General features: G+C 71.3%; 47 protein-coding genes, 1 tRNA gene and 1 riboswitch (1 of these 49 running past the window's edge). Of the genes, 24 read left to right on the top strand and 24 right to left on the bottom strand.

Going from position 1 to position 57,671, the window contains the following annotated elements; all coding sequences use genetic code 11:
* The 4 genes from idi to ACZ6ZT_RS23850 all read right to left on the bottom strand — a co-directional run.
* Positions 1-100, bottom strand: the start of a protein-coding gene (idi, locus tag ACZ6ZT_RS23865) for an isopentenyl-diphosphate Delta-isomerase (protein ID WP_469721887.1). Its footprint begins 500 nt before the window's first position; only the first 100 of its 600 coding nucleotides appear in the window; its start codon is at positions 98-100; its stop codon lies off the left edge, out of view.
* 128 nt (positions 101-228) lie between these two features.
* Positions 229-723, bottom strand: coding sequence for a GNAT family N-acetyltransferase (locus tag ACZ6ZT_RS23860; RefSeq protein WP_469721886.1), 495 nt, complete (start codon positions 721-723; stop codon positions 229-231).
* A gap of 26 nt (positions 724-749) precedes the next feature.
* Positions 750-893, bottom strand: a complete 144-nt coding sequence (locus ACZ6ZT_RS23855) for a hypothetical protein (protein ID WP_469721884.1) — start codon at positions 891-893, stop codon at positions 750-752.
* A gap of 377 nt (positions 894-1,270) precedes the next feature.
* Complete coding sequence (locus ACZ6ZT_RS23850) at positions 1,271-1,408, bottom strand: hypothetical protein (RefSeq protein WP_469721883.1); 138 nt, start codon at positions 1,406-1,408, stop codon at positions 1,271-1,273.
* On the opposite strand from ACZ6ZT_RS23850, the gene ACZ6ZT_RS23845 reads away from it, so the two are divergent.
* The 15 genes from ACZ6ZT_RS23845 (at position 1,385) to ACZ6ZT_RS23775 (ending at position 18,600) form a co-directional block, all read left to right on the top strand.
* A complete protein-coding gene (locus tag ACZ6ZT_RS23845) occupies positions 1,385-3,037 on the top strand; it encodes a DUF5941 domain-containing protein (RefSeq protein ID WP_469721882.1) in 1,653 nt (550 codons plus the stop codon). The two genes, ACZ6ZT_RS23850 and ACZ6ZT_RS23845, sit on opposite strands and share 24 nt — an antisense overlap.
* Positions 3,034-3,786: a phosphocholine cytidylyltransferase family protein gene (locus tag ACZ6ZT_RS23840; RefSeq protein ID WP_469721881.1), complete on the top strand. Its 753-nt coding sequence runs from the start codon at positions 3,034-3,036 to the stop codon at positions 3,784-3,786. The genes ACZ6ZT_RS23845 and ACZ6ZT_RS23840 overlap by 4 nt, the downstream gene beginning before the upstream one ends.
* Positions 3,774-4,835: an iron-containing alcohol dehydrogenase family protein gene (locus tag ACZ6ZT_RS23835; RefSeq protein ID WP_469721880.1), complete on the top strand. Its 1,062-nt coding sequence runs from the start codon at positions 3,774-3,776 to the stop codon at positions 4,833-4,835. The genes ACZ6ZT_RS23840 and ACZ6ZT_RS23835 overlap by 13 nt, the downstream gene beginning before the upstream one ends.
* Positions 4,813-5,592: a CDP-alcohol phosphatidyltransferase family protein gene (locus ACZ6ZT_RS23830; protein WP_469721879.1), complete on the top strand. Its 780-nt coding sequence runs from the start codon at positions 4,813-4,815 to the stop codon at positions 5,590-5,592. The genes ACZ6ZT_RS23835 and ACZ6ZT_RS23830 overlap by 23 nt, the downstream gene beginning before the upstream one ends.
* Positions 5,593-5,600: 8 nt before the next feature.
* Complete coding sequence (locus tag ACZ6ZT_RS23825; protein ID WP_469722010.1) at positions 5,601-6,473, top strand: glycosyltransferase family 2 protein; 873 nt, start codon at positions 5,601-5,603, stop codon at positions 6,471-6,473.
* 94 nt (positions 6,474-6,567) lie between these two features.
* Positions 6,568-7,497, top strand: a complete 930-nt coding sequence (locus ACZ6ZT_RS23820; protein ID WP_469721878.1) for an ABC transporter permease — start codon at positions 6,568-6,570, stop codon at positions 7,495-7,497.
* Positions 7,490-8,272, top strand: a complete 783-nt coding sequence (locus ACZ6ZT_RS23815) for an ABC transporter ATP-binding protein (RefSeq protein WP_469721877.1) — start codon at positions 7,490-7,492, stop codon at positions 8,270-8,272. Before ACZ6ZT_RS23820 ends, ACZ6ZT_RS23815 begins: the two co-directional genes overlap by 8 nt.
* A gap of 385 nt (positions 8,273-8,657) precedes the next feature.
* Positions 8,658-9,581, top strand: coding sequence for a squalene synthase HpnC (gene hpnC / locus ACZ6ZT_RS23810; RefSeq protein WP_469722008.1), 924 nt, complete (start codon positions 8,658-8,660; stop codon positions 9,579-9,581).
* Entirely contained in the window at positions 9,578-10,549 is a 972-nt protein-coding gene (gene hpnD / locus ACZ6ZT_RS23805) for a presqualene diphosphate synthase HpnD (RefSeq protein ID WP_469721876.1), read from the top strand. The genes hpnC and hpnD overlap by 4 nt, the downstream gene beginning before the upstream one ends.
* 163 nt (positions 10,550-10,712) lie before the next feature.
* A complete protein-coding gene (gene hpnE / locus ACZ6ZT_RS23800) occupies positions 10,713-12,119 on the top strand; it encodes a hydroxysqualene dehydroxylase HpnE (RefSeq protein WP_469721875.1) in 1,407 nt (468 codons plus the stop codon).
* Positions 12,120-12,178: 59 nt separating this feature from the next.
* The gene (locus ACZ6ZT_RS23795) at positions 12,179-13,273 is read left to right on the top strand and encodes a polyprenyl synthetase family protein (protein WP_469721874.1); all 1,095 of its coding nucleotides are present in this window, start codon (positions 12,179-12,181) and stop codon (positions 13,271-13,273) included.
* 122 nt (positions 13,274-13,395) lie between these two features.
* Positions 13,396-15,531 carry a squalene--hopene cyclase gene (gene shc / locus ACZ6ZT_RS23790; RefSeq protein ID WP_469721873.1) on the top strand — a complete coding sequence of 712 codons (2,136 nt, stop codon included), beginning with the start codon at positions 13,396-13,398 and terminating at the stop codon, positions 15,529-15,531.
* On the top strand, positions 15,528-16,163 hold the full coding sequence (locus ACZ6ZT_RS23785) for a phosphorylase family protein (RefSeq protein ID WP_469721871.1): 636 nt from the start codon (positions 15,528-15,530) through the stop codon (positions 16,161-16,163). Before shc ends, ACZ6ZT_RS23785 begins: the two co-directional genes overlap by 4 nt.
* Before the next feature lie 5 nt (positions 16,164-16,168).
* Positions 16,169-17,200 carry an adenosyl-hopene transferase HpnH gene (hpnH, locus tag ACZ6ZT_RS23780; protein ID WP_469721870.1) on the top strand — a complete coding sequence of 344 codons (1,032 nt, stop codon included), beginning with the start codon at positions 16,169-16,171 and terminating at the stop codon, positions 17,198-17,200.
* Positions 17,197-18,600, top strand: coding sequence for an aspartate aminotransferase family protein (locus ACZ6ZT_RS23775; RefSeq protein ID WP_469721869.1), 1,404 nt, complete (start codon positions 17,197-17,199; stop codon positions 18,598-18,600). Before hpnH ends, ACZ6ZT_RS23775 begins: the two co-directional genes overlap by 4 nt.
* Before the next feature lie 62 nt (positions 18,601-18,662).
* On the opposite strand, the gene ACZ6ZT_RS23770 is transcribed toward ACZ6ZT_RS23775, so the two are convergent.
* Positions 18,663-19,481, bottom strand: a complete 819-nt coding sequence (locus ACZ6ZT_RS23770) for a tyrosine-protein phosphatase (RefSeq protein ID WP_469721868.1) — start codon at positions 19,479-19,481, stop codon at positions 18,663-18,665.
* 317 nt (positions 19,482-19,798) lie between these two features.
* Positions 19,799-19,970, top strand: a riboswitch (cyclic di-AMP (ydaO/yuaA leader).
* A 4-nt stretch (positions 19,971-19,974) separates the two neighbouring features.
* Between ACZ6ZT_RS23770 and ACZ6ZT_RS23765 the strand changes: the two genes are divergently transcribed.
* The 3 genes from ACZ6ZT_RS23765 (at position 19,975) to ACZ6ZT_RS23755 (ending at position 23,383) form a co-directional block, all read left to right on the top strand.
* Positions 19,975-21,021 (top strand): peptidoglycan DD-metalloendopeptidase family protein, encoded by a 1,047-nt coding sequence (locus tag ACZ6ZT_RS23765; RefSeq protein WP_469721867.1) that lies wholly within the window; start codon positions 19,975-19,977, stop codon positions 21,019-21,021.
* Positions 21,022-21,183: 162 nt separating this feature from the next.
* The gene (locus ACZ6ZT_RS23760) at positions 21,184-21,969 is read left to right on the top strand and encodes an SGNH/GDSL hydrolase family protein (RefSeq protein ID WP_469721866.1); all 786 of its coding nucleotides are present in this window, start codon (positions 21,184-21,186) and stop codon (positions 21,967-21,969) included.
* 172 nt (positions 21,970-22,141) lie between these two features.
* The gene (locus tag ACZ6ZT_RS23755) at positions 22,142-23,383 is read left to right on the top strand and encodes an MBL fold metallo-hydrolase (protein ID WP_469721865.1); all 1,242 of its coding nucleotides are present in this window, start codon (positions 22,142-22,144) and stop codon (positions 23,381-23,383) included.
* 130 nt (positions 23,384-23,513) lie between these two features.
* On the opposite strand, the gene ACZ6ZT_RS23750 is transcribed toward ACZ6ZT_RS23755, so the two are convergent.
* From ACZ6ZT_RS23750 to ACZ6ZT_RS23710, 9 genes are all read right to left on the bottom strand, one after another.
* Positions 23,514-24,476 (bottom strand): TauD/TfdA dioxygenase family protein, encoded by a 963-nt coding sequence (locus ACZ6ZT_RS23750; protein ID WP_469721864.1) that lies wholly within the window; start codon positions 24,474-24,476, stop codon positions 23,514-23,516.
* 22 nt (positions 24,477-24,498) lie between these two features.
* Positions 24,499-25,449 (bottom strand): AEC family transporter, encoded by a 951-nt coding sequence (locus ACZ6ZT_RS23745; RefSeq protein ID WP_469721862.1) that lies wholly within the window; start codon positions 25,447-25,449, stop codon positions 24,499-24,501.
* 60 nt (positions 25,450-25,509) lie between these two features.
* On the bottom strand, positions 25,510-26,424 hold the full coding sequence (locus ACZ6ZT_RS23740) for an aminotransferase class IV (RefSeq protein WP_469721861.1): 915 nt from the start codon (positions 26,422-26,424) through the stop codon (positions 25,510-25,512).
* A gap of 13 nt (positions 26,425-26,437) precedes the next feature.
* On the bottom strand, positions 26,438-27,268 hold the full coding sequence (locus ACZ6ZT_RS23735) for a hypothetical protein (protein WP_469721860.1): 831 nt from the start codon (positions 27,266-27,268) through the stop codon (positions 26,438-26,440).
* 8 nt (positions 27,269-27,276) lie between these two features.
* On the bottom strand, positions 27,277-29,097 hold the full coding sequence (gene asnB, locus ACZ6ZT_RS23730; RefSeq protein ID WP_469721859.1) for an asparagine synthase (glutamine-hydrolyzing): 1,821 nt from the start codon (positions 29,095-29,097) through the stop codon (positions 27,277-27,279).
* 3 nt (positions 29,098-29,100) lie between these two features.
* The gene (locus ACZ6ZT_RS23725) at positions 29,101-30,069 is read right to left on the bottom strand and encodes a peptidase (protein ID WP_469721858.1); all 969 of its coding nucleotides are present in this window, start codon (positions 30,067-30,069) and stop codon (positions 29,101-29,103) included.
* Positions 30,066-31,376: an ATP-grasp domain-containing protein gene (locus tag ACZ6ZT_RS23720; protein ID WP_469721857.1), complete on the bottom strand. Its 1,311-nt coding sequence runs from the start codon at positions 31,374-31,376 to the stop codon at positions 30,066-30,068. Before ACZ6ZT_RS23720 ends, ACZ6ZT_RS23725 begins: the two co-directional genes overlap by 4 nt.
* Positions 31,373-35,212, bottom strand: a complete 3,840-nt coding sequence (locus ACZ6ZT_RS23715; protein ID WP_469721856.1) for an amino acid adenylation domain-containing protein — start codon at positions 35,210-35,212, stop codon at positions 31,373-31,375. The genes ACZ6ZT_RS23720 and ACZ6ZT_RS23715 overlap by 4 nt, the downstream gene beginning before the upstream one ends.
* Positions 35,213-35,476: 264 nt before the next feature.
* Entirely contained in the window at positions 35,477-36,685 is a 1,209-nt protein-coding gene (locus tag ACZ6ZT_RS23710) for an MFS transporter (RefSeq protein WP_469721855.1), read from the bottom strand.
* Between the two features lie 587 nt (positions 36,686-37,272).
* Here ACZ6ZT_RS23710 and ACZ6ZT_RS23705 point away from each other — a divergent pair.
* Genes ACZ6ZT_RS23705 through ACZ6ZT_RS23685 form a run of 5 tightly spaced genes read left to right on the top strand, consistent with a single transcriptional unit; the run spans position 37,273 to position 41,090 of the window.
* On the top strand, positions 37,273-39,051 hold the full coding sequence (locus tag ACZ6ZT_RS23705; RefSeq protein ID WP_469721854.1) for a sensor histidine kinase: 1,779 nt from the start codon (positions 37,273-37,275) through the stop codon (positions 39,049-39,051).
* Between the two features lie 48 nt (positions 39,052-39,099).
* The gene (locus ACZ6ZT_RS23700) at positions 39,100-39,546 is read left to right on the top strand and encodes a roadblock/LC7 domain-containing protein (protein ID WP_469721852.1); all 447 of its coding nucleotides are present in this window, start codon (positions 39,100-39,102) and stop codon (positions 39,544-39,546) included.
* Positions 39,543-39,965 (top strand): DUF742 domain-containing protein, encoded by a 423-nt coding sequence (locus ACZ6ZT_RS23695; RefSeq protein WP_469721851.1) that lies wholly within the window; start codon positions 39,543-39,545, stop codon positions 39,963-39,965. Before ACZ6ZT_RS23700 ends, ACZ6ZT_RS23695 begins: the two co-directional genes overlap by 4 nt.
* Positions 39,943-40,548, top strand: coding sequence for a GTP-binding protein (locus ACZ6ZT_RS23690; RefSeq protein WP_469721849.1), 606 nt, complete (start codon positions 39,943-39,945; stop codon positions 40,546-40,548). The genes ACZ6ZT_RS23695 and ACZ6ZT_RS23690 overlap by 23 nt, the downstream gene beginning before the upstream one ends.
* On the top strand, positions 40,545-41,090 hold the full coding sequence (locus ACZ6ZT_RS23685) for a GAF domain-containing protein (RefSeq protein WP_469721848.1): 546 nt from the start codon (positions 40,545-40,547) through the stop codon (positions 41,088-41,090). The genes ACZ6ZT_RS23690 and ACZ6ZT_RS23685 overlap by 4 nt, the downstream gene beginning before the upstream one ends.
* A gap of 61 nt (positions 41,091-41,151) precedes the next feature.
* On the opposite strand, the gene ACZ6ZT_RS23680 is transcribed toward ACZ6ZT_RS23685, so the two are convergent.
* Positions 41,152-42,078 (bottom strand): transketolase family protein, encoded by a 927-nt coding sequence (locus ACZ6ZT_RS23680; protein ID WP_469721847.1) that lies wholly within the window; start codon positions 42,076-42,078, stop codon positions 41,152-41,154.
* Between the two features lie 12 nt (positions 42,079-42,090).
* On the bottom strand, positions 42,091-42,792 hold the full coding sequence (locus tag ACZ6ZT_RS23675) for a transketolase (RefSeq protein ID WP_469721846.1): 702 nt from the start codon (positions 42,790-42,792) through the stop codon (positions 42,091-42,093).
* 136 nt (positions 42,793-42,928) lie between these two features.
* Between ACZ6ZT_RS23675 and ACZ6ZT_RS23670 the strand changes: the two genes are divergently transcribed.
* Positions 42,929-43,002: transfer RNA gene (locus ACZ6ZT_RS23670), tRNA-Pro, on the top strand.
* A gap of 97 nt (positions 43,003-43,099) precedes the next feature.
* Here the strand turns inward: ACZ6ZT_RS23670 and ACZ6ZT_RS23665 are convergent.
* The 8 genes from ACZ6ZT_RS23665 to ACZ6ZT_RS23630 all read right to left on the bottom strand — a co-directional run bounded on the left by ACZ6ZT_RS23665 (position 43,100) and on the right by ACZ6ZT_RS23630 (position 57,288).
* Entirely contained in the window at positions 43,100-44,335 is a 1,236-nt protein-coding gene (locus tag ACZ6ZT_RS23665; protein ID WP_469721844.1) for a tyrosine-type recombinase/integrase, read from the bottom strand.
* Between the two features lies 1 nt (position 44,336).
* Positions 44,337-44,651 (bottom strand): helix-turn-helix domain-containing protein, encoded by a 315-nt coding sequence (locus ACZ6ZT_RS23660; protein WP_469721842.1) that lies wholly within the window; start codon positions 44,649-44,651, stop codon positions 44,337-44,339.
* Positions 44,652-45,285: 634 nt separating this feature from the next.
* Positions 45,286-46,767 (bottom strand): HNH endonuclease, encoded by a 1,482-nt coding sequence (locus ACZ6ZT_RS23655; protein WP_469721840.1) that lies wholly within the window; start codon positions 46,765-46,767, stop codon positions 45,286-45,288.
* 162 nt (positions 46,768-46,929) lie between these two features.
* Entirely contained in the window at positions 46,930-47,703 is a 774-nt protein-coding gene (locus ACZ6ZT_RS23650; RefSeq protein ID WP_469721838.1) for a hypothetical protein, read from the bottom strand.
* A gap of 426 nt (positions 47,704-48,129) precedes the next feature.
* Positions 48,130-49,662 carry a gamma-glutamyltransferase gene (locus ACZ6ZT_RS23645; protein ID WP_469721837.1) on the bottom strand — a complete coding sequence of 511 codons (1,533 nt, stop codon included), beginning with the start codon at positions 49,660-49,662 and terminating at the stop codon, positions 48,130-48,132.
* 299 nt (positions 49,663-49,961) lie between these two features.
* On the bottom strand, positions 49,962-52,730 hold the full coding sequence (locus ACZ6ZT_RS23640; protein WP_469721835.1) for an RNaseH domain-containing protein: 2,769 nt from the start codon (positions 52,728-52,730) through the stop codon (positions 49,962-49,964).
* A gap of 5 nt (positions 52,731-52,735) precedes the next feature.
* A complete protein-coding gene (locus tag ACZ6ZT_RS23635) occupies positions 52,736-56,092 on the bottom strand; it encodes a pPIWI_RE_Z domain-containing protein (protein WP_469721834.1) in 3,357 nt (1,118 codons plus the stop codon).
* Entirely contained in the window at positions 56,089-57,288 is a 1,200-nt protein-coding gene (locus tag ACZ6ZT_RS23630; protein WP_469721832.1) for a restriction endonuclease-related protein, read from the bottom strand. Before ACZ6ZT_RS23630 ends, ACZ6ZT_RS23635 begins: the two co-directional genes overlap by 4 nt.
* Positions 57,289-57,671: the final 383 nt, after the last annotated feature.

Genomic DNA, 57,671 nt, shown 5'->3' with positions numbered 1-57,671 from the left:
TGGTGTTGCCGGACTCGTCGACCAGTTCGAGCATGATCGATTCCTGAGTTCCGGTGCCGGCGGACGCGCTGCCCGCGTCGGTGGCTGGTGTGGTCGGCATACCCATCCTTCGCTTCGGACTCCGGCCTTCAGTCTGCCGTACAAAAGCGGCTTGTCCCCACTTCGGCGATCACCGCATGTCCGCCCCGGGCCGCGTGATAGGCGACGCCGGGCGGACACGCGCCCGCGCTACCCGACGCCGAACGGCTCCGGGTAGGCGATCGTGCCCGACGGCACCGGAACGGAATCGTCCAGTACCAGCGCCATCATCGCCTCGTCCGGCACCTCGAAGGGCGCCCGGATCCCGAAGAGCGCCGCCGGCCCGAAACCGAAGCGCCGGTAGTACGCGGGATGCCCGAGGACCAGCACCAACGCCTCCCCCCGCTCCCGGGCCGCCGCGAGCAGCGCCCGCACGACCGCGCTGCCGGCGCCCGAGCGCTGGAACACCGGGTCGACGGCCACCGGCGCGAGCGCGAGCGCCGGTACGCCGTCCACCGCGCACCGGGTCAGCAGGGCGTGCCCCACCACCGACCCGTCCGGGCCCTGGACCACGTAGGAGAGCCCCGGCAGCCAGGCCGGGTCCCCGCGCAACGCGTCCACGAGATCAGCCTCCAGCGGGGTCCCGAACGCCGCCAGGTTGACGGCCCGTACGCCGCCCGTGTCCTCGCCGCTCTCGGGCCGCACCCGCCAGCGGCCCCCGTCCCCGGCGCTCACCGGGGCCGGGCCGGCAGCCGGCGGGTGGTCGTGTCGGAGCCGGGTGACTGCCGGGGCGGGCCGTGGCGCAGGTGCGTGAGCACGGTGGGGAAGGAGGTGTCCGCGCCGGAGGCGGACGGGGAGGTGGTGTGGTCGGTCAACGTGAACCCTTGGACGGGGGTTCCGGCCGACGGGGCGGACGCGGGGGTCAGCCCTGGGCGGGAACCCGGAAAGAGGAATCGGGGACGTACCGGAATGCGCCGCGCTCGGCAGCGACCACTGCGACGGTCATCGATCCACCTCTTTTCCCGTTCCGGACGCGCTCACGGCATTCGGCCCGTACACGTCGGCGCCCACCCTAACATCCGGCGTCAAAAGGCCCCGGAGGGGGCCGAATGGCTGATGAATACCGCGTTCCATTCATCCGATAGCCTCTGCCGACATGCCGCCGCCCCGCCAGGCGCCCGTCGGAAATGTTCGCTGCAAGGAGTGAGTCCGTCTGTCGACCGTCATCCTCACCGGCCTGCCGGTCCCCGGATCACCGCTTGAAGACGAGCTCCGTTCGCTCGGGTTCGACGTCCGCCCGGTCCCCGGCCCCGAAGACACCGCCGCCGCGCTGGCCGGCGTACCCGCCGACGAACGGGTGGCCGTCGTGGACAGCGCCTTCGTCGGGCATCCGCACGCGCTGCGCCTCGCGCTGACCGACCCGCGCTTCGACGCCTGCGCCGTGACCGGGGCCCTCGCCGTCCAGCGCGGCGCCCGCGCGGCGCTGGAGGAGGCCGCCGCGCGGACCGCCGAGCGGGCCGCCGGCCGCCCGGCCGACGCTCAGGGCCCGTACGCCGACACCCTCGCCGCCGCCGTCGAGGCCGCCGGGGTCCCCGTCCAGCGGCCCGACCTCGGCAGCCTGGTCGCCGCCGTGCCCGCCACCGGGGCGGAGCGCGCCGAGGCCGTCGCCGCCGTGGCGGCCGTGGACGACGAGGCCGTACGCCTGCGCAGCGCCGTCAAGTCCCGCGACGGCTTCTTCACCACCTTCTTCATCAGCCCGTACTCGCGCTACATCGCCCGCTGGTGCGCGCGCCGCGGTCTGACCCCCAACCAGGTCACCACGGCCTCCCTGCTCACCGCGCTGGTCGCGGCGGGCTGCGCCGCCACCGGCGAGCGCTGGGGCTACGTCACGGCCGGGGTGCTGCTCCTCGTCTCCTTCGTCCTGGACTGCACCGACGGGCAGCTCGCCCGCTACTCGCTCCAGTACTCGACGCTGGGCGCCTGGCTCGACGCCACCTTCGACCGCGCGAAGGAGTACTCCTTCTACGCGGGCCTCGCCCTCGGCGCCGCCCGCGACGGCGACGACGTCTGGGCCCTGGCGCTCGGCTCGATGATCCTCATGACCTGCCGGCACGTCGTCGACTTCGCCTTCAACGAGGCCAACCACGACGCCACGGCCAACACGAGCCCGACGGCGGCGCTGTCCGGCCGGCTCGACAGCGTCGGCTGGACGGTCTGGGTCCGCCGCATGATCATCCTGCCCATCGGCGAGCGCTGGGCCATGATCGCGGTCCTGACCGCCGTCACCACCCCGCGGATCGTCTTCTACGCCCTGCTGGCCGGCTGCGCCTTCGGCGCCCTCTACACCACCGCCGGCCGGGTGCTGCGCTCCCTGACCCGCAAGGCCCGGCGCACCGACCGCGCCGCCCGGGCGCTGCTGGACCTCACCGACTCGGGCCCGCTCGCCGAGCTGGTCGCCCGGGCCGTCCGCCACCCCGGGCGCACCCTGAGCCTGCCCTTCGCCCTGCTCGGCGCGGTGCTCCTGACCGGCGCCGCCTGGTACGCGCCCTTCGGCGGCATGACGGTCGTCTACGCCGCCGTGCTGTACGCCGTACTCGCCGGCGACGCCGTCTCCCGGCCGCTGAAGGGCCCCCTCGACTGGCTGCTGCCGCCGCTCTTCCGGGCCGCCGAGTACACCACCGTGCTCGTCCTCGCCGTCAAGGCGGACGTCCCCGGGGCCCTCCCGGCGGCATTCGGCCTGATCGCGGCGGTCGCCTACCATCACTACGACACGGTCTACCGCATCCGCGGTGGCACCGGCGCGCCCCCGCACTGGCTGGTGCGGACGACCGGCGGGCACGAGGGCCGGGTGCTGCTCACCGCGGTACTGGCCGCCGTCCTGGCGTCGCGCGCCGCGGACTTCCCCGTCGCGCTCACGGCCCTGGCCGTGTTCGTGGCCCTGGTGGTGCTCGTGGAGAGCATCCGCTTCTGGGTCTCCGCCGGAGCACCCGCCGTACATGACGAAGGAGAACCAGCATGATCGGCCTTGTACTCGCTGCCGGTGCCGGACGCCGCCTGCGTCCCTACACCGACACCCTGCCCAAGGCCCTCGTGCCGGTCGGTCCCGAGGGGCAGGAGGACAGCCTCACCGTCCTCGACCTGACCCTGGGCAACTTCGCCGAGGTCGGCCTGACCGAGGTCGCGGTCGTCGTCGGCTACCGCAAGGAGGCCGTATACGAGCGCCGCGAGGCGCTGGAGGCCAAGTACGGCGTCACGATCACGCTGATCGACAACGACAAGGCCGAGGAGTGGAACAACGCCTACTCCCTGTGGTGCGCGCGTGACGTCCTCAAGCGAGGCGTGATCCTCGCCAACGGCGACACCGTCCACCCCGTCTCGGTCGAGAAGACCCTCCTGGCCGCCCGCGGCGAGGGGCGGAAGATCATCCTGGCCCTTGACACGGTCAAGAGCCTGGCCGAGGAGGAGATGAAGGTCGTCACCGCCGACGGTCAGGGCGTGCGGAAGATCACCAAGCTGATGGAGCCCGCCGACGCGACGGGCGAGTACATCGGCGTCACCCTCATCGAGCCCGAGGCCGCCGAGCAGCTCGCCGAGGCCCTGAAGACCACCTTCGAGCGCGACCCCGACCTCTACTACGAGGACGGCTACCAGCAGCTCGTCGACGACGGCTTCACCATCGACGTCGCGCCCATCGGCGACGTCAAGTGGGTCGAGATCGACAACCACGACGACCTCGCCAAGGGCCGGACGATCGCATGCCAGTACTGACGCGGCTGATCCCCTCGCCCGTCGTCGTCGACATCAGCCGAGGGGCGATGGACGACCTGGCCGGCCTGCTGGCCGACCAGCGCATCTCCGCGTCCGGCAAGCTCGCCATCGCGATCAGCGGGGGATCAGGCCAGGCGCTGCGCGCCAAGCTGGAGCCCGTCCTGCCGCACGCCGACTGGTACCCGGTCGTCGACGGCACCATCGATTCCGCGGTCAAACTGGCCGACGACATAAAGGGCCGCCGCTACGACGCCGTCGTGGGCCTGGGCGGCGGCAAGATCATCGACGTGGCGAAGTACGCCGCGGCGCGGGTCGGCCTGCCCATGGTGGCCGTCGCCACCAACCTGTCGCACGACGGGATCTGCTCCCCGGTGTCCATCCTGGACAACGACAACGGGCGCGGCTCCTACGGCGTGCCCACGCCGATCGCCATGGTGATCGACCTCGACGTGATCAAGGACGCCCCGGTGCGGTTCATCCGCGCGGGCATCGGCGACGCGATCTCCAACATCTCGGCCATCGCCGACTGGGAGCTCTCGCACGCGATCACCGGCGAGGCGGTCGACGGCCTCGCCGCCGCGATGGCCCGCACCGCGGGCGAGTCGGTGCTGCGCCACCCCGGCGGATGCGGCGACGACGAGTTCCTCACCGTGCTTTCCGAGGCCCTGGTGCTCTCCGGCATCGCCATGTCGATCAGCGGCGACACCCGCCCCTCCTCCGGCGCCTGCCACGAGATCAGCCACGCCTTCGACCTGCTCCACCCGGGACGCTCCGCGCTCCACGGCGAGCAGGTCGGCATCGGCGCCGCCTTCGCGATGCACCTGCGCGGCGCCGCCGAGCAGTCCGGGCTGTTCACCGAGGTCCTGCGCCGCCACGGGCTGCCCGTGCTGCCCGAGGAGATCGGCTTCAGCGTGGACGAGTTCGTCGCGGCCGTCGACTACGCCCCCCAGACCCGCCCGGGACGCTTCACCATCCTGGAGCACCTCAACCTGTCCGCAGCCGAGATCAGGGACGCTTACGCCGACTATGCCCAGACCATCCGTAGCTGAACTCCGGCCCGTCGTTCACCCGCCGGGCGTCAAGGACCGGCGCAGTGGCGAGCACTGGGGCGGCCGCCTGTACATGCGCGAGATCTCGCTGCGCATCACCCGGCTCCTGGTCACCACCAAGGTCACGCCGAACCAGCTGACCTACGTGATGACCCTTGCCGGCTGCCTCGCCGCGCCCGCCCTCCTGGTGCCCGGCGTCTGGGGCGCCGTCCTCGGCGTGCTCGCGGTCCAGCTGTACCTGCTGCTCGACTGCGTCGACGGCGAGGTCGCCCGCTGGAAGAAGCAGTACTCGCTCGCCGGTGTCTACCTGGACCGGGTCGGCGCCTACCTGTGCGACGCGGCCGTCCTGGTCGGCTTCGGCCTGCGCGCCGCCGACCTGTGGGGCGGCGGGCGCGTCGACTGGCTGTGGGCCTTCCTGGGCACCCTCGCGGCGCTCGGCGCGATCCTGATCAAGGCCGAGACCGACCTGGTCGGCGTCGCCCGCCACCAGACGGGCAAGCCGCCGGTCCAGGAGTCGGCCGCCGAGCCGCGCTCCTCCGGCATGGCGCTCGCCCGCCGGGCCGCGGCCGCGCTCAAGTTCCACCGGCTCGTCCTCGGCATCGAGGCGTCCCTGCTCATCCTGGTTCTGGCCGTCCTGGACCAGGTCCGCGGCGACCTGTTCTTCTCCCGGCTCGGGGTCGCCGTCCTGGCCGGCATCGCGCTGCTCCAGACCGTCCTGCACCTGGTGTCGATCCTGGCCTCCAGCAGGCTGAAGTGACCGCGCCGATGCGGCTGGGCGCCGTGATCATCACCATGGGCAACCGCCCCGACGAGCTCAAGGCGCTGCTGGACTCGGTGGCCCGCCAGGACGGCGACCCCGTCGAGGTGGTCGTCGTCGGCCAGGGCGTGCGGCTCACCGGGCTGCCCGAGGGCGTCCGCGCCGTCGAGCTGCCCGAGAACCTGGGCATCCCGGGCGGGCGCAACGTCGGCATCGAGGCCTTCGGCCCCGGCGGCCGCGAGGTGGACGTCCTGCTCTTCCTCGACGACGACGGGCTGCTGGAGCGCACCGACACCGCCGAGCTGTGCCGGCAGGCCTTCGCCGAGGAACCCGGGCTCGGGATCATCAGCTTCCGCATCGCCGATCCGGACACCGGCGTGACCCAGCGCCGCCACGTGCCCCGGCTGCGTGCCTCGGACCCGATGCGCTCCTCGCGCGTGACCACCTTCCTCGGCGGCGCCAACGCCGTCCGTACGAAGGTGTTCGAGCAGGTCGGAGCGCTGCCCGGGGAGTTCTTCTACGCCCACGAGGAGACCGACCTGGCCTGGCGGGCGCTCGACGCGGGGTGGCTGATCGACTACCGCGCCGACATGGTGCTGCTGCACCCGACGACCGCTCCGTCCCGGCACGCCGTCTACCACCGTATGGTGGCCCGTAACCGGGTGTGGCTCGCCCGCCGCAACCTGCCCGCTCCGCTGGTCCCGGTCTACCTGGGCGTCTGGCTCGCGCTGACGCTCGTCCGCAGGCCGTCCCTCCCGGCGCTGAAGGCCTGGTTCGGCGGGTTCAAGGAGGGCTGGACCACTCCCTGCGGTCCCCGGCGCCCCATGAGGTGGCGTACGGTCTGGCGGCTGACCCGGCTGGGCCGACCGCCCGTCATCTGACAAGCTCGCGTCTGGGAGCATGGGCCCTCTACGGGTCCGGCGCTCCAGCCCCGATGCCCTCCTGCCGCATCTTGAAGACGGAAAGTTTCAACTTGTGAGTGACACAACCCACGACGGCGCCCTCGCCACGAGCAAGCCGCCGTCCGACGACGCGGGCCTGAGCCCCGCCGAGCTCGCCAGGAAGTACGGCCTGTCGGTCAGTGGCGCTCGGCCCAGCCTGGGCGGATACGTGCGGCAGCTCTGGGGCCGGCGCCACTTCATCATGGCCTTCTCCCGGGCCAAGCTGGTGGCGCAGTACAGCCAGGCGAAGCTCGGCCAGATCTGGCAGGTGGCCACCCCGCTGCTGAACGCGCTCGTCTACTACCTGATCTTCGGCCTCATCCTGAACGCGGGCCGGGGCATGGAGAAGGGGGTGTACATCCCCTTCCTGGTGATGGGCATCTTCGTCTTCACCTTCACCCAGAACTCGCTGATGGCGGGCGTCCGGGCGATCCCGAGCAACCTCGGCCTGGTGCGCGCGCTGCACTTCCCGCGCGCCTCCCTGCCGATCTCGTTCTCCATGCAGCAGCTCCAGCAGTTGCTCTACTCCATGCTCGTCGTGGTCGTCGTGGCGGTCGCCTTCGGGAACTACCCCCGGCTCTCCTGGCTGCTGGTGATCCCGACGCTGGCCCTCCAGTTCGTCTTCAACACCGGCCTCGCGCTGGTCTTCGCGCGGATGGGCTCCAAGACCCCCGACCTCGCGCAGCTGATGCCGTTCCTGACGCGTACGTGGATGTACGCCTCGGGCGTCATGTTCTCCATCAGCGCGATGCTGAAGGACAAGCCGGCCTGGATCGCGGACGTCCTCCAGTGGAACCCCGCGGCGATCTACATGGACCTCGTCCGCTTCGCCCTGATCGACGACTACGGCGCGTCGAACCTGCCGCCGCACGTCTGGCTCTTCGCGGTCGGCTGGGCCGTGGTCATCGGCGCCGGCGGTTTCGTGTACTTCTGGAAGGCTGAGGAGCGTTACGGCCGTGGCTGAGACCAACCAGGGCAACGTGCCCACCGTCATCGCCGACGAGGTGCACATCGTGTACCGCGTCAACACCGGCAGCTCCGGCAAGGGCAGCGCCACCGCGGCGCTGAGCAAGATACTCCGCCGCGGCAAGGGCGACGCCCCGGGCGTCCGCCGGGTCCACGCCGTACGCGGGGTCTCCTTCACGGCGTACCGCGGCGAGGCCATCGGTCTCATCGGCTCGAACGGCTCCGGCAAGTCGACGCTGCTGCGCGCCATCGCGGGCCTGCTGCCCTGTGAGTCCGGCAAGGTCTACACCGACGGCCAGCCCTCGCTGCTGGGCGTCAACGCCGCCCTGATGAACGACCTCACGGGCGAGCGCAACGTGGTCCTCGGCGGTCTCGCGATGGGCATGACCCGCGAGCAGGTCCGGGAGCGCTACCAGGACATCGTCGACTTCTCGGGGATCAACGAGAAGGGGGACTTCATCTCCCTTCCGATGCGCACCTACTCCTCGGGCATGGCGGCGCGCCTGCGCTTCTCGATCGCGGCCGCCAAGGACCACGACGTCCTGATGATCGACGAGGCGCTCGCCACCGGTGACCGCAAGTTCCAGGTCCGCTCCGAGGCGCGCATCCGCGAGCTGCGGGAGAAGGCCGGAACGGTCTTCCTGGTGAGCCACAACAACAACTCCATCCGCGACACCTGCAGCCGGGTGCTGTGGCTGGAAAAGGGCGAACTCCTGATGGACGGGCCCACCGAGGAAGTCGTCTCGGCGTACGAGAAGGCCACCAGCCACTGACCGGCTGACCCGGCCCGGGCGGCGTCCCGGCCGCCGAGCAGAGGCCCCCGTCGCTCCGCGCGGCGGGGGCTTCGGCGTGCGGGCGGTGCGAAGGCGGCGGGCCCGAGCTCGACATTCCGGGAGGCGATGCCCACCCGATAGGCCCGCGCGGTGTTGTACAGCGTAAGCTGGACCAGTTCTCAATCGCGCCAAGAGGGGACGATTCCCCGCAGCCGGACCGCCGGGATACTCCCCGGTAAACTTCGGCGGCGTGTCCGAAATGGGATGACTTGGGTCGGCAGTGTAGAACGGGAGACGTGACGGCAATGGCTACGGGAATTCTGCGCCCACCGGGCACAGTGGCCGCCCCCGCCACGGGCGGCGGGCGGTGACCCCCGGGCCCGGCATCCGGCCCGGCGCTCCCGACGCCGCACTCGACCCCCACGCCCGCGCCACCCTCGCCAAGGCCGCGGCGGAGAACTTCCCGGTCGCACCCGCCTTCCTCCCGCGCGCCTGGCGCGAGGGACTCATGGCGGTCTACGGCTACGCCCGCCTCGTCGACGACATCGGCGACGGCGACCTCGCCCCCGGCGGCCGGGACGCCGTCCTCCTGGGGCTGGAACCGGCCGCCGCCGACGACCCGCTCGCCATGCTCGACGCCTTCGAGGCCGACCTGCTGCGCGTGTTCGGCCCGGACGACCGCCCGCCCCGCCACCCCCTGCTGCAAGCCCTGCGGCCGGTCGTGCGCGCGCACGCGCTCACCCCCGAGCCCTTCCTCGGGCTCATCGAGGCCAACCGCCAGGACCAGCGCGTCGCCCGCTACGCCACGTACGGCGACCTGCTGGAATACTGCGAGCTCTCCGCCAACCCCGTCGGCCGCCTCGTGCTCTCCCTCACCGGCACGAGCACCCCCGAGCGGATCCGCCGCTCCGACGCCGTCTGCACCGCCCTGCAGATCGCCGAGCACCTCCAGGACGTCGCCGAGGACCTCGGCCGCGACCGGATCTACCTCCCCGCCGAGGACATGAGCCGCTTCCACGTGGCCGAGAACGACCTGCGGGCCCCGACCGCCGGCGCATCCGTGCGCTCCCTGGTCGCATTCGAAACGGAACGCGCACGCGACCTCCTGAATGAAGGCACCCCCCTCGTGGGTAGCGTGAACGGCAGGCTACGGCTGTTGCTCGCGGGATTCGTGGGAGGGGGGCGAGCCGCCCTGCGAGCGGTTTCGGCCGCCGGTTTCGACGTGCTTCCCGGCCCGCCCAAGCCCACCAGGAGCCTCCTGCTCCGCGAGGTGGCCGCCGTCCTGCGCACAGCGCCGAGAAAGGGGTGAGCCCGAACGTGGAGGGTTCCACACACGCGTCCACACCGTCCGGTCCCGTCCTCGCGGCCTACAGCTACTGCGAGGCCGTCACCGGCACCCAGGCGCGCAACTTCGCGTACGGCATCAGGCTGCTGCCCACCCACAAGCGACACGCGATGTCCGCGCTGTACGCCTTCTCGCGGCGCGTCGACGACATCGGCGACGGCACCCTGGCCCCCGGGGCCAAGCTCGCCCGGCTGGAGGAGACCCGGGCCGTACTCGGCCGGATCCGGGCCGGGGAGATCGAGGAGGACGACACCGACCCGGTGGCCGTCGCCCTCGCGCACGCCGCACGCCGCTTCCCCATTCCCCTCGGCGGGCTCGACGAACTCATCGACGGGGTCCTGATGGACGTCCGCGGCGAGGAGTACGAGACCTGGGACGACCTCAAGGCCTACTGCCGCTGCGTCGCCGGAGCCATCGGACGGCTCTCGCTCGGCGTCTTCGGCACCGTGCACACCGGCGGCCTCGGCGCCGCCGACGCGGCCCGCGCCGAGGAGTACGCCGACACCCTGGGCCTGGCCCTGCAACTCACCAACATCCTCAGGGACGTTCGCGAGGACGCCGTCAACGGCCGCACCTACCTCCCCGCCGAGGACCTCGCCAAATTCGGCTGCTCCGACGGCTTCGGCTCCGACCGGCCCCCCGCCGGCGCCGACTTCGCCGGGCTCGTCCACCACGAAGTGCGGCGCGCCCGCGCCCTGTTCGTCGAGGGGTACCGGCTGCTGCCGATGCTCGACCGGCGCAGCGGCGCCTGTGTGGCCGCGATGGCCGGCATCTACCGCCGCCTGCTGGACCGCATCGAGCGCGAACCCGAAGCGGTGCTGCGCGGCCGGGTCTCGCTGCCGACCCACGAGAAGGCGTACGTCGCCGTCCGCGGCCTCTCCGGCCTCGACGCCCGCACCATCTCCCGCCAGAGCACGCGGAGGCGCATCTGATGGCCCGCACGAGGAGCCGCGGCCCGGCCGCGCCCCGGCCCGCGTCCGGCCGGGCAACCCCGGCCGCCGCTGCGGCGTCCCTCCGGCCGGGCGGCCGGCGCCGCACCGCGGCACGCTCCCGCGTGCCCGCCCGTACCGGATCGCGCACCACGGGGGAGGACGCATGAGCACCGAACGGCAGGACACCGGGCAGCAGGACACCAGGCGGCGGGCCGTCGTCGTCGGCGGCGGACTCGCCGGCGTCACCGCCGCGCTCCAGCTCGCCGACGCGGGAGTGCGGGTGACCCTGCTCGAAGGCCGCCCCCGGCTCGGCGGCCTCGCCTTCTCCTTCAAGCGCGGCGACCTGACCGTCGACAACGGCCAGCACGTGTACCTGCGTTGCTGCACCGCCTACCGCTGGTTCCTCGACCGCGTCGAGGGCGCCGCCCTCGCCCCCCTCCAGGACCGGCTCGACGTACCCGTCCTCGACGTCGCCCACCCGCGCGGACCGCGCCTGGGCCGGCTGCGCCGCAGCGCCCTGCCCGTCCCCCTGCACCTGGCCGCTTCCCTGGCCCGCTACCCGCACCTCTCCCTCGCCGAACGGCTGAGCGTCGGCCGCGCCGCCCTCGCCCTGCGCCGCCTCGACCCCGCGGACCCCGCCCTCGACGGCCTCGACTTCGCCACCTGGCTCGCCGGCCACGGCCAGTCCCCGCGCACCATCGAAGCCCTCTGGGACCTCGTCGGCGTCGCCACCCTCAACGCCACCGCCGGCCAGTCCTCGCTGGCCCTGGCCAGCATGGTCTTCAAGACCGGCCTGCTCTCGGAGAACGGCGCCGCCGACATCGGCTGGGCCCGCGTACCGCTCGGCGACCTCCACGACACCCTCGCCCGCAAGGCCCTGGACGCCGCCGGCGTACGGACCGCACTGCGCACCCGGGTCACCGGCCTGTCCCGCGGCGACGAAGGGGAGTGGCGGGTCGACACCGAGGAGGAGTCCCTCCGGGCGGACACCGTCGTCCTCGCCGTCCCGCAGCGCGAGGCCCACGCGCTGCTCCCGCCCGGAGCGCTGGCCGACCCCGGCAAACTCCTCGACATCACCACCGCGCCCATCCTCAACGTCCACGTCGTCTACGACCGCAAGGTGCTCCGGCAGCCCTTCTTCGCCGCGCTCGGCACCCCCGTCCAGTGGGTGTTCGACCGCACCGACGCCTCCGGCCTCACCGACGGGGGCCAGTACCTGGCGCTGTCCCAGTCGGCCGCCCAGGACGACATCGACGAACCCGTCTCGGTCCTGCGCGCCAAGTACCTCCCCGAACTGGAGCGGCTGCTGCCCGCGGCCCGCGGCGCGAAGGTACGCGACTTCTTCGTCACCCGGGAGCGCACCGCCACCTTCGCCCCCACCCCGGGCGTCGGCCGGCTGCGCCCCGGCAACCGGACCGACACGCCGGGGCTCTATCTCGCCGGTGCGTGGACCGCCACGGGCTGGCCCGCGACCATGGAGGGCGCCGTACGCAGCGGCCTCGACGCCGCGCGAGCGGCACTTGAGGCCCTGGGCCACCCCGCCGGACATCCTCTGACGGAGGCGGCATGACCACGAGCACGACCACCAGCACGACCGGCACAGCACGTACAGGAACCAGAGGAGAGCCAGTGAACCCGGGGAACCCGGCTGTCGAGAACACGGCTGCCAGTGTGGGCACGGCCGGCGGGGAGCAGGCGGACACGCTCGCCCTCCTGGAACGCGGCCGCACGCTGTCGACCCCCGTGCTCCGCGCCGCCGTAGACCGGCTCGCGGCGCCCATGGACACCGTCGCCGCCTACCACTTCGGCTGGATCGACGCCCAGGGCAACCCGGCCGACGGCGACGGCGGCAAGGCGGTGCGCCCCGCCCTGGCCCTGCTCTCCGCCGAGGCCGCCGGCGCCGCCGCGGAGGTCGGGATCCCCGGTGCCGTCGCGGTGGAACTCGTCCACAACTTCTCGCTGCTGCACGACGACCTGATGGACGGCGACGAGCAGCGCCGCCACCGCGACACGGTGTGGAAGGTGCACGGCCCGGCGCTGGCGATCCTCGTGGGCGACGCCCTGTTCGCCCTCGCCAACGAGGTCCTGCTGGAACTCGGCACCGTCGAGGCCGGCCGCGCCGCCCGCCGCCTGACCACCGCCAGCCGCAAGCTCATCGACGGCCAGGCCCAGGACATCTCCTACGAGCACCGCGAGCGCGTCAGCGTCGAGGAGTGCCTGGAGATGGAGGGCAACAAGACGGGCGCCCTGCTGGCCTGCGCGGTCTCCATCGGCGCGGTCCTCGGCGGCGCCGACGACCGCACCGCCGACAAGCTGGAGGAGTACGGCTACCACCTCGGCCTCGCCTTCCAGGCCGTCGACGACCTCCTCGGCATCTGGGGCGACCCGGACGCCACCGGCAAGCAGACCTGGAGCGACCTGCGCCAGCGCAAGAAGTCCCTGCCGGTGGTCGCCGCCCTCGCGGCGGGCGGGCCCGCCTGCGAGGAGCTCGCGGAGCTGCTCGCCGCCGACGCCAAGAGCAACGACTTCGAGAACTTCTCCGAGGAGGAGTTCGCCCACCGGGCCTCGCTCATCGAGGCCGCGGGCGGCCGTCAGTGGACCGCCGACGAAGCGCGCCGCCAGCACGCGGTGGCGATCCGCGCCCTCGACGACGTCGACATGCCGCACCGGGTGCGGGAACAGCTTGTCGCCCTCGCCGACTTCGTCGTCGTGCGCAAGAGGTGACCACCACCCGACAGCTGATATAGCGCGAGTCGCCGGCCGGCGGCGCCTCCCGGGAGGGAGGCGCACCGGCCGACGGCGGAACCCCAGCACAGCAGAGAACACTGTTCGAAGGGGAGAGAGCCATGACAGCGACGACCGACGGCGCCGGGCCGATGGCCGGTGGCGCGGATCCGGAACACGAGGGCGCGGTGACCGCCACGGCCGCGCCGCCGCCCGCCCGCGTCAACCCGGCCGAGGGGCCGCCCGCGCGCGCCACCACCCTGGCCGAGGAGCCGCCGGCGCGCGCCACCCCGGCCGAGGAGCCGCCTGGCGGCCCGGACCCGGCCGCGGACCTGCGCCGCGGCGTACGGGAGGCGGCCGACCGGGCCACTCGCCAACTGCTGGCCCGCCAGGACGCGGCCGGCTGGTGGAAGGGTGACCTGGAGACCAACGTCACCATGGACGCCGAGGACCTGCTGCTGCGCCAGTTCCTCGGCATCCGCGACGAAGCCGTCACCCGCGCCGCCGCCCTCTTCATCCGGGGAGAGCAGCGCGAGGACGGCACCTGGGCCACCTTCCACGGCGGACCGCCCGAACTCTCCGCCACCATCGAGGCGTACGTCGCCCTGCGGCTGGCCGGCGACGCGCCCGACGCCGCGCACATGGCGCGCGCCTCGGCCTGGATCCGGGCCCACGGGGGGATCGCCTCCGCCCGGGTGTTCACCCGGATCTGGCTGGCCCTCTTCGGCTGGTGGAGCTGGGACCACCTGCCCGAACTCCCGCCGGAGCTGGTCTTCCTGCCGCCCTGGGTGCCGCTGAACATCTACGACTTCGGCTGCTGGGCCCGCCAGACCATCGTCCCGCTCACCGTGGTCTCCGCGCTGCGGCCCGTCCGCCCGGCCCCCTTCGCCCTGGACGAGCTGCACACCGACGCGCGCACCCCGTACCCGGTCAAACCCATGGCGCCGGTGGTGAGTTGGGACGGCGCCTTCCAGCGCATGGACAAGGCCCTGCACGCCTACCGGCGCTTCGCCCCGCGCAGGCTGCGCAACGCGGCGATGACCGCCGCGGGCCGCTGGATCATCGAGCGCCAGGAGAACGACGGCTGCTGGGGCGGGATCCAGCCACCCGCCGTGTACTCGATCATCGCCCTGCACCTGCTCGGTTACGACCTGGGGCACCCGGTGATGCGGGCCGGACTGGAATCCCTGGACCGGTTCGCGGTCTGGCGCGAGGACGGCGCCCGCATGATCGAGGCCTGCCAGTCCCCGGTCTGGGACACCTGCCTCGCCGCCATCGCCCTCGCCGACGCCGGTCTGCCCCCCGACCACCCGGCCCTCGTCAAGGCCGCCGACTGGATGCTCGGCGAGGAGATCCGGCGCAGCGGCGACTGGGCCGTGCGCCGCCCGGGGCTCGAACCCGGCGGCTGGGCCTTCGAGTTCCACAACGACACCTACCCCGACATCGACGACACCGCCGAAGTCGTGCTGGCCCTGCGCCGGATCCGCCACCCCGAACCGGCGAAGGTCGAGGCGGCCATCGCCCGCGGGGTGTCCTGGAACCTCGGCATGCAGTCGAAGAACGGAGCCTGGGGCGCCTTCGACGCCGACAACACCAGCACCCTGCCGAACCGGCTGCCGTTCTGCGACTTCGGGGAGGTCATCGACCCGCCCTCCGCCGACGTCACCGCGCACGTGGTGGAGATGCTCGCCTTCGAGGGCAAGGCGGGCGACCCGCGCGCCCGGCGCGGCATCGCCTGGCTGCTCGCCGAACAGGAGGCCGACGGGAGCTGGTTCGGCCGCTGGGGCACGAACTACGTGTACGGCACGGGCTCGGTGGTCCCGGCCCTCACCGCCGCCGGAATGCCCGCCGCGCACCCCGCGATCCGGCGGGCCGTGCGCTGGCTGGAAACCGTACAGAACGAGGACGGGGGATGGGGCGAGGACCAGCGCTCGTACCGGGACCGCTCCTGGGCCGGCAAGGGCGCCTCGACCCCCTCGCAGACCGCGTGGGCGCTGATGGCCCTGCTGTCGGCGGGGGAGCGCGGGAGCACGGCGGTGGAGCGGGGACTGGCGTACCTGGTGGAGACCCAGCGCCCGGACGGGACCTGGGACGAGCCGTACTTCACCGGCACCGGCTTCCCCTGGGACTTCTCCATCAACTACCACCTCTACCGGCAGGTGTTCCCCCTCACGGCGCTGGGCCGCTACCTGTACGGGGAGCCCGTCGTCCCCGGCCGGGCCCGTACCACCGGGGCGCACGCCGCGGAGGTCCGGTGACCTCCCCGGCGCGGCCCCCGCTGCTGATCGCCTGCGCCCTGCGCATCGAGCAGGCGGCCCTGCGCGGCGCGGGCCGCGGCGGCGCGCCCGACGCGGCGCTGCTGCGTACCGGCATGGGCCCGCGCGCCGCCGAACGCGCCGTCGCGCGGGCGCTGGCCCGGCCCGGCATGGAGCGGGCCGCCGTGCTGGCGACCGGCTTCTGCGCGGGCCTGGTCCCCGGCATGAACCCCGGCGACCTGGTCGTCGCCGAGGAGACCCGGGACACCCGCGGGGCGGTCGCCTGCACCGGCACCGCCCTGCTCGCCGAAGCACTGGCCCGGGCCGTGCCCGGCCGGACCGTGCACACCGGCGCACTGACCGGATCCGACCACGTCGTCCGCGGCCAGGAGCGCGCGCGGCTGCGCGCCACCGGCGCCGTCGCGGTCGACATGGAGTCCGCGGCCACCCTGTGGACCGCACACCACGACGCGGGGCGCCCGGTTGCGGCCGTCCGGGTGATCGTGGACGCTCCGGAACACGAGCTCGTCCGTATCGGCACGGTCCGCGGTGGAATATCGGCCTTCCGTGTGCTGCGTGCCGTACGGCCCGCGTTCTATGACTGGCACCGTTCGTTGCTGCTCCCCAGGAGGTGAGCCAGATGGCCATGCCGTTGCGACAGTCCATCAGGGTCGGGACCTATCTTCTCGAACAGAAGCTCCGCAAGCGTGAGAAGTTCCCGCTGATCGTCGAGCTGGAGCCGCTCTACGCCTGCAACCTGGCGTGCGAGGGGTGCGGGAAGATCCAGCACCCGGCCGGGGTGCTCAAGCAGCGCATGCCGGTCGCCCAGGCGGTCGGCGCCGTGCTGGAGTCCGGCGCGCCGATGGTGTCCATCGCGGGCGGCGAGCCCCTGATGCATCCGCAGATCGACGAGATCGTGCGCCAACTGGTGGCGAAGCGGAAGTACGTCTTCCTGTGCACCAACGCCATGCTGCTCCGCAAGAAGATCGAGAAGTTCACCCCCTCCCCGTACTTCGCCTTCGCCGTCCACATCGACGGACTGCGCGAACGCCACGACGAATCGGTGGCCAAGGAAGGCGTGTTCGACGAGGCCGTGGCGGCCATCAAGGAGGCGAAGCGGCGGGGATTCCGGGTCACCACCAACTCCACCTTCTTCAACACCGACACCCCCCAGACCATCATCGAGGTGCTGAACTACCTCAATGACGACCTCCAGGTCGACGAGATGATGATCTCGCCCGCGTACGCCTACGAAAAGGCACCCGACCAGGAACACTTCCTGGGCGTCGAACAGACCAGGGAACTCTTCAAAAAGGCCTTCTCCGGCGGCAACCGGCGGCGCTGGCGCCTCAACCACTCCCCGCTCTTCCTCGACTTCCTGGAAGGAAAGGCGGATTTCCCCTGCACCGCCTGGGCCATTCCGAATTACTCCCTCTTCGGCTGGCAGCGCCCCTGCTACCTGATGAGCGACGGCTACGTGCCCACGTACCGCGAACTCATCGAGGAGACCGACTGGAGCAAGTACGGCCGCGGCAAGGACCCGCGCTGCGCGAACTGCATGGCGCACTGCGGCTACGAGCCCACCGCCGTCCTCGCCACCATGGGCTCCCTCAAGGAGTCCCTGCGCGCGGCCCGGGAGACGATCGGCGGCAACCGGGCCGGCTCGTCGTGACGTCCCGGCCGGAGGGGGGCGGGGGCTTCGACCTCGCCGCGCTGCTGGCCGAGCGCGGCGGGGAGCGGTACGAGCTGCACGCCCGCCACCTCAACCACCAGCTGCCCCGGATGCTGCACACCATCGGCTTCGACAAGGTGTACGTCCGGGCCCAGGGGGCGCACTTCTGGGACGAGGAGGGCAACGACTACCTCGACATGCTGGCCGGGTTCGGGGTGATGGGCCTGGGCCGGCACCACCCCGTGGTGCGCCGCGCCCTGCACGACGTGCTCGACGCCCAGCTCGCCGACCTGACCCGCTTCGACTGCCAGCCGCTGCCCGGGCTGCTGGCCGAGAAGCTGCTCTCGTACAGTCCGCACCTGGACCGGGTCTTCTTCGGGAACAGCGGCACCGAAGCGGTGGAGACCGCCCTGAAGTTCGCCCGGTACGCCACCGGGCGCCCACGGATCCTGTACTGCGACCACGCCTTCCACGGCCTCACCACGGGCTCGCTGTCGGTCAACGGCGAAGGCGGCTTCCGGGACGGCTTCGCTCCGCTGCTGCCCGACACCAAGATCGCGCTCGGGGACCTGGCCGGCCTGGAGCGCGAGCTGGCGCGGGGCGATGTCGCCGCGCTGATCGTCGAGCCGGTCCAGGGCAAGGGGGTGATCGCGGCCCCGCCCGGGTTCCTGCTCGCCGCGCAGGAACTGCTGCACCGCCACAAGGCGCTGCTGATCGCCGACGAGGTGCAGACGGGCCTCGGCCGGACCGGCGACTTCTACGCGTACCAGCACGAGCCGGGCGTGGAACCGGACCTGGTGTGCGTGGCCAAGGCCCTCTCCGGCGGCTACGTCCCGGTGGGCGCGACCCTGGGCAAGGACTGGATCTTCAAGAAGGTCTACTCCTCCATGGACCGGGTGCTGGTGCACTCGGCGAGCTTCGGCTCCAACGCGCAGGCGATGGCGGCCGGGCTGGCGGTGCTCTCGGTGATGGAGGACGAGGAGGTCGTCGCGCACGCCCGGGCCATGGGCGACCTGCTGCGCGGGCGGCTCGCCGCGATGGTGGACGAGTACGAGCTGCTGCACGAGGTGCGCGGGCGCGGGCTGATGATCGGCATCGAGTTCGGCCGGCCGTCCTCCCTGGGGCTGCGCAGCCGGTGGGCCGTGCTCCAGGCGGCCCGCAAGGGGCTGTTCGCGCAGCTGGTCGTGGCGCCGCTGCTGAGCCGGCACCGGATCCTGACCCAGGTCTCGGGCGACCACCTGGAGGTCATCAAGCTGATCCCGCCGCTGATCGTGGACGAGGCGGACGTGGACCGGTTCGTCGGCGCCTTCCGGGAGGTCATGGACGAGGCCCACGGCGGGGGCGGCCTGATGTGGGACTTCGGCCGGACCCTGATGAAGCAGGCCGTGGCCGGCCGCTGAGACCGTCTGGGGCGGGGGCCCGGTGCGATACCGGGCCCCCGCCGGGCCGCCCGGCCCCGCGCTCAGTCCAGCAGTCGCTCGCGCAGCCGCTCCAGCGTGGCGGGGTCCAGGCCGAGGCCCACGGCGAGGTAGCGCTCCGCCCCGCCCCACCGCTCGTCGATCGTCTCGAACGCCGCGAGCAGGTACGCGGGGCGCGCGTCGAACAGCGGCGCCAGCAGTTCCATCGCCTCCGGGGAGCGGGCCTCGGCCGTATCGTTGCCGCGCCGCACCCGGTAGCGGTTGTGCGGGGCGTTCGATTCCAGGTAGTCCGCCACGATCGCCTCGCGCTCGACGCCGAGCGCGAGCAGGGTGACGGCGATCGACACGCCCGCCCGGTCCTTGCCCGCGGCGCAGTGCATCAGCGCCGGGACGCTCTCCTCGGCGAGCGCGCGCAGCACCCGGCCGTGCTCGGCGGTGCGGGAGAGGACCATGGTCCGGTACGACAGGGCCATCCGGTCCGCCGCCTTGCCCTCGCCGAGTGCGGCGCGCAGTTGGTCCAGGCCCCCGTCGCGGACCATCTTCCAGAACTCGCGGCCGTCGGCCGGGTCGGTCAGCGGGACGTTCACGTTGCGCACGCCCGGCAGCTCGACGTCCGGGCCCTCCAGGGCCAGGTCCGCGTCGTTGCGGAAGTCGAAGACGGTGTGCAGGCCGAGCGAGCGGAGGAACTCCGCGTCGGTTTCGGTGGCATGGGCGAGATGTCCGCTTCGGAACAGTCGTCCCGGCCGGACCCGCCGTCCGTCGGCGGCGGGCAGACCGCCAAGGTCGCGGAAGTTGCGGACGCCGGTCAACGCCGGTGCGGGCTCGGGGCCGCCGGGCAGGGGCTGGGGTATCTGCTGGGTCACGTGTGCTCCTCCATAGGGTCCCGAGTGTCCGAATTGATCGGTTTGCAGCCAACTTGCCGTGTCCGGAAGCGAGATCGCGCCAGCCCCCGTGAGCCAGATCATACGGTGACCGTCCGTGCCTGATCGCGGAATGTGAATTCCCTTGCCAGGGCCGGTGTTGCGGGCCGCGAATGGACACAGGGTGACGGGAATTCCGTTGATCCCTCATACCTGTGAATGCGTCAGGGAATTCATGGCTTGTTGTGCACGGCTCCGCTGGATTACCTTCGCGATCGATCCGGGTGGACCGCCTCATCCTGCCGCCGCCCGGCAATCGCATCCGACCATCGACGCGCGCGGCAGGAGCGGGGGAACCAGGTAAGCCGCCGTCCCGGATCCAGATCCTTTCCGGGACGGCTAGGGGTGAATTCGTACGCGCCTCGCGCGGGTACGGCCGGACATCTCCAGTCCGAACCCGACAGCTCACCTCGCAGGCGACGGAGAGGAATTCCCCATGCCCGCACAGGGTAAGCACCGCCGCCCGAAGTCCCGCTCCCGCTCCCTTTCCCGCGGCCTCGCCGTGGCCGGCACCGGCGGCGCCGCCCTCGCGCTGCCGCTGATGGGCGCCGCCGGCGCCCACGCCGCCACCCCGGCCGCGGCGCCGGTACGGGGCGCGCTGCCCGAGACCCTGCGCGCCGCCGTGCCCGCCGCCGCTCCGACGACGGCGGACGCCGCCGCTCCGACGACGGCGGACGCCGCCGCTCCGGCCGTCTACACCGTCGTGCCGGGCGACTACCTCTCGAAGATCGCCGCCGAGCGCCACCTCTCCGGGGGCTGGGAGAAGCTCTACGCGGACAACCGCGCGGCCGTCGGGGAGAACCCCTCCCTCATCCACCCCGGCCTCAGGCTGACCCTCGGCGGCCACGCCCAGGCCCCGGCCCCCGCCCCGAAGGCCCCTGAGACCCCGGTCGAGGAATCCTCCGCCCCGGCTCCGGCGGGCGGCGAGAGCGCCTCCGGCGCGGGCGCCACCGCCGCCGACGAGACCCCGGCTCCCGAGTCCGCCGCCCCGCAGCGTCAGCGCACCCGCGTCCCCGCCCAGCGCCCGGCTCCGGCCGCGCCCACGGCTCCGGCCGCGCCCGCCGCGCCCGCGAACGGCTCCGGCTTCGTCGCCCCGGTCAGCGGCGGCACCTCCACCCCGTACCACCAGAGCGGCAGCATGTGGTCCTCCGGCTACCACACCGGCGTCGACTTCATCGCGAGCACCGGCACCACCGTCAAGGCGGTCGGCGCGGGCACCGTCGTCTCCGCGGGCTGGGGCGGCGCGTACGGCAACGAGGTGGTCATCCGGCACGCCGACGGCAAGTACTCCCAGTACGGCCACCTCTCCCAGCTCTCCGTCTCGGCCGGCCAGAGCGTCACCGCCGGACAGCGCATCGGCCTCTCCGGCGCCACCGGCAACGTGACCGGTCCGCACCTCCACTTCGAGATCCGCACCGGTCCCTCGTACGGCTCGGACATCGACCCGCTGGCCTACCTCCGCTCCAAGGGCGTGAGCGTCTGACGGCAGCCGCCGAGGCGGCTGGGACGCGTGTGAGGCCGGGGCCGAGGGGGGTCCCGGCCCCACGTGTACTTATTCCTTATCCCCCGGGTGGTATAGATCACGGTCCGTCAACCCCGTATTACGTTGGCGTAGGTTGCTTGCGGGGGTGAAGGATGGTCCTTCGTGGCAGCGACGACGACGAAACTCAAGACCATCGGCTCGTACGCGGCGATCGGGGACAGCTTCACCGAGGGCGTGGGGGACCCGGGACCCGGGGATTCACATCTCGGCTGGGCGGACCGGCTCGCCGTGCTCCTGGCCGACCAACGCGACGAACACGACTTCCGGTACGCGAACCTCGCGGTCCGCGGCCGGCTCCTGGACCAGATCGTGGCCGAACAGGTCCCCCGGGCCAAGGAGCTCGCCCCCGACCTGGTCAGCTTCTGTGCGGGCGGGAACGACATCATCCGGCCCGGCAGCGACCCCGACGACGCGGCGGAGCGGTTCGAGGCGGCCGTGGCCGACCTCAGCGGCGCCGTGGGCCTCGTCATGATCACCACGGGCTTCGACACCCGGGGGGTGCCGGTCCTCAAGCACCTCCGGGGCAAGATCGCCACGTACAACGCCCACGTGCGCGCCATCGCCGACCGCTACGACTGCCCGGTCCTCGACCTCTGGTCGCTGAAGTCCGTCCAGGACCGCCGGGCCTGGGACACCGACCGGCTGCACCTCTCGCCCGAGGGACACACCCGGGTCGCGCTGCGCGCCGCCCAGGTCCTCGGTTACGAGGTCCCCACCGATCCGGACCAGCCGTGGCCGCCGACCCCGCCGCGCGGATCGGTGGACGTCACCCGGGACAACATCCAGTGGGCGCGCGAGCACCTCGTGCCCTGGATCGGGCGCCGGCTGCGCGGGGAGTCCTCCGGCGACCACGTCGAGGCCAAGCGCCCCGACCTGCTGCCGCTCTAGCGTTCCGGGCGCGGCGGGGGCGCGTCCGGACCGCACGACACGCCGTACGACACACGGGCCCCGGGGCGGAATCCTCGGGGCCGGCCGTGCGTTGGGATGTGCGTGGACGTACGGCCGCACGGTCGTACGGCCGCATGCCCGTGCCCCCGCCCGCACCTTCCCAGGAGGCGCCTTGACCGGCTCCCAACCCCTGCGTCCCCGGCTGCGCGCCCTGCGCCCCGAAGCCTTCGGGGCCGATCCCACCGGCGCGCGGCTGGAGCGGATCCTGCGCTCGCCGAACTTCGCCGACGGCGTGTTCCAGAACCCGGTGGGGGCCCGGACCAGGCCGTCCGGGTCGATGGTCGAGTTCGCCAAGGTCTACTTCCACAAGGAACAGCGCGTCCGGCGCAACCCCGGCGCGCCCGTCCCGGTGTACCCGACGACGCTGGCCGAGCTGGCGAAGCCGCCGGTCAGCGGGCTGCGCCTGACGTGGATGGGGCACTCCAGCGTGCTCGCCGAGATCGACGGGCGCCGGGTGCTGTTCGACCCGGTGTGGGGCGAGCGGTGCTCCCCCTTCCCCTTCGCCGGACCCAGGCGGCTGCACCCCGTCCCGGTACCGCTGGCCTCCCTCGGCCCGGTCGACGTCGTGGTCATCTCCCACGACCACTACGACCACCTCGACCTCCCCACGATCAAGGCCCTGGCCCGCACGGACACGGTCTTCGCCGTCCCGCTGGGCGTCGGCGCGCACCTGGAGCGCTGGGGCGTGCGGCCGGACCGGCTGCGCGAGCTCGACTGGAACGAGACCACCCAGGTCGCGGGCCTGTCCCTGACCGCCACCCCGGCCCGCCACTTCTGTGGCCGCGGGCTGCGCAACCAGCAGTTCACCCTGTGGGCCTCCTGGGTGGTGGCGGGCGAGGAGCACCGGGTCTTCCACAGCGGGGACACCGGCTACTTCCCGGGCTTCAAGGAGATCGGCGCCGCCCACGGGCCCTTCGACGCCACGATGATCCAGATCGGCGCGTACTCCGAGTACTGGCCCGACATCCACATGACGCCCGAGGAGGGCATGCGGGCCCACCTCGACCTCCAGGGCGGTGCGGCGCGCGGCAGCATGCTCCCGATCCACTGGGGCACCTTCAACCTGGCCCCGCACCCGTGGGACGAGCCCGGTGAGGGCACCGTCGCCGCCGCGGCCGCCGCGGGGGCCTCCATCGCGCTGCCCATCCCGGGCCAGCCCTTCGAGCCCGGCGCGGCCGACGCCCCGGAGGAGGCCTGGTGGCGGCCCTTCGTGGCGGCTCCCCCGGCGGTGGCGGCGACCGCCCCCGCCCGGGCGGCTGCTCCGTCCGGACCCCCCGCCGCGGACACGGTCCGGGACCCCGCCCCCACCCCGGCCGAGGCCGGACGGGGCGAGCCGGAGGCCGTCGGCTCGTAAGGTACGCGAGTACGGACCTCGCGCCCCGGGCACCCGGTGGGGTGCCCGGGCCCCGCCCGGCACCGCACCTCGCGGCCCACGTCGTCCCCCGGACACGGACGAGCTCGGCGGGGAAGCGAGGCCCGGCGGGCTACCAGGCCGCCATCGGCTCCCCCTCCACCAGCTGGGAGACGAAGCCGTTCGGTCCCTGCGCCGGCTCCCCGAGGACCGTCACGCGGTGCATGACGCGGTCGACGTCGAGGTGGGCGAAGTCGGTGGGGGCGAAGTGGCAGGTGCTGCGGTTGTCCCAGAAGGCGATGCTGCCCGGCTCCCAGCGGAAGCGGACGGTGTACTCGGCGCTGGTCAGGTGCTGGAACAGCAGGTCCAGCAGGTGGCGGCTCTCCAGCTCGGTGAACCCGCTGACGCGGGTGGTCGAGCCGGGGCTGACGAACAGGGCCTTCTCCCCGGTCTCGGGGTGGACGCGGACCACCGGGTGGACCGCCACCTGCGGGTCCTCGCAGTAGATCTTCAGGATCTCGCGGTCGCGTTCGTCGGAGTGGCGCAGGTGGACCGCGGTGAAGAAGGCGTGCTCGGCGGTCAGCCCGTCCAGGAACGCGCGCAGCGGCGCCGAAAGGCCCTCGTACGCGGCGACCGTGTTGGTCCACTGGGTGTCGCCGCCGAAGGCGGGCGTCCGCTCGGCCCGCAGGAGGGACAGGCTGGGCGGGTTGACGGCCTGGCTGAGGTCGCTGTGCCAGCCGGCCAGCGGGGACACCCACTTGCGGCGGTAGTGCTCCTCGAAGTCGGAGCCGTAGCGCTCGGTGTCCGCCTTCGGGTCGACGGTGAGGATCTCAGGGTGCCCCTCGGGGTGCACACCGTGCTTCTTGCCCGGGCGCCGCGTCAGCGCGCCGAAGCGGCGGCCGAAGGCTATGTGCTGGGCGTGGGTGATGTCCTGGCCGCGGAAGAAGACGACCCGGTGGGTCAGGACGGCCCGGCGGATCTCGGCCACCGTGGCCTCATCGAGCTCCTGCCTCAGGTCCACCCCGGAGATCTCGGCCCCGATACGGCCGGCCACCTGCTCGACGGAGATCCTGGTGGGCTGCGCGGTCTGCGTCACGGTTCTGCCTTTCTGGAGGGATTCAGGCCGGCCGGGCCACCAGCTGCGTCCACAGCGGGAGCAGCAGCAGCGCGACGACCGAGCTCTTGATGACGAGGGAGGCCGACATGTCGACTCCGACGTCGTAGCGCTGGGCGAAGATGAACAGGTTCTGCGGCGCGGGCATCGCGGCGATCAGGACGAGGTAGCTGAGCCACTCGCCCTCCACCCCGAAGACGTAGCGGCACACCGCGTAGGTGATGAGCGGCAGGGCCACGCACTTGAAGCCGATGATCCAGATCTCCTCGAACGAGGTGCCCCGGACCTTCAGGCCGCTCCCGCCCAGGTGCAGACCCAGGGCGAACAGCGCGACGGGCGAGGCGCTGTCACCGACGAAGGCGAAGCTGTCGAGCACGACCCCGGGCACCGTGACCGGCAGCAGGTTGAGCACGATGCCCGCGTTGCAGGCGATCACGACGGGGGTCAGCAGCGACGCGGTGACGGCGGATCCGAGCCGCCGCGCCGGACTCCCGACCCGGTCCGGCCGCCCCAGCTCCATGATCGAGATGATGACCAGGGACAGCACGCAGACCTGGAACAGCAGCACCGGGAAGATCGGCGCCGCGTTCCCGAACAGCATGATGAACACCGGCACCGCGAAGTAGGCCGTGTTCACCTGGACGGCGGCCATGATGCGCAGCGCCACACCGCGTGGATCGCGTACGCCCAGGGCCCAGGCCATCACGCCGATCAGCGCGGCCGCGACGCAGGCCGCGGCCGCGTATCCGCCGATGGCCCGCCAGTTGAACAGCGCCCCCAGATCGCTGCGGTAGATGTTCCCGAAGAGGAAGCAGGGCACGGCGAAGAGGAACGCGTAGTCCGCGAAGGCCTTCGAGCTCTCGGCCGGCACCACCTTCCGCCGTGCCAGGACGACCCCGCAACCGAAGGCCAGCACCACCGGCGCGAGTTTTTCCAGAGCATCTACCGCTCCCATGCACGTGCCCTTGCTCTTGCGGCCCCCGGAAGGGCCTGTTTCCGTGTCGCGACGGGCTTGCTACCGCGTCGGCTCGCCGGGGGCGCGCACCTGGGCGCGCCCCCGGACCAGCTCCCGGTAGCCCGTGACGATCGTGCGTGTCACCGCGTTGCCGGCGACGTCGTAGTGATGATCATCGAGGCGGCTGACGGGGAGGATCTCACACGCGGTCCCGCACAGGAACGCGCCGTCGGCCTCACCCGCGAAGGCTGGAGCCAGGTCGGCGACCACGCACTCGATCCCCGCCCGCTCCGCGATCGCCAGTACGCACGCCCGGGTGATCCCGTCGATGGTGCACCGGGTCGTCGGGGTGTACAGCACCCCGCCCTTGGTGAAGAACAGGTGCGCACCGGTCGCCTCGACGAAGTTCCCCCGGTCGTCGAGGAGGAGGGCGTCGTCGAAACCGGCCCGCAGCGCCTCGTTCTTGCTGACCGTGCCGATCATGTAGTTGCCCGCGGCCTTGCTCTTGACCGGGGCGTACTCCGGCGACGGCCTGCGGTAGCGGCCCGTCACCACGGAGATCCCCGCGTCCAGGGCGTCCTCCGCCGCGTAGTAGCCCGCCGGAAGCTCCCACGCCGCCACCGAGGTGTGCACGGACGTCTTCAGCGCCGCCGTCTGGATGATCTCCGAACCGCGCCAGGCGTTCATCCGGACGTAGCCCTCGGTGATGCCCGCCTCGGCGACCACCGCGCGGGTGGCCTCGTACAGCACGTCGTCCCCGTAGGCGAGCTCGAAGTCGAGGATGCGGGCCGAGGCGCCGAGCCGCGCGATGTGCTCCTCCAGCATGAACGCCTCGCCGCCGTAGACGCGGATGCCCTCGAAGATGCTGGAGGCGTAGTGCAGACCGTGGCTGAGCACGTGGAGCCGGGCGTCGGCCCAGTCCACGAGCGAGCCGTCGTACCAGATCTTGCCGGTGCGCTGGTCGAAGGGGATCACAGCTGCCTCCTTCTCAGAGCGCGAGGTCGAAGAGCTGCCGGGGCAGGTCCCCGACGAGGGCGATGAACCGCCGCTGGTGGTGCGTCAGGGAGCGCACCGACACCCCGTGCAGGGCGAGCGGGTTGATCGGGTACAGCACCAGGGTGTTGCTGCGGTACGGGACGGTCGTGACCTCCTCGACGTACTGCGGGTCGATGTCGAAACGGCTGTCGCCGTACTCGGAGGCGCTGGTGTGGAACTTGTGCGCGCCGGGCCGGTACTTGTACAGCACCAGGTCACCGCCGGTCGCGTCGTCCTCGGGCAGGCGCATGTAGAAGAGTCCGCCGAAGAGCTTGTGCGGCTTGTCCACGTGCGGCCCCCGGTAGGCGGAGGGCCGGCCGGTGACCGCCGAGTTGATGACGGCCGTGCAGTCCAGCAGGATGTCGTGCGTCTCGAAGCCGTCCCGGTTGCGGCGGCCGACGCGCAGCTCGCGCAGCGGACCCACCAGCTTCTCGGCCTCGGGGAGGTTGGCGACCAGGTCCTCCTGGAAGAGGTCGAGGAACTCCTCGTAGAAGGCGGGGGAGGAGTGGTAGGTCACGAAGTCCTTCCAGACGCCCGCCATCGTCGCGTCGGCCAGGATCATCTCGGACATGTAGTTGTAGCGCTCGTTCGAGGTGATCGGCTTGCCGATCCGCTCGCCGATGTACTCCGCCGTCGGCATCGACTTCGCCAGCGCGTCGTAGAGGTCCTGGGGCAGGGCGTCGCTGATCACGACGTGCGGGAACGGGTCGCGCCGGATGTCGGCCTTGGTGACGCCCGCCAGCAGCGAGGTGATCGCGGGCCGGGCTTCGGGAGTTTCGGTCATGTCCTGTCTCATTTCCGGTGGGGGAGGGGGGAGGTCGTCAGACCGCGTGCGGAGAGCCAGCTCTCCAGGATCAGGAGGGACCAGAGCAGCTCGGCGGCGTGCGCCCCCGGGCTCCCGGTCTGGGTACGGAAGAGGTCGCGCACGGCGTCCTGGCGCACGTAGTCGCGGCAGCGGGCGCCGGGGCCGAGGAGGAGGTCGCCGATCATGTCGTACAGCGCCTCGCCCGGCCGGATCATCGCCGCGACGGGCAGGGTGAAGGGCTGCTTGGGCCGGTCGATCACGCTGCGGGGCACCCAGCGTTCGGCCGCCCGCGCCACCGGCGCCTTCACCGTGTCGCCGGCCACCTTCACGGCGGCGGGCAGCGCGTGCGCCAGGCGCATCACCGACGGCTGGAGGAAGGGGATGCGGGCCTCCACCGAGTGGGCCATGCTCAGGTGGTCGACGCGGCGCAGGATGTAGTACGGGAACCGCTCGGCCTGGTCGTAGCGCAGCAGCGTCTCCAGCTTCCCCTGCCCGCCCGAGCGCACCCGGCGCTCCAGCTCGTCGCCGCTGAGGTCCCCGAAGTGGCCCCCGGTCGCCCGTACGTGCTCCAGGTAGCCGGGCGTGTACAGCCGGCCCAGCGCCGCCGTGCCGGCGACCGCCATCGTGTCCTGGTAGGCGCGGTGCCAGGCGGAGTCTCCGTCCCGGTCGGCCTTGACGAAACGGGCGTACCCGGCGAAGAGTTCGTCGGCTCCGTCGCCCGTCAGGGCCACCTTGAACCCCGCGTCGTGCACGGCCTCGAACAGGGCGAAGGTGCTCAGGCTGTGCGGGGCGTTGTTCGGCTGGTCGAGGTGGCGGGTGAACCGCCCGACGAGCTCGGGGAACCCAGCCGGGTCGAGGAGCACCTGGTGGTGCTCCGTACCGCAGTGGCGGGCCACCTCGGCGGCGTAGTGGCGCTCGTCGGCGGGCCAGTCACCCTGGTAGGCGATGTTGAACGAGGCCACGTCCGACACCAGATGGGCCGCGAGCGCGGTGGTGTAGCTGGAGTCGAGCCCGCCGCTGGTGATCACGCACACCGGCACGTCCGCGTCGAGCATGCGGCCCATCTCGGTGCGCAGCAGCCCGTCCAGCAGCTCCGCCGCCGCGTCGACGGTCGGTTCACCGCCGGGCCAGTCGACGTCGGCGGGCTCCAGGGAGCTCCGGGTGAGCGTCTCGCGTCCGTTCGCGAAGCGCAGCACCGAGCCGGGCTCCAAGGTACGGACCCGCGTGTACACGGTGCCCGGCCCCCAGACCGCCTTCCCGCCGAGGTAGCGGTCGACCGCGAGCGGGTCGAGCTCGTCGGGGAAGTCCGGGAAGCGGCTCAGCGCCCGCAGCTCGGAGGCGAAGCACAGCCGCCGGCCGTCGCCGGACACGTAGTAGTAGAGGGACTTCATGCCCGCGTGGTCGGTGAAGAGCTTCAGGCACGGCTCCTCGCGCTCGTCGACGAGCGCGATGGCGAACATGCCCTCCAGGCGGCTGGTGAAGGCGTCACCGTACAGCTCGTAGAGCGGCAGCAGGACGTCGCCGTCGCAGTCGCCCTCGAAGGAGTAGCCGTGCGCGGCCAGTTCGGCGCGCAGCTGCCGGTGGTTGTAGATCTCGCCGTTGAACACGCAGCACAACGCACCGCGTACGAAAGGCTGTTCGCCGGAGGCGACGCCTTGGATGGCGAGCCGGTTGTTGCCGAGCGCCCAACCGTCACCGCGGCGGACGGTCTGCGCGTCGGGCCCGCCCTCGAACATCGCCGCCGAGACGGCGTCGAGCACCTCCCGGCCGGCGCTTTCCCCGCCGAAACATCCGTGGATGCGGCACATGGCTCACACCTCCGTCCGGCAGCCGGGTACGGGGACGCCCCCGGCCGGCTGCAGGGCGGGCGCGGCGGAGCCGGTGCGGCTCTGCCGGGCCTGGGGATGGTGCCGGCCCACGAACTCCGTGACGAGCTCGACCTGCCGCAGGATGTCGTCCAGCTGTACGGGCGAAGGGCTCACCCCGTGGCCCTCCAACGCGCTGTTGCCCGTCTTCAGGTACACCGGCGACGCGACCCGGACGATGTCGGGGGCCTCGTAGGTGCGGATGAAGCCGCCGGAGGACCGCGGATTGTCCACGTGCAGGTCCAGCGGGACCGACACGGCCTGCCGCAGCGCCGCGATCATCGGCAGCGTCAGGTCGCGCACCGGGTTGAAGCTGTTCGCGCCGAGCATCTCCAGCATCTGCGCCGACGCCGGGTTGCCCTGGCCGCAGTGCGCGGAGACCTTCAGGTGGATGCCGGCCGGCAGCTCGCCGGCGGTGCGCAGCCGTCCCAGCACCCACAGCAGGCCCTCGTCGTAGACGACGAACCCGCGCACGCCCAGGCCGATGCCGCGTTTGACGTCCTCGACGGCGCGCACGATCTGCTCCTGGCCGCGCAGCCGGTACCCGATCCGGGCGCCCTCGGGCGTCTGCGCCCCGGCGCCGATGTCGTTCGTGGCGCGGGGCCCCACCGACATCAGGATCTCGGCGCCGAACTCCTCGCCGAGCGCGACGTACTCGCCGATCTCGCGGGCCGTGTGCCGGTACATGCCGCGGGTCTCGGTGATCCGGTTGATGGTGAAGCCCCGGCGCCGGCTCTCCCGCAGCAGCCGTTCGGCGGCCTGCACCGAGTTCACCGTCGGCACCTCGATCCGGAAGTGCCCGCCGTCGGCGAAGACGGCGTCGGAGTCCGGTGTGAGCTGCGGGTCCCCGTCGGGCAGGCCCAGCCGGGCGAGCTGCCGGCGGGTCTGGTCGAAGAAGGCGGTCGTCGTCCTCACCTCGTCACCTCGATACCGAGTCGGTCGGCCATGCCCTCGACGATGTCCTCGGCGATGCGTATGGAGGTCGCGCGGTCGGCGTGCACGACCTGGACCTCGCCGAAGTTGCCGAGGTTGCCCCGGCAGGGCGGCAGGGCGTCGCCCTCGGGGAAGCGGACGGTGAGCGCGTGCAGGTGGTCGCCGTACTCCTCGGCCGCCCAGCCGAGGTCGGGTACCCGCTCCGGGGTGGGCACCCGCTCGGCGGCGCCGAACCAGCGGACCGTCGCGTACCCGTCGAAGACCGTCGGACCGCGCTCGATCCGCTCGTTCAGGTGGACCCGGACGAGCAGCTCGAAGATGTCCCCGCCGCCCGCGAGGCGGAACAGGTTCGGCAGGCAGGAGCCCATGATGCGGGGGTTGAGTTCGATCAGCCGGGGTGTGCCGTCCGCACCCAGCATGACCTCCACGTGAAAGACGCCGAGCCGCAGGCCGACGGCGCTCACCACGTCCTCCGCGAACCGCATCACCCGGTCGTGCTCCTCGGGCGAGATGCCCGCGGGGATCGTCGTACCGGTCTCCAGGGCCTCGTGCCGCTGCCAGGTGGACCGCTCGCTGACGGCCAGGCGCAGGAAGCGGCCGTGTACGAGGGCGATCTCGGCGGAGACGAAGCGTCCGCTCAGGTACTCCTCGACGAGGATCCCGGCCGCGTACGCGTCGTCCGCGGCGTCCGCGAGGACCTCCGCCAGCTGCCGCTCGTCCGCGACGACGTGGGCGCCCTCGCTGCCGGAACCCCTGGCCGGCTTGACGACGACGGGGTAACCGGTGGCGGCCGCGAACGCGGAGGCCTCCTGGAGGCCGCCGACCACCGCGTACCGGGTGGTGTCCACCCCGGCCGCCGCGAGGATCTCCCGGCAGCGGTTCTTCTGCTTGGCCGCCTCGGCGGCCCCGGCGTCGGTGAAGGGGACCCCGATCTCCTCGGCGATCCGCGCGACGGGCACCACGAGGGCGTCCACGGTGGCGACGAAGCCGTCGACCGGCCGCTCCCGGTGGACCTCCAGGACGCGGGAGCGCAGTGCCTCGGGGTCAGTGGCGTCCTTCAGGACGTGGACCCGGTCGACGAACCGCGCGTAGGGGGAGGCGTCGAAGTCGACGTTCTGCGCCTGCTCCATGAGCAGTGAGCGGATGAGCGTCACATGGTGACCGAGCCGCTTGGCCGCCTCGAACGCGGGGGCGTTCCCGGCCTTCCAGGTCACGAAGACCACGTGCCGGGCGGCGCCGGTGTCAGGGACCGCCGCGGGCGGGTGTGGGGGGTGCTGTCGGTCTCTCATCGTGTCTTCCTCGCGAAGCGCTGGCCGATGCGGACGAATCCCGGGACGGCGGTGCCGGGGGTGGGGATGAAGGAGATCGAACCGGCGAGGACGTTCTTCTCGGACATCGAGCTGAAACCCCCGGCGCCGGACAGCACCAGGTCGCCCTCGTCCAGGCGCAGCCACGCGCCGTCCCGCTGCCGCTCGGAGTAGGAGTAGCGCAGGTGCTCCGCGCCGCGGCGGACCTCGAGCCGGTATCCGTCGGAGGCGTACAGGCCGACGCAGTCGCCCAGTTCCATCTCGAAGGGGCGTCCGGTGCGGATGAGCCCCTCGCCGGTGAGGGAGCGCAGCAGGTCCTCGTACAGGCCGAAGGCCGGATAGGCGTTGGCGAGGAGCAGCAGGAAGGAGCGCTCCTCGGGGAAGATCTGGATGAAGTTGTGGTGGCCGCTGCCGTTGGAGTTGAAACCGAAGGCGGACGGTCCGAACATCAGCCAGCCCAGGCCCCAGGCATGCATGAAGTGGTGGCCCGGGACGGGGATCTGGGGGGTGCGCATCTGACGGGCCAGCTCGGCCGAGAGCAGGCGCTCACCGCCCGGCGCGACCCCGTCGTCGACGGCCAGCATCGCGATCCGCGCCAGCTCCTCCAGGGTGAGGCACACCGAGAACGAGCCGGCCGCGTCGTCGGCGATGGTCTGCGGCGGCGGGTCGTGGCGCAGGTAGCCCTCGACCCGCTCGGTCCACACGTAGCCGGGGGAGACGGAGCCGCCGTAGTGGCCGCCCTCGGTGAGGGCCTCGGGGATCTCCCGGATGCCGAGCGGGGTGAGTATCAGCTCGTTCACCGCACGGCGCCAGGGGATCCCGAGGAGCTTCTCGATCAGCGCGGCGACGATGGACGTCCCCACCGCCGAGTACGCGAACACCTCGCCCGGCTCGAACAGCTGGCCGTAGGAGGGCAGGGTGGCGAGGTAGCTGCCGAGGTCCGGCAGGCCGGTGTCGTGCCACACCTCGTACGAGTCGTCGACCCCGCTGGTGTGCGACAGCAGGTGCCGCAGGGTGACCTTGACGGTGCCCCCGTCGCGGCGCCGGAAGGCCTGCGGCAGCAGCTCGTCCAGCGGCTGATCGAGACCGAGCAGCCCGCGGTCGACCAGGCGCAGCGCGACGAAGGCCAGCATGGGCTTCGTGACGCAGGTGACCCGCTGGCGCGTGCCGGCCCCGTACGCGGCGCCCGACTCGGTGTCGCTCACGCCGTGGTAGGTCAGCTCCAGCGTGCCGTCGAGGAACACGGCGGCGCCGGCTCCCGGGACGCCGTGCCCGCGCGCGGACTCCCGCAGGGTGTCGGCGACGGCGCGCCGCCGCTCCGCCGGCCCCGTGGCCGTGCCGGTCCCCGACGCCTCCCGGCGGGTGCGGCGCAGCAGCGCGGCCTGCTCCGCCAGGGTGCGGTGGCGGTACACCTCGGCGACCCGGACGGGCCGGCCCGCCGCGTCGGACAGGCGCGCCGCCAGCAGCGTGGCGAGCAGTGAATGCCCGCCGACGGAGAAGAAGTCCAGGCCGGCGGAGACCTGCGTCAGGCCGAGGAGGTCGGCCCACACCCGCGCCACCTCGGCCTCGTCGGCGTCCTCGAAGGCGGTGGCGGACACGGCCCGCGGACCCCAGTCGACGTCCCGGGCGGCCAGCGTCTTGCGGTCGACCTTGCCGTTGGGCAGCCGCGGCAGCCGCTCCTCGACGATGATCCTGGCGGGCCGCATGTAGTGCGGCAGCTTGGACCGCAGATGGGCGCTCATCGCCTCGACGCTGACATCGGCGCTGACATCGGCGCCGTCCAGGCCCACGTAGCAGACCAGACGGGTGTCGTCGCCCGTCCGCAGGGCCAGGGCTGCGACGTCGCGCAGGCCCACGACCCCGCGCAGCGTCGCCTCGATCTCGCCGAGTTCGATCCTGAAGCCGCGCACCTTCACCTGGTTGTCCTTGCGGCCCAGGAAGCGGAGCTCGCCCTCCTCGGTCCAGCGGGCCAGGTCGCCGGTGCGGTACAGCCGTCCCCCGGGGACCTCGCCGAGGTGCGCCGGAGCGGGAACGAAGGAGGCCGCGGTGCGCTCGGCGTCGTTGATGTAACCGCCGGCCAGCCCGTCGCCGCCCAGGTGGAGCTCGCCGGTGGCACCCTGCGGCACGAGCCGGCCGAGCCCGTCCAGGAGATAGGCGACGGTGTTGTGGACGGGCACGCCGATGGTCGGGGCACCGTTGGCGGGGCCGGTGAAGCACTTCCAGGTCGAGTACGTGGTGTCCTCGGACGGCCCGTACAGGTTGTAGAGGCGCTCGACGCCGGTGGACGCGAAGGCCTCGGCGACCAGTTCCCGGGACAGCGGCTCACCGGCGACGTTCAGGACGCGGGTGGAGGCGGGCAGCGCGCCGCGCTGGAGCAGGACGTTCAGGGCGCTCGGGACGGTGTTGACGAGCGTCGGGCGCAGCCCTTCGTCCTCGGTGAGCGCGAGCACGTTGTCCACGACGACGACGCAGCCGCCCCGGGTGAGGGGGGCCCACAGCTCGTACACGGACAGGTCGAAGTTGAGCGAGGTGGAGAACAGCACCCGCTCCAGGTCCTCGGCCGCGTAGGTCTCCCGCGCCCAGGCCAGGAGCGCCACCACGTTGCGGTGGCTGACCACCACGCCCTTGGGCACGCCGGTGGAGCCCGAGGTGTGGATGAGGTGGGTGGTGGCGGACGGATCGACGATGACGCCCGGAGACCGGTCGTCCTCGGACTCGGCCTTCTCCCACAACTCCCGCCACGCGAGCGCCCGTGCGGTGGTGTCACCGAGCCACGCCGGGGCCTCCTCGCCGTCGTGGACGACCGCCGCCAGGTCGGCGGTGGCGGCGATGGCGCCGAGCCGGTCGGCGGGGTAGGCGGGATCGAGCGGTACGTAGGCGCAGCCCGCCTTGTGGACGGCGAGCAGCAGGACGACGCCGCGGTGCGTACGGGCCAGGGAGAGGCCGATCCGCGAGCCCGGGGGGATCGCGTGGGCGGCCAGCGCCCGCGCCAGCCGGTTGGCCCGCCGGTCGAGTTCGGCGTACGTCAGGACCTCGCCCTGCCACTCGACGGCGGGCGCGTCGGGGGTCCGGGCGGCCTGGGCCTCGACGAGTGCGTGCAGCGGTGTGGAGCGGTCGTAGGGGCGGGCCGTGTCGTTGAACCCGTGCAACAGGCGGTCGGTCTCCGGCCCGGACAGCAGCCGCAGTTCGCCCGCGGGCGCCTCGGGGCGGGCGGCCGCGTCCGCCAGCAGGGTGTCGAGGTTCGCGGCCATCCGCGCGACCAGCGCTCCGGGGAAGAGGGCACGGTCGTAGTGCAGGGTGAACAGCGGGCCGCCCGGCGCGGGCCGCGCCTCCAGCAGCAGCGCGAAGCCCTCGGGGACGGAGGCGGGCAGCGGGGTGGCGCCGTCGGACTCCAGGAAGCCCACGCGCAAGCCGTCGCCCAGGTCGGGCACCGCTGCGGGCTTGGCTTTCCGCGCGGCCGTCTCCCGTGCGGCCGTCTCCCGTGCGGCCGCTTCCCGGTACGCGGCGCCGAGCGCGAGCGCCAGCGCGGGCAGGGTCCGCTCCGGTGCCAGGAGGGAGCGGACGGCGACCGGCGTACCGTACCCGCCGCCCGCCCGGGCGAGCAGGATGTCGTCCTGGCCGCTGTAGCGGTGCACGAGCACGGCGAACGCCGCGTGCCACAGATCGGCGGCTCCGGCCCCGCCGGCCGTCGCTCCGGGCGGCAGGTCGGCGCCCGGCCAGGAGTGCGTACCCCGGCCCGCGTCGTCCGCGGCGCCCAACGCGGGCTCCCTTACGGGCAGTTGCAGGGCCTGCGGTGAGTCGGCGGAGATGTCGCCCACAGTGATTGGTCCCCTCGTTGCATTGCGTTCGCCGGCCGTACGCGGATATGCCGAATACGCGCACGGCGCAGAATTTCGGACCCGCGCGCCATTGTGTTGCGGCGGGCCGTTCACAGGTTGCGCTATATCACCGGGCCGGAATGTGAAAAGGCGGCGCGGTGGCGCGAAAAGGTGCGGAACAGGGAAAGGAAGGGTGGAAAAGGGAAATGTGAACAGGCGCTCAGGGGGCCGCCGCCCGCGAGCCGGGCGCGCCGCCGCTCACGCTCACGCCGCGACGGCGTCGGGAGCGGTCTTCCTGTCCCGCCGGGCCCAGTCGGCGACCGGCGGCATGGCGGCTCCGGCCAGCGCGAACCCGAGGGCCATGACCAGCCAGCCGAGGCTCCCGTGGTCGACGGCGAGCCAGGTCAGCAGCGCCGGAGCGATCATCTTGCCCAGGTCCGTACCCATGGCGTAGGTGCCCTGGTACTGGCCCTGGGCGTGTTCGGGCGCCAGCCCGAAGGACATGCCCCAACTGCCCGCGGACTGCCGGACCTCACCCAGTACGTGGGCCAGGGCGCCCAGGAACAGCAGGGCGCCGGCGACCGTCGCGGAGGTCCCGCCGCTGAACGAGAAGATGACGCAGGCGGCCGCGAGACACAGGGACCCGGATCGCGAGGCCCGGGCGGCCGCGCTCGGCTCGTCGGTCCCGCGAGCGGCCCGGACCTGCAGGAGGACCACGGCGACCGTGTTGGTCAGCAGGATCGCGGCGATCATCCAGCGCGGGGCGTGGGTGCGGTGCAGCACCCACAGCGGCAGGACGACGTCGAGCAGCAGGTTGTGCATGGACAGCAGCCCGTCCAGGACCACGAACGTCAGGTAGGGCCGGTCCCGCAGCACCGTCAGGGCCGGTCCGGGCCGGGCCGGCTGGGGTGCGACGGCGGGCAGCAGCAGGGTGAGCAGGCCCGTCGCCAGGTAGGTGGCGGCGTTGAAGGCGACGGCCGCCTTGTACGCCCATACCGAGTCGGCGGCCAGCAGCAGCCCCGCCAGGCCGGCGCCGACGGAGACGCTGACGTTGCTGGTGGCCCGTAGGTACGCGCGGACCGAGACCCGGTCCTGCGGCGGCACCAGACCGGCGACCATGGCCATCCGGGCGCTGCGGCTGGCGCTGTAGGCGACGGCCTGCGCGCTCAGCACCAGCAGGTACGTAGTGAACCCCTGCACCGCGAGCAGGGCCGCCGTCAGCGGCCCGAGGGCGATGAAGGACCAGATCTGCACCGAGCGGGGGCCGACGCGGTCGGCCAGGTGACCGGTCGGGGTGCTGACGAGAAGGGCGATGCCGGCGGCGACGCCGACACCGAGGGCGAACCGGCCGGGCGAGAGTCCGAGCACGGTGGTCGCGAAGATGGCGTTCAGCGCCATCCAGAGGCCCTGCCCCAGGGTGTGCACCAGGGTGATGCCGGTGAGGACGCGAGCCGGACCGGCGGGCGGGAGCATTCGGCTCAGCATCTGCCTGCCGCAACGCGGTCAGCGCGTATGGACGTCATGAACGTCATGATTCTTGATTGTGCGCACGTCAGGATCACTGACACGCCCCCACCCCTCGTTTAGCGCCGTTGCCAACGACAAGATTCGGGAAATTCCCCCGTGATCGGGGACCGAGATCGTCGGTCCCGCAGGCCTTATCGAAACTTGATCTCCATCGGGCTGTCCAGGAAATAGGCCTGTGACCCCGATCACATGCGCGAAATTGCCGCATCGGGTAAAGCCAGCAGAAAAACGGTGTGCGGAAATGGTCGGCGACCCTATGCCTACCGGCCGGTAGGCACTAAAGGGCGAGCCCCCGGCGTGACGGAGGCGTGCGGGCACAGGTGGGTGTCGTGCGCCCCGGTGGTGTGTGGGCGTACGCGCTCCCGGCGCATTCGGGCTGCCGTGCGAGCGCTCCGCCGGGAGCGGGAAGCAGCCCGCCGAAGTTCCCCAACTGGGGTCCGGGCGCGGGAGAGTGCGGTCTAGCGTGGGTATCCGGTGATCAACACCGGGCCCCGGGACCACTGGGGGCCGGGCCCCACGTACCGAGGACGCCGATGTCCGGACTCCGCGCCGCCCGCCACTCCCCGTCGAGACACGCCGCCACCGGACCCGGCCGGCTGATACGCCCCCAACTCGTCCGCGCGGCCGTCCTGCCCACCCTCGCCGCCGGGCTCAGCGGCGCCGCCGCGGTGATCTTCACCCTCCAGCTCGGCGGGGGCGCCGGTGCGCGCGACGTCCGGCTGTGGCCGGTCCTCACCGGCTGCGCCCTGCTCGTCGTCGGCGCGCTCGCCGCCGCCTTCCTCGGCGCCCAGCGCGCCGCCAAGACGGTCCGCGACCGCTGCGAATCCCTGCGCCGCTCCAGCGTGCGCGGCCGCCAGGAACTGCGGACGGCCGCCGAGCGGCTGGAACGCGGCGAGAGCCCCGGCCGGCCGGTGCGCGGCGGCCCCAGCGGTCCGCCGGCCGCCACCGACCCGGCCGGGGTGGACGAGTTCTGGCTGCTCGCGCAGGAGCTGCGGGGCGCCCGCGAACAGGCGCACACGACCCTGGTGCGGCTCGCCGTCCCGCCCGCCCCCAGCGACAGCGACCGCAAGGTCGAGGTGTTCGTCAACCTGGCCCGCCGCCTCCAGTCCCTCGTGCACCGCGAGATCGCCCTCCTCGACGACCTGGAAGACACCGTCGAGGACCCCGACCTGCTCAAGGAGCTCTTCCACGTCGACCACCTCGCCACCCGGATCCGCCGCCACGCCGAGAACCTCGCCGTCCTCGGCGGCTCCGCCTCGCGGCGCCAGTGGACCCGGCCCATCGACCTGAGCGAGGTGCTGCGCTCCTCCGTCGCGGAGGTCGAGCAGTACACCCGGGTCAAGGTCGTGCCCCCGGCGGGCGGCACGGTGCGCGGGCACGCCGTCGCCGACGTGGTGCACCTGCTGGCCGAACTCATCGAGAACGCCACGGTGTTCTCCGCCCCCGACACCGACGTGGTGGTACGGGCCGAGCGGGTCACGGCCGGCGTCGCCGTCGAGGTCGAGGACCGCGGGCTGGGCATGCCGCCCGCCGAGCAGCACCGGATGAACGCGCTCCTCGGCGATCCCGACCAGGTCAGCGTCCGGCACCTGCTGGCCGACGGGCGGATCGGCCTCTTCGTGGTCGCGGCGCTGGCCCGCCGCCATGGGGTCGCCGTCGAGCTGAAGTCCAACATCTACGGCGGGGTGCTCGCCGTGCTCGTCCTGCCCTGGTCCCTGCTGGGGGCCGAGGCCCCGGGCGCCGCCGACGCGGCCGGCGGGTCGCGGGCCACCTCGTGGGGGACCGGCGAGGGCGGCGCCATGCCCCCGCTGGAACCCGTACGCGTACCGGCGCCGGGCCCCTGGCCGGAGGGCGAACGGATGGGGGGCGGCCCGGCGCCCGGGCCCGCGCCCCGGCCGGACGCCGAGCCGCAGCGGTGGCCGGGTGACCCGGGGGAGCCTGCCCCGGCGCCCGAGCTGGTGCTGCCGCACCAGACGGTCCGGACCGCCGACAGCCCCCGTACGGCGGTCCCCCCGGCCAACCAGCCCCGTACGGCGGTCCCCCCAGCCGCCGAGCCCCGTACGGCGGTCCCCCCGGCCGCCGCCCCCCGTACCCCCGTCCCCCCCGACGCCGCCCCGTCGGCGGCAGGCCCCGACGACGGGGAGCGGCCGCCGCTGCCCCGTCGGCAGGCCCAGTACCACCTCGCGCCCCAGCTGCGCGAGGCGCCCGCCCCCCGGCGGGCCCCGGAAGCCGAACAGCCCCTTCACGACCCGGGTCTGATGGCGGCCTTCCAACGCGGCTTCGGACGCGCGCAGTCCGAGCCGCAGGCATGAACCGGGCCCCGTGCCCGCACCCCCCACCCCAGCAAGGAGCACAACCCCATGGCCGGCGAAGTGGCTACCCCCACCAGCACCCTCACGGACCTCTCCGACCTCGACTGGCTGCTCGGCGGCCTGGTCCAACGCGTCCCGTACACCCGCAGCGCGGTGCTGCTGACCGCCGACGGGCTCGTCACCTGCGTACACGGCCTCGACCCGGACAGCGCCGACCACATGGCCGCCCTGGCCTCCGGGCTCTACTCGCTGGGCCGCAGCGCCGGAGCCCGCTTCGGCGACGGGGCCGAGGTCCGGCAGGTGGTGGTGGAACTGGACACGGCCCTCGTCTTCGTCTCCGCGGCGGGCTCCGGGACCTGTCTGGCGGTGCTCGCGGACCGCGAGGCGGACGCCGGGGTGCTCGGCTACGAGATGGCGATGCTGGTCAAGAGCGTACGGCCGTACCTGGCCGCCCCGCCGCGCCGGCCCGCGCCCGCCGTCGACGCGGAGCGATGAGGGCCCGTACCCGGGGGGAGACCGGATCCGGCGCACCGCGCGACACGCCCTGGCTCGACGCCACGGCGGGCCGGGTGATGCGCCCGTACACCGCGAGCGGCGGCCGCACCCGGGCCGCCGTCCACCTCGACCTGCTCTCCGTGGTGACCGCCACCGGGCTGCGCCCGCGCGTGCCGCTCGGCGCCGAACACACCCTCGCGCTGCGGATCTGCGCGGGCGCGGCCGGGGTGAGCGTCGCCGAGGTGGCCGGACAGCTGCGGCTCCCGGCGGTGGTGGTGAAGGTGCTGCTGTCGGACCTGATGGAGTGCGGGTCCGTCTCGGTGCGGGCGCCCCGGTTCCCGGGCGGCAGCGGCTCGTTCGCCGACGACGACCAGACCCTGCTGCGGGCGGTGCTCGATGGCCTACGCCGGCGACTGTGACGCCCCGGTCCTGCCCGCGACCTTGAAGATCCTGGTCGCGGGCGGGTTCGGGGCGGGGAAGACCACCTTCGTGGGCGCGGTCAGCGAGATCGAGCCGCTGTGCACGGAGGAACTGCTGAGCGGACTCGGCGAGGGCCGCGACCCGCTCGACGGGGTCGGGACGAAGACGGCGACGACCGTCGCGCTGGACTTCGGCCGGCTCACCCTCGACGACCGGCACGTCCTCTACCTGTTCGGCACGCCGGGCCAGCAGCGCTTCTGGTTCCTGTGGGAGGAACTGTGCGCCGGCGCCCTCGGGGCGGTGGTGCTCGCCGACACCCGCCGGCTCGCCGACTGCTTCCCCGCCGTCGACTTCTTCGAGCGGCGCGGGATCGGGTTCCTCGTCGCCGTCAACGAGTTCGACGACTCCCACCGCTACACCGCCGAGGAGGTCCGCGAAGCCGTCGGACTCGGGCCGGGCGTACCCGTCGTACGGTGCGACGCGCGGCTGACCCGGTCCGGTACGGCCACCCTCGCGGCCCTCGTCCACCACCTGCTCACCACCGCCAGGCAAGCCCACTCGGATCCGGGGGAACCACCATGACCTACTACGAATCGACCGGCCACCTGCTCCTGACCCCGGTGGACCGGGAAGCCCCGGCGCGGGCCGTCCGGCTGCGCGAACTGGGCCTCGGGGAGCGGGTGGACGCGGAACTCGACGTCTTCGCGGCCCGGGTCGCGCGGACGCTGGGGGCCCCGCACGCCGGGGTCAACTTCGTCGGGGAGGAACGGCAGTTCTTCGCCGGTCTGCACCACGGCGCGGGCGCCGCGCAGGGCGGGTACCCGGCGCGGGTCCTGCCCCGGGACCACGGCTACTGCCCGCACGTGGTGGTGCGGCGCCGGGCGCTGGTGCTGGAGGACGTACGGGACTTCGCGCGCTTCGCGCCGAACGCGGTCGTGGACGAGAGCGGGATCCGCTCCTACCTGGGGGCGCCGCTCACCGACCGGCGGGGCATCGTCCTCGGCACGGTGTGCGCGGTGGACGTGGTACCGAGGCGCTGGGGGACGCACGGCCTGACCACGGTCAAGGCACTCGCCGCGGAACTGGTGGCGCTGCTCCAGCGGCGCGAGGACGGGCCCGCCTGACGGCGCCGGGCGGCGGTGCGGGCGGGGGCTCCGGAGCCGCCCCCGCCCCGTCCCCGGGCACTCAGCGCAGGAACCCGGTGATCCGCTGCCGCAGCGAGGCCGGGTCCAGGCCGTGCGCGGCGACGTGCTCCTCCATCGTGCCGAACCGGCGCAGCTCGGCCCGCCCCACCCCCAGCGGCAGGATCCGGTGCGGGACCTCCCTCAAAGCCTGCCCGGCGGCGGTCGCGGAGGTGCCGGCCAGGTACGGCTCGACCAGGACGACGTCCGGCGCGGCGCGCCCGGCGGCGGCGCGCAGGGCCGCGTCGTCGAACGGGCGCACGGTGGCCGCGTAGAGAACGGTGACGTCGAGGCCCTCGGTCGCGGTGAGGACGTGGTCGAGCAGCGGCCCGACGGCGATCACGACGCCGGCGCGTCCCTCGCGCACCGTCTGAAAGCCGAGGCCGAGGCCGAGGCCGGGGCCGGCGCCGACCGGCCGGGGCGCGGCGTTCGACTGCTGGCTGAGCCGGACGTACACCTTGTCGTCCCCGGCGGCGTACGCGTGGCGCAGCAGCGCCTCGGCCTCGTCGGGGTGGCCGGGTACGTGGACCGTCCAGCCGTCGAGTGTGTCCAGCAGCGTCACGTCACCCGGTGCCATGTGGGTGAACCCGCCGGCCGGCCAGTCGTAGCTGGCGGCGGCGCTGACCAGGACCCCGCCCGTCCCCTGGTGCCCGAAGTCCAGCTTGACCTGCTCGAAGGGGCGCTCGACGAGGAAGCTGGCGAAGGTGTGGAGCACCGGCCGCAGACCGGTGAGGGCCAGCCCGCCGCCCACGCCGAGGAGCAGCTGCTCGCGGATCCCCACGTTGATCACCCGGTCCGGGTGCCGCTCCTGGGCGGGCCGGAAGGCGTCCATGGTGATCTCGGCGAGCACCAGGGCCAGCCGGTGGTCCTCGTCGAGCAGACGCGAGGTGACCGAGACGAACCGTTCGCGCATGGTGTCCGTGGTGTCCATGACGTCCCCTCCTCAGAACTTCTTCTCGACGCGGGCGACGACGGCGTGCGGCCGGCCCGGATGCGGCGCGGTGAAGGCGGCGTGCAGCGCCCGGTGGTCGCGGCTGTCGACGGTCAGCGCCGTCCAGCCCGAGGCCTCGAAGCGGGAGGCGATCCCGCCGGGCCAGCCGTGGGTGGCGGAGTCGTTGTCGATCACCAGGGTGTGCAGCCGCTCCAGCCCGGCCGCTCCGGCGTACGCGATCGCCTCGTGATTGCTGCCCTCGTCGAGTTCGGCGTCCCCGATGAGCACCCACACGGCGGGGTCGTCCAGCCCCTGGGCGCGGAGCCCGAGCGCACTCCCGACGGCGAGCGGCAGCCCGTGCCCGAGCGAGCCGCTGGCGATCTCGACGCCGGGCACCAGGGTCCGGTCGGGGTGGTGGCCGAGGGGGGAGTCGTAGGACCCGAAACCGCTGAGCCACTCGACGGGGAAGAACCCCTTCGCGGCGAGCACGGCGTAGTACGCCATCGGCCCGTGCCCCTTGGAGAGCAGGAACCGGTCCCGCCCCGGGTCCCCGGCGGTCCCGGGCGTGACGCGCAGCACCCGGTCGTAGAGCACCCAGAGCGCGTCGAGCGTGGAGGTGGCGGCCGGCCCGTGCTTCTCGGCCCCTGTCATGAGCGCGATCAGCCGGCCCAGGTCCTCGAAACGGAGATCCGTATCAGCGGTCATCTGTGTCATACCGCGACGATGCTTCCTCAAGTCCACTTGAGGTCAACCCCCGACCCGCACCCGAAACCGCGCGCGACCACCCCAGGAAGTGCGGTATTGTTCTCGTGCTGGTCCGACCAGGGGAAACCCCAGGTCAACGGACCATCGGGACGTGGCGCAGCTTGGTAGCGCACTTGACTGGGGGTCAAGGGGTCGCAGGTTCAAATCCTGTCGTCCCGACTCGAAAGAGTCGAGGTCAGGGGCCGTTTTGGAGCAATCCAAAACGGCCCCTTGATCGTTTTGGGGACCAGTTGGGGACCAGGACGGTCAGTGCGGGTCAGATCGCGGTGACGGCCGTGACTGGCAGCGAACGAGGTGCACGGAGCACCATGAGGTGCGCAGACAGCGCGGCACCGGCTGCGGTGATCTGGCCGGCGTCGGGGTGCAGGTAGCGCTGAGTGGTGGTCAGCGAGCCGTGCCCGGCGATCTTGCGCAGGACGTGGAGCGGCACGCCGGCGTCGGCGAACCAGGTCAGTCCGGTGTGGCGCAGGTCGTGCCGTCGGAGGTGTTCGAAGCCGAGTTCCGTGACGACGTCGTCCCAGTGAGTGGCGTCGCGCAGGACGGCGGTGGAGATGCGACCGCCACGCGGTCCGAAGAAGATCCGGGCATCGGGGTCATTGCCCACGGCCAGCAGCCGCTGGGCGACCATCGGCCGTACTTCTTCGATGAGGGGTACCTTGCGGGCGCGCTTTCCCTTGGTGGCCTTGTCGACGAGCCCGCCTTGGGCGGGGGTGGTCTGCCGTCGTACGGTCCAGATCCAGTTGTCGGTGTCGATGTCCTTGACGCGGACTCCGGATACCTCGCCGATGCGGGCTGCTGTGGATGCGGCGAAAGTGACGACGTCGCCCCAGCCCTGGTATTGGCCGTATGAGCGAGCGACCAGGGCTTTGGCGAGGGCCTGGAGGGTCTCCCAGTCCGGCAGGGCCAGCGCGCGCGGGTCGTTCAGTTCGTCCTCGACCTGCTGGTACTGGCGCTGCCAGCCGCTGACCCGGGCAGGGTTGACCTTGATGAGCCCGTCGCGAACGGCCTGTTCCATGACGCGAACGAGGACGGCGATGGTGTTCTTCACGGTGGAGCGGCTGAGCTCGTCTGCGATCCACCGGTAGACGGTGCGGTCCACGGCGCCGTTGGTGATCATCCGAACCGGCAGGTGCCCGAGGGAGGGCACTACGCGCAGACGCCAACCGGCCATATAGGGGTCGAGCGTCTTGAGTTCCAGCCCCCGGAGTGCCAGGTCCATGTTCGCGGTGCCGTAGTCGGCCAGCGGCATGGTGGCAAGCGACGGGTTGATGCCGGCCTGGGCGGCCTCGACCAGGGCCGAGATCCACTCCTGAGCTTCATCCTCGGTCTCCTTGGCCTCGGAGACGGACTTGCGGGACTTGGTCTCGGGATCCCACCAGCGCACGCGTGCCCGGTAGGGCGAAGGGCGATTGGGCCGGTACTCAACATCAGCGGTGAGACGGACCCCGATCGGAACAGCTTCGACAGCGGCGGCGGGTGTCGCTATCGCCATGTCAGGCCGCCTGTTCAGGGTCGACGCGGCGACTGCGCAGCCAGTGCTCGACGTCAATCTCGCTGTAGAGGGTGACGCGATCGGACACAGGGACGAACGGCGGCCCTTGTAGGGGTCGGGACGTGCGCCAGCGACGTAGCGTGGAGGGATCGACGTTCAAGATGCGCGCGAGCTCGTCGGTCGTGAGCCATTGGCCGGTAACCAGAGCAGGGGAAACGTTTCGTCCGCTCTTTGCGGATTCCTGGGATGACATGGGGTCCTTGCGATGGCGCAGAGCGCCGATCGGGCGAGTCGGTGCAAGAAGCAGGTCGGTCACGCTCCCTGGGCGGAGGAATGGTGGGACGACGACCATAGGGGGAACATTTGAAAAGTCCAGCGAAAAGCGACCGAGTTCGCACACGGAGAACAACTCCTCCGGCGGTGCGTTCGGCTTAAAGGCCCATCCGAGGCGTGGGTTGCTCTCGAGGGTCCGCGGCTCACCGAGCGGTCACTGCGCCCAACCGGGACGATTTCGCCCTGAGGTGGACGGCGCGCAGCCTCCCTTGTGATGTGGCGCGGTGGTTGGCTCGCCCCAAAGAGCTCTGGGGCCGCGGCGCTCCCGTAGCAGGACAGCGCTAGGGAATATGAGATCGAAGCTGTGTCATTGGGCGGCAGATGCCTTTCGGATAGGGGCAGGGGAGTGGCGGTGGAGTCTCGATCATCTACACGATCCCCGGTTTCGGAAACCGGGGATCTTCAGCTATATTCCGCCGTGCATCGGCTGCCAAGTCGGGTGAATTCACCAACCGTCAGGCATGGCGTCGGCCGCAGGAGCATTGGGTGATGTGGCTCAAGTCCCGGTAGTTCACTACCTGGGGTCACGAGCACCACTTGAGGTCGGGCTCCTGGGAGCGAGGGCGCACTGTCGTTCCGTGGCTAGGGCCCGAAACGATGGTCGACGGTGGAGGGCCTCAGAACTTGGGCTCTGCCGACGGCGCGCTTGCGAGCGACTGCAAGCCGTTGCCAGCCCAGCGCTGGCGGTGGTGGCGTACGTACCGGGAGTCGATGAAATGCCACCGGTGTAGGTTGATCCTTTTCCCGTGCTGGCCCGTCACGGTGTCGACGATCGTGAGGTCGTCGGTCAGGACCCGTGCTCCCGCGTCGAAGAGGACATGGCAGGTCGGGCAGAGACACAGGAGGTTCTCGACTACGTCGGGGCCGTTGTCCTCTCTGGCTCGGATATGGGCCGCTTCGCTGTATCGACGGCGCGGGGAGGGCAGGGCCAGGACTGCGGCGCACATCTGGCACCGGTCCTGGTACCACTGCTTGATCTTGCGCACAGCGCTGCTGCCAGTCGGCATCTGACTCCTGTGCGTGCCTCTGCCGGGCGGCCGCCACTTTTCGGACTCGGGCCCTTTTGCGTGAATCGGAGAGGCTTCTCCCTCAGGTGCTGACACGTTGAAGAGCCGGTCGTCCAGCTGCTTGACGACCGGTTCCACCATGCTGCGGTCAATGGCAGCGAGGTGCGCAGTGTCCAGGACGGCACGGCGTGCGAGTGACCAGGCGGACTCGATGTGGGCGCTGTGGATGGCGGTGCGTTCGGTCGCCGCGAGCGTTCCGGCGATGCGGGAGACGTGATCGTCGATTCGGAGGTAGAAGTCGGCGTGGTTCTCGGGCAGGGCGGCGTCCCAGCTGCACTCGGCCTCGCGGATCACCTGCCACTGCCGCCTTGCGCGAGGGGCGTAGGTCAGCACCGGCCGGGTGTTGTAGGCCCAGCCGTACGCCGCTGCCAGCTCGTGCCGCCAACTGCCCGACGCCGAGTGGGCGCGTAGGACGGGCGCTGACCGCCGGGCGAAGTGCAGGACGCGGGAGTAGGTGGCAGCGTCTGTGGAAAGGAAGCCCCGCCACTCGCTTGCGGACAAGTCCCACAGGGAACCGAAGTGTGGTGGATCGAGTCTCCTGGCCGCCCGGTAGCGGCCGATACCCCGCGTGGGCAGGGCGTGTCGCCCGTCCCACGCCTGTCGCAAGTGCCCTTCCAGCGACGTGCTGATTCTCGAACTGCCGCGACCTGATGTGAATGGCGAACCGGTCAGGAGGAAGGTGGGCGTGCCGACGCCGGCGTTCTCCGCCCGGCGGGTGGTGTGGGAGGCCGCGCTGAGCAGCTTCTGGTCCGTTACGTCGTGGTGGACTGCCAACGGGGCGGGTCCGTTGAGGAGCCGGTGGAGGAGGTGATGCAGCGCGTCGGCGTCGAACACATCAGGAGACACGAGAGACGTCCAGACAGCCACCGGGGCGTCCGGCCATGAACTGACCGAGACCGCGGGGGCGACTGCCGTAGACCACCAGCTGATTGCCGCCACGTAGAGGTCCGCTGGATCCACTCCTGCCGAGCAGGCCTCGGCCTGAGCCATCTCCCCCAGCGGCCCTTGGTAGACGATCTCGCCATCCGTCATTGGCAAACCCCCATCTCGGCAACGTCGCCTGCAGCATTGCCGTGCCCGTGCGGATTCTGTCCGATGGCTCTGACAGCGGCCATGGGAGGGCCAGCGCTGGCAGCGAAATCTTCCCGCAGGCGGTATTAGCGAGCACATCGGTGAACGGGCGAGCGAACCTCGTCAGTGAGCCGTGGCGCGCGCTGCGTATCTGGTCTGGACGTGCTGCAGGAAAGAGTGCGTGTACTGGGTCAGCGGCCGGTGCTCGCTCTCGTCGATCACGAGGGCTGTCAGGTAGTGGTCAGGTCCTCCTCGTACGGCCTCGATGGGCATGGACACGCGAAGGTTGGGCCAGTAGCGGCCGTGAGCGAAGCCCGACGCGGCATTCCAGGAGGCGGTGACCTTGCCCGGTGTAAGGCCGACGCCGTCGGCCGCCTCCGCGATCAGTACCCCCGACTGCGGCTTGGCGAGCTTGCCCCGGATGCCGAGTGAGAGGGCCAGGGCGTCTATCTCCTGGACTCGTTCGCGTCCCGTCTTGCCACCGTTGACCGGCAGGTGGTCCGTGGCCTCTTCGTGCTGAGCCCGGTTGCGCATGTCCTCTCGCCACAGGCGCAGTGTCCGCAGACGCCGCTGGGCGCGATCGCTGTTGGCGCCCAGGAGCCAGGCAGCCGTGGCGAAGTTCTCCAGGGCGCCGCGCAGGAGAGTCCACGGGCTTGTCGGATCTACTTCGCCGTGCTGCACGAGCCTACGCAGCGCGTCCGCGTGTGCCACTCCTGCGGTGAAGGAGTTGCGGATCAGCACCGACGCCGAGTACGGGCCCAACGGTGCGTCGTCCGACGCGAGGCTGCTCGATACCTGCGGCGCCGGCAGCTGCCGGTAGGCGCTCACCCCTCGCAGGCCCTCGATGTCCGCGAACAGCGGTTGAAGGTAGGCGTACTTGAATGCAGGCGGTGTCATGGCCGACAGGGTAGAGCTGGCCACTGACACTCAGTGCGCCCCCGGCTGACGCAGGGCTCTCGCCGGAGCAGGGCGGGCTGGTGAGCGGTGGTCGCGCCGCGGTGGTGTCCTGGCATGGACGAAGATGCCCGCCGATTTCGCTCTGCCCCCGGGGTGCTCCGCCCAGCCTGCAAGGCGGCTCGCCCGTGTGTCCGCGCGGCTGGGCACTTCTCGGTCTCTACGCCGCGGTACAGCTCAGTCCGGTCCCGTGCATGGCCGGAGCCAGCTTGATCCTGGCCGCCGCCACCGCGTCCGCCGCGGCAACGGCAACGGCCACGCTCCCTGCTGGCACTGAACCCATCGCGCCGAGCTACGGGCAAGGCGCGATGAGGCAGGCTCGGCGCTGGTCTGGGGCGAGGCGCGCAGCAGGGAGTGAGGTAAGGATGCTCAGTGCTGACGGTGGACGATGTCCGTGGGGTTGATGGACAGGTAGGTTTCCGGCGTCGTGGCTTCCAGAGTGCTGGGGGAGTGGGCGAAGTCCGGGCTCACGCCAAGACGCTCCCTCCAGGGGCCGCTCTGGGAGTCGGTGAAGGCATGGCGGACCGCGCGCTCGATGTGCGGCCTCGCATCCTCCTGTCGTTCGCGGTACTCGCGTCGGGCAGCCATCGCACGCTCGTCGATCTCCCCTTCACGAAGGTTGACGTCGACGTGGTCCTCGGCGCGCAGCCCGGGTGTCCGCGCGGCGATGTCCCGGTCGGCCCAGAGAAGTGTTTCGCAGGCGGCGTAGAGCCGTTGTGACATGCCGAGGGTGACATCCGTGCCGGGGACACGCGCGGTGAGGAAGCTCTCCAGGCCCACCTCCTGCGCTCCTTCTTCGGAGGGGGACTCACTCCGTTCACGGAGGGCGTCGCGCCGAGCGCGGGTCGCCTGGTCGTCTTCCATGAGTGTGAGCAGGCCCGACGCACGGCGGCGCTCCGTGCGTTCCCGGGCGACGGGTACCAGGCGCAGCTGCGCGACCGAGGCGATTTCCACGGCGCGTAGGGCCATGAAGAGGAGCATCTGGGAGCGGGCGACATCCAGCAGGGTGGCGCCGCTCTCGTCTTCGTCGAGGCTTGCCTCCGCCGATTGCGGCCCCGCTTGAGAAGGGTTCGCGCTGGTCAGTGAGCCGGAGGGAGTGTCGGGCTGCCCTGGGTGGTGTTCATGGCGGATCGTGACGAACAGGTCGTTTCTCGGGCTCACGTGACGTCTGAGGCCCGTTCCGCACAGGACTAGACGGTGGTCCAGTCCGTGAGGGTGGACCACAGTGCAACCGCCTTGAAGCTGTTCCCAGCCGCGATCGAGCCGGCCGGGCCGTATGTCGCCGCCCTTGGCCTCGATCAGCCAGTACCGGCTCTCGGGTTGGTGCCGCCCCCAGAGGTCGGGCCGCGGATTCTTCTGGCCCTTGACCGGCTTCGTCTTCTGTGCGGCGTCGGTGATCCCCTTGGGCCACTTGTCCTCGATGTGCCAGGTCTGGCTCAGGCCCATCAGGGAACGGCAGGCCCATTCGGCCATGGTCATGCCCATCCGGTAGCTGAACGCCCCGCGGGCACTGGACTCCGTGCCTTCCTGCAGGACGATGTTCGCGGTCAGGCGGCGGCCGGCGTTGTAGTCGTGGAGGCGGGGGCCGTCATGGAGGTCCATGTAGGTCTCCATCGGCGCTATTCGGGCTGAGATCTCCCGCGCCGCGTAGTGCGGGCGGTCAAGCCAGGGAGAAAGATCACGGCCGACGTCGATGGCCGCCTTGAGGATCTCCCGCCACGTCGTGGTCGGCAGGTACCACCCGTCCTTACCGGGGAAGCCTGTCCCTTCCCAGGCGGCGAGATCGTCCTGGCGCCATTCGCCCTTGGTCCGCCCGCCCGGTCCGTCACGGAAGAGGACCGGTATGTCGATGGCGTCGGCGTAGAGCAGGGGCGGCTGGTCAAGCTTGTTCTTCGAAGGCACGAGGCCACTCTGCCATCCGCCCTGCGGCCCGCATCTCACTGGTTGTGCCGTCTCATTCCCGGGCGGCTCACCATTGCATTGAGGCATCCAGACCGGAGCCGAACCCCGCGCTGGTACGTCGCAAAACAGGAACAGGTGCGCGCGGCCTGAAGCCCCGAATCCCCGCGAAGTCGACCTGGACGCCTTGGCCGTTCCGTTCGCGGGGAAGGAACCCGTGGACGTGATGCTCTTCCAGCAGCTGTCTTTCGGAGGAGGCGGGGCAGAGCAAGGGAGTTGATGAGCGTACGTGACTATATGGGTCAGCCGATGTACTCCTCCATGAGCTTGGCCAGGTGCAGCAGCAGCGGCAGGCGCGTGGGGGTGTCCGTGTGGAGGTGGCACCGGCGCAGGTTGTTCACATACGCGGCCAGGTCGGCGGCACGGTCCCGAGGCTGCCGGAACGAGACGTGGATTTCGAGGGAGGTGGGGTTGGCGCCGTGACGGGTGGCGTTCTGGTCCTCACCCGCGTACTTGGAGACGGTCTTGGGGAGCTGGTGGGTGTCAGACCGCGGGTTGATCGCCAGGAAGGTGTGATCGTTCCACGGGACGACGCCGGAGTACCTGCCCCACTCCTTATACGGCAGGTCGGTTGCAGCGGGAGCGGCTTCCGGGCACAGCTTTTCATCGGTAGCCGCGTCGATTGGGGTGTCGTCGGCGAGGACGTCGGGCTCGTCCTCGAGATTGGCGCCGAAGGCCAGAGGAATCTCATAAGGCTCTTCGTTGACGCGGACGATGCGTAGCCCAGGGAGGTCATTCGGTTGGCGTCCCGCAGTTAGGTGCGGGTTGGCGCACTCTTCGCCGGGGAGCCGGAACGCGTCCGGGTTGATGTGCGGGTTCTGCAGCCACGGCCACACCTCCTTGTTGCGCAGAGTCTGGGCGCGGGCGAGGAAGAGCCGCTCCGTGTGGCAGTCGAGCGCGAGTGCCTGGGTGATGAAGTCGGCAAGCTGGGCCCGGTCCCGTCGCCGCATCCGCCCTCGTCCAGACGTGAGCGCTCGGGGAAGCTCCTCGAGGGGCATGGGTGCTTCCTGTGGATGGCTTGCTGACACGACTAGTTGAGCGGTCGTGTTTCCCTCGGTGTCCATCCGCAGCACGAAGGGGATCATCCACGAGCCCGAGTAGGCGATGTGCACGGTGGCCAGCTCGAAGTTCCCCGTGACGCCGAGGGGCGCGGGCAGGCGGGGCAGATGTCCAAGCGAGCGCAGCAGGTCCTTCACCGATGAGGCGGCGCGCTGCACGTCCTCGCAGCGGATGTCGCTGTCCTCGAAGGGCTTCAACCCCGCACTCTTTGCGTTGGGCTTCGGCGAGGCCGTGACCGGGTGCAGACATTGCACGTGCCGGTTTAGCTGCGGCAGGTTGTGCTTCAGGAACCGCTTGGGATCGTCTTCTCCGGCCATGGCGAAGTAGACGGGCTTATCGATCTCCACGAGGGCGCCGATGATGCGGTCGGCTTCGGGGAATTCCTCGCGCACGGCTTCGGCACGCTGCTCTCGCACCAGCTTCCGGTGTGCCTTGCGGGCTTCTGCCTCCGCCTGCGCCGGCGGCCTGGCCAAGCCTGAGACGAGGGTTCCCGGGTTGCGAAGCAGCAGTGTGATCTTGGTGGGCCCGGCGTAGTCGTGGACGCCGGGCTCGGCGGTGCGTTCACCGAGGTGCTGGTAGTTCAGGAGCCTGGTGAGCGCAAGGTGCACCGCTTTATAGGTCTTCGGGGCGCAATGCCAGAGTTCAATGCGATATTCGGCGTCTTGGCGTGCAGGGGTGAGCCGGGGAGGTCGGCGTTGCGGTGTCTTTTCCAGGGCGGAGAGGGGGTCGAATCCGAGTTCCGCCAGCGGTTCCTTGAGGTGTTCAAAGAGGGTGAGGTGGTCGATGGGTTGGAGGCCGGTATCTGCGGGGTGGCCGTGCGTGTTGAATGCCGGTGGCTCGTCGGAGAGGTCGGTTCGGGTGATGTAGGTGTAGCCGTTGGCGTGCAACAGCATGGCGATGGGGTTATCCGCGTCACGATCGTTGCGGGTGATGCCGGCGGCGTGGCGCGGCTCGGCGCGGACCTCATCAGGGTTGGGATAGTGGCGGCTGGAGGGGAGCGAGGGCAGGATCCGGGCGATGCCTGGCTGCCAGTGCCACCGCATGTCCTCCTTCTTGCCCGTGACCGTTACCGGTGCGCGGAGCAGCATGGGACGCTCGATGTCGCGCAGTGCGCCCTTGGGTAGGTAGAGCAGGATGGTTGCTGCCGGTGGGCCTTCACCGCGACGTGGGATGTAGGCCGGCTGAGCACCGCCGAAACGGGCGATGTGCGGCACGGCCCGGAGGATGAGTCGGTCGTCGTGGGGCATGGAGACCACACGCAGTGCGGTCCGGTGGGTCCACAGCCCGTAGGCCTCGTCGTCGTTGAGTTCTCGGGGTGGCCAGCTGTAGATGCTGCGTTCGCCGCGGTCGGTCAGGGGGCCGAGTACGGAGAAGCCCTTGGCGGTGTGTCCGGGCAGCGCGAGCTTGGAGTCCACCCAGCGGCCGGCGATGTAGGTGGCAAGCAGGGAGAACGTGCGGGCGTGTGGGATCGCTGTTCCGTTGACGGCGCGGCCCCGGGCCAGCAGGTCGACTTCGCTCTGGGTCCATTCCAGGGGCATGGCTCGCTTGACGAGGGTGGGCCAGTCGACGTCGTCTTGGTGTGGCGCGACGTGTGTGGTAATCCAGAATTCCAGCGCGAGTTGAAGCGGGAGGTCGTTGTGGGGCTGGTGAAGAGCGTGCAGCCAGGGGCCGTCTTCCAGGCGGCTTTCGACCGAGAGGATGGCCGGCTCCACCTGCTCGACCAGCTCGCGCAAGGCGTAGGTCGGCAGATAAGGCGAGCGTGCCTTCGGGTTGCTGTTCCAAGCGCGCTGAATCCGGGCCAACAGGCCCGGAGGGAAGATCGCCGTGTGTACGGTGACGGGAAGTTCGGCGCGGGGACGTGCCGCGAACCCTGGCGTGATGATGTGGTCGTAGCGAGGCGGCGGCGACGGCTTCTTAGCGGTCTCAGCTTCGGCGTTGTCGGCTTCGTTCATGTGCGCTATCCCCAGTCGATGGTGTCGAGGAGGTGCCCCAGCAGCTCCCACACGGCGGTATAGATCTGGTGGTTGAGGCGTGCGTCTGCGTCGGCCGCGGGTCCCGGGTCGGTGAGCATCCGGTGGGTGAGCTCTCGGCAGGCGACCAGCACGCTGGTGCGTTCGGTGTCAGGCGTCGTGTCGCGTGGATCTGCCGCACGTGGGGCGAATGCCGCGTCAAGGAGGTAGACCTGGACCGGCACGTTGCCGCGCAGTCCTCGCCCCGTGGTCTGGTACAGGGTGGATCCCTGGTCCGTCACGAAGGCGTCGCGGAGGTAGTCGTCCTTCATGGAGCGGAAGTTCAGGGGGCGTCCCATCATCGTGGCCCAGGTGCTGCGGGCCCCGTAGGCGAGCTTCCTCATCTCGTGTGCCGCATCGGCGGCGGGATCGTCGCAGCGGATGGGATCCAACAACCGGTGCATCGCCTGGGAGTTGAGGACCGCGAGGGGGAAGGAGAGATCGGTCGGCGGCGGGTGAAGACGCGCCAGGTAGAAGATGGCTTGGATCGCCGCGACTCCCTGCTTGTTGAGCATGTTGTGGCCGCGGCCGGCAGAGCCCTCAGCCGCCGCCATCACGTCGGCATCGGTGCTGGGAAAGGCAGAGATGCGCCGGTGGTTGAGGCCGTAGAGCCCGGGAGCCTGGCGGTCGGGTACGACATGCACAGCGCGCACTGATGTCCGGGTGTTCATGTAGTGGGCGCTGGTGGCCGCGTCCTCAGTGCTCAGCACCACGAACAGAGCCCTGCGACGGTCAGGGGCGCAGCCTTGAAGTACTTGCTCCAGCAGGGATTGGGCCGCCCCCGGGTCAGGGGTACAGACCGCATCAGTCATGGCCCGTACAGCGGCCTGGCGCGCGCTGCGCCCCCCGGCCCCCGAGACGAAGATGCCGCGTTCGTGACCGGGGCGCCGGCGGGGCCGGGTGTAGAACCGGCTTTCCCGGATCGCCGCGGCGCAATCGGCGGGCTCCCGCAGGATCAGGGTGGGGAGGATGTTGATGTGGTAGCGGGCGGACAGCGGGTTGTAGCTTGTCGCGGACGACAACAGCACATGCGGGCCTTCAATCCCCTCGCACGCGAGCATGTCGTGCAGGTGGTAGAGCAGCCACCGTCCGACTCCCCTCAGCCACAACAGGTCCAGTGATCCTCCGACTTGTTTGAGGTCAGGCGTCCATTGGAGGGCCATCATGTTGCCCATCGGCTGCTCCGGTACAACCGCGAGCAGCTCCGGCTTGGGCTGGTGGGCCATCAGGTTGTTCGTGTCTTCCACGGACATGAGCGCTCGGAGGGATTCCTGCATGGTGGAGAGTTCGAACACGGTGGTCGTGACGCGTGCGCTCCAGCAGCCTGCGATCAGGAGTCGGGCGAGCTCGCCCAGACGGTCTCCCGGGTGGGGCATGCCCTCGGGGATGTGGTGCGTGAGCCAGTCCTGGGCTACCTCCTCGGCGTTCGCCTCGGTGTTGTAACCGGAGGTCATGGTGTCGATCAGTGACTTCAGACCAGGGGGAGGTGAGCCGAAGGGGTCTTGGATGAGTCGGGAGAAATGAGCTTGGAAGTATTCCTCGGCCCGTTCCCACAGGTCCGAATGCTGTTGTTCCTCGACCCGGCTGGTGATGCCGTGCAGGGCCCGGGCGAGCTGCATGAGCAGCGTGTGCCCGCTGAAGGGACCGTCCGTGGTCACCTCGGCCAACAGCTCCTTGCTCGCGTCCCGGCCCTCTTGTCCTTCAGCGGAAGGCCCCATGAGCAAGGGCAGCAAGCCGGCCAGGGCCTGGGCGTGATATGTCGCGTACTGCTGATAGCGACGCCCCTGCCGATCGGCCATCGGCCGGTACCACGTGCGCGCCAGCCCCTCGTGCCAGGCCACCGCAATACGGCTGCTCCAGCCCTCAGGACTGGTCAATGGCTCGTGGTGCATGAACTTCTTGTCGAACTGCGTCATCACCTGGTCGGCCTCGTCAGCCACGACGAGGTCGAGCTCGTGCTGAGCGGGAATGATCCACTGCGTGTTGTACGAGGCGGGCTCCGCCCTGCTGGCGAGAAGGGCGGCAGGGGTGGCCACCCACACCTGAGCACTCGGGACACCCCGCACGGCTGCCTGCGCCGGACACACAGCGAGCAGAGGGCAATCGACCACCTGCGCACGCTTTCCTGTCGTGTCGACACGGAGCTCGTCACGACAGGGGCGCTCGTTCAGCGTAAGGGGCTGGGCCACGGGACCGGAGGGTTCGAGAAGGCTTTCCAGCAGGCAGATGTCGGTCGTGAAGTCGGCCGCCTCGTCGTGTCCGTCTGGGAAGGGCGGCATTTGGCCGCTATCAGGAACGTAGAGGAGATCGTCCCAGTAGCGCGCGATGTGCATCTGACGGTTCGTGTGGCCGATCAGCGGAACGGCGTCGATGCCCAGGGCGTGGAAGAACCTGACCTTGTCCAGGGCGTTCCCGACGGATGAGACCAGGTAGCCGACCTTGAGCCCGCGATCGGTGCAGATCTTGACCAGAACGTCGTTGAAGGTCGTCTTGCCGGAGTTCATCAGGCCGACGACGTGCGCGATGCCGTCGATGGCGAAGATGCCAAGGCCCTCGGTCAGGCTGCCTGCCTCGCGGTCCGTGCGAGAAAAGACCATCCTCTCCACCCGGCCAGTGAAGTTCTGCGTGCAGTAGCGCTCGCTGCCGCTGAGCCGTTGGTCCATCTCCTTGGCGGCTTGACGGAGATCGTCCTCCGTGAGCTGCGGGAACGGGCGCCTGGTCCTGTTGCTCTTCGGCTCCAAACGAGGTTCAGGCGGGGCTTCGTCCAGCCAGCCGGGAATCCGGAGCCGGACGATGCTGCCGTCTGCCCGCTTGAACCGCACCCTCATCCCTGGGGACGCCGGCTCATGGGCCTTCTCCAGTCTGTAGGCCACGGGCGCCGACATCGCATCCTGGTACGCCTGCTCCCGCTCCGGAAGCTTGGAGCTCCCCCGCCGGCGAAACACGCTGCCGTGAACCACCCGCGTCCCGGCGTCCTGGTCGAGTTCGAACAACCGCAGATGAGCGGGGACCTTGCAGTAGTCGTTGAGGCGCAGCCTCCACTGCCCACCGCGCGCCGTGGGCCCCATGCGGCGACGCACGTTGCGCACCACGGTCTCAGTGTCGGCACCCGGCAGGGCATACCCGTCGAGCAACTTGCGCAGCAGGGTGGCCGGCTCACCGGGCGCGTACTCCGACAAGAAGTACAGCCCGAGTTCCACGCGGAAGAATTCACGGACCGGCAGGAATTCAACGGCCTCGGCCACGCCTGACGAGGACGCTTTGTTCTCCAGCCCCTCCAGCCAGCCTTCGGTCTCACGCGTCACCGGGATCGACGCCCGTCGCGAGCCAGCGCAGCGGCGACAAAGGCCACCTCGCTCATGATCTCCACACCCTGGACACGCCCTTGCAGCGATGTGGCGAGGTCGTCGATGTAACCAGGCTGCTCGAAGCGGTGCTGCGCGATCACGAGGATCCGCCGCTGAGACACGGCGCGCGGATTCCAGCGGAACGAGCGCCCCAGAAGTGTGGCGCTGGCGTGATCCTTGACGTCAGCAGCCCACCATTCACCGAAGCCCATCTTCCCGGTGTTCTCGAAGTCGATTGCCGCATCCACCGCGTCCATGCCCCACCAGGGGTGCAGGCGCTCTCCGAAGGCTGGCTCCAGGGCCGCGAAGATGCGCTGCTCCGCCAGACCAGGATCGTGGAAGAATCGGCGAACCGCCCGGTTCTGTACAAAATACTCCGACATCGTCTCCACGGTGCGGACAATAGGCTCCCCGGTGCAGCCCGATGTGCCGCAGCCGCAGCGGTCGGTGAGCAGGTTGCCGCAGCCGTCACAGAAGCTCAGTACGATGGCGCCGTTTGCTGGAAGAGCCCTGTAGCACTGCGTGAACCAGCGCTTGACCCACGGCTGCCCATTGGCGTCCTTGGCGGGGAACGCCCGAATCAGCCCCAGCAGGTCGATGTCGGAGGCCACCGCATATTTCGTCAGGAAGCCTCGGAGGTGAACGTAGTTGTTCTGTACCTCATGCTCGGTCTGCCCGTTCCGATCGGCCACAGTGATCATGAGCTCGTAACACCGATTCTCCACCAGCTCCGCTTCGGGGTCCTTGGACAGGAGAAGCTGCGCAGCTTGCTCGGTGAAGGCAGACGGCCTGCCGTTCTCGATCAGAAGCAGCTCGAAGTCGCTCTGGGCGACACGCAGAGCGAGGGGCCAATCCTTGAGGGGGACTCGACACCAGCGAAAGACATCCGCATGTGAGGTCAGCTCACGGCATCCATCCTCCAGCGCCCTCCACAGCAGGCGCCTCACACCGGCAGTCCATGCCGAAGGGAACCCCACGGGGTCCGCTGATGGCTGAGGGGAACTCCACAGAGCCTTCTGCTGGTTGGCGTGGATCCCGGCCAGACCCGCTGCCAACAACTCGAGCGTCATGTAGTCGTCGACCAGGTCCGGCGACACCTGTTGCAGGCGTGACAGTCGTGCCGGGTCTCCCGGCAGCGTTACATGGGTGACCAACAGAACCCCTAACTGATCACTGGCGGCAACAGAAGATAGCAGAGGGTAGTCGGTGAGGTTTGGTGGCGAGATGGGCGGCGTTTGGTCTTTCGTGGCTGACCTGCCGAGACCCGGGCTCGATGACCGGTGAGGCTGCCATGGCGGCTGCGTACGTGCCGGGTGGCAGGGAGGTGGTTGACCGCGTGGTGTGATCTGATGAGTGCAGTGCCACTCGTGGGTTGTTGCTGTCCTGCGGGTCCATGCGGGTCATCACTGACGCCGACGGCCGACTGGCGATCGTCGTGACGTGTCTGATGCCCGGTCGGCTTTGCTCGAGCCTCCGTTCACTGAGCGTTTTCAGCGTGGTCACTGATCGAGTGACGCCGGTGAGGTTGAGGTGAGGG

This window comes from Streptomyces sp. NPDC102258 (assembly GCF_055584685.1).
This window is presented reverse-complemented; position numbering and strand designations above follow the sequence as displayed.

What these genes read in the sequence shown, in the direction of transcription:
- ACZ6ZT_RS23850 (WP_469721883.1), bottom strand. Translation starts at nt 1,408, where the DNA reads ATGCCCGACGAAGGCGCTGTCCACGACGGCCACCCGTTCGTCGGCGGG.
- ACZ6ZT_RS23840 (WP_469721881.1), top strand. Translation starts at nt 3,034, where the DNA reads ATGATCGGCCTTGTACTCGCTGCCGGTGCCGGACGCCGCCTGCGTCCC.
- ACZ6ZT_RS23835 (WP_469721880.1), top strand. Translation starts at nt 3,774, where the DNA reads ATGCCAGTACTGACGCGGCTGATCCCCTCGCCCGTCGTCGTCGACATC.
- ACZ6ZT_RS23830 (WP_469721879.1), top strand. Translation starts at nt 4,813, where the DNA reads ATGCCCAGACCATCCGTAGCTGAACTCCGGCCCGTCGTTCACCCGCCG.
- ACZ6ZT_RS23825 (WP_469722010.1), top strand. Translation starts at nt 5,601, where the DNA reads ATGCGGCTGGGCGCCGTGATCATCACCATGGGCAACCGCCCCGACGAG.
- hpnE (WP_469721875.1), top strand. Translation starts at nt 10,713, where the DNA reads ATGAGCACCGAACGGCAGGACACCGGGCAGCAGGACACCAGGCGGCGG.
- shc (WP_469721873.1), top strand. Translation starts at nt 13,396, where the DNA reads ATGACAGCGACGACCGACGGCGCCGGGCCGATGGCCGGTGGCGCGGAT.
- hpnH (WP_469721870.1), top strand. Translation starts at nt 16,169, where the DNA reads ATGGCCATGCCGTTGCGACAGTCCATCAGGGTCGGGACCTATCTTCTC.
- ACZ6ZT_RS23765 (WP_469721867.1), top strand. Translation starts at nt 19,975, where the DNA reads ATGCCCGCACAGGGTAAGCACCGCCGCCCGAAGTCCCGCTCCCGCTCC.
- ACZ6ZT_RS23745 (WP_469721862.1), bottom strand. Translation starts at nt 25,449, where the DNA reads ATGGGAGCGGTAGATGCTCTGGAAAAACTCGCGCCGGTGGTGCTGGCC.
- ACZ6ZT_RS23735 (WP_469721860.1), bottom strand. Translation starts at nt 27,268, where the DNA reads ATGACCGAAACTCCCGAAGCCCGGCCCGCGATCACCTCGCTGCTGGCG.
- asnB (WP_469721859.1), bottom strand. Translation starts at nt 29,097, where the DNA reads ATGTGCCGCATCCACGGATGTTTCGGCGGGGAAAGCGCCGGCCGGGAG.
- ACZ6ZT_RS23720 (WP_469721857.1), bottom strand. Translation starts at nt 31,376, where the DNA reads ATGAGAGACCGACAGCACCCCCCACACCCGCCCGCGGCGGTCCCTGAC.
- ACZ6ZT_RS23710 (WP_469721855.1), bottom strand. Translation starts at nt 36,685, where the DNA reads ATGCTCCCGCCCGCCGGTCCGGCTCGCGTCCTCACCGGCATCACCCTG.
- ACZ6ZT_RS23705 (WP_469721854.1), top strand. Translation starts at nt 37,273, where the DNA reads ATGTCCGGACTCCGCGCCGCCCGCCACTCCCCGTCGAGACACGCCGCC.
- ACZ6ZT_RS23700 (WP_469721852.1), top strand. Translation starts at nt 39,100, where the DNA reads ATGGCCGGCGAAGTGGCTACCCCCACCAGCACCCTCACGGACCTCTCC.
- ACZ6ZT_RS23695 (WP_469721851.1), top strand. Translation starts at nt 39,543, where the DNA reads ATGAGGGCCCGTACCCGGGGGGAGACCGGATCCGGCGCACCGCGCGAC.
- ACZ6ZT_RS23690 (WP_469721849.1), top strand. Translation starts at nt 39,943, where the DNA reads ATGGCCTACGCCGGCGACTGTGACGCCCCGGTCCTGCCCGCGACCTTG.
- ACZ6ZT_RS23685 (WP_469721848.1), top strand. Translation starts at nt 40,545, where the DNA reads ATGACCTACTACGAATCGACCGGCCACCTGCTCCTGACCCCGGTGGAC.
- ACZ6ZT_RS23680 (WP_469721847.1), bottom strand. Translation starts at nt 42,078, where the DNA reads ATGGACACCACGGACACCATGCGCGAACGGTTCGTCTCGGTCACCTCG.
- ACZ6ZT_RS23675 (WP_469721846.1), bottom strand. Translation starts at nt 42,792, where the DNA reads ATGACACAGATGACCGCTGATACGGATCTCCGTTTCGAGGACCTGGGC.
- ACZ6ZT_RS23665 (WP_469721844.1), bottom strand. Translation starts at nt 44,335, where the DNA reads ATGGCGATAGCGACACCCGCCGCCGCTGTCGAAGCTGTTCCGATCGGG.
- ACZ6ZT_RS23655 (WP_469721840.1), bottom strand. Translation starts at nt 46,767, where the DNA reads ATGACGGATGGCGAGATCGTCTACCAAGGGCCGCTGGGGGAGATGGCT.
- ACZ6ZT_RS23650 (WP_469721838.1), bottom strand. Translation starts at nt 47,703, where the DNA reads ATGACACCGCCTGCATTCAAGTACGCCTACCTTCAACCGCTGTTCGCG.
- ACZ6ZT_RS23640 (WP_469721835.1), bottom strand. Translation starts at nt 52,730, where the DNA reads ATGAACGAAGCCGACAACGCCGAAGCTGAGACCGCTAAGAAGCCGTCG.